The sequence below is a fragment of the Collinsella sp. AM31-2AC genome, from assembly GCF_003469285.1.
Lineage (GTDB): Bacteria > Actinomycetota > Coriobacteriia > Coriobacteriales > Coriobacteriaceae > Collinsella > Collinsella aerofaciens_AT.
Map to the genome: position 1 here is coordinate 1 of NZ_QSJB01000005.1, position 57,671 is coordinate 57,671.

The 57,671-nt window shown below is 59.6% G+C and carries 56 protein-coding genes and 1 pseudogene (1 of these 57 running past the window's edge); 9 read left to right on the forward strand and 48 right to left on the reverse strand.

What is annotated here, in order from left to right; genetic code table 11:
- The 3 genes and pseudogenes from DW796_RS03055 to DW796_RS03065 all read right to left on the reverse strand — a co-directional run.
- A pseudogene (locus DW796_RS03055) lies at nt 1-321 on the reverse strand (lantibiotic ABC transporter permease); the annotation flags it as partial.
- Between the two features lie 35 nt (nt 322-356).
- Entirely contained in the window at nt 357-1,127 is a 771-nt protein-coding gene (locus DW796_RS03060) for a hypothetical protein (protein ID WP_118094246.1), read from the reverse strand.
- Entirely contained in the window at nt 1,124-1,852 is a 729-nt protein-coding gene (locus tag DW796_RS03065; RefSeq protein WP_055250122.1) for a lantibiotic protection ABC transporter ATP-binding protein, read from the reverse strand. The genes DW796_RS03060 and DW796_RS03065 overlap by 4 nt, the downstream gene beginning before the upstream one ends.
- A 396-nt stretch (nt 1,853-2,248) precedes the next feature.
- Between DW796_RS03065 and DW796_RS03070 the strand changes: the two genes are divergently transcribed.
- The 6 genes from DW796_RS03070 (at nt 2,249) to DW796_RS03095 (ending at nt 7,108) form a co-directional block, all read left to right on the forward strand.
- Nucleotides 2,249-2,953, forward strand: coding sequence for a CDP-alcohol phosphatidyltransferase family protein (locus DW796_RS03070; RefSeq protein WP_118094247.1), 705 nt, complete (start codon nt 2,249-2,251; stop codon nt 2,951-2,953).
- Between the two features lie 66 nt (nt 2,954-3,019).
- Entirely contained in the window at nt 3,020-3,454 is a 435-nt protein-coding gene (locus DW796_RS03075; protein ID WP_006236002.1) for an FHA domain-containing protein, read from the forward strand.
- Between the two features lie 3 nt (nt 3,455-3,457).
- Nucleotides 3,458-4,342 carry a MerR family transcriptional regulator gene (locus DW796_RS03080; RefSeq protein ID WP_117759889.1) on the forward strand — a complete coding sequence of 295 codons (885 nt, stop codon included), beginning with the start codon at nt 3,458-3,460 and terminating at the stop codon, nt 4,340-4,342.
- A 36-nt stretch (nt 4,343-4,378) separates the two neighbouring features.
- Nucleotides 4,379-4,909, forward strand: coding sequence for an adenine phosphoribosyltransferase (locus DW796_RS03085; RefSeq protein ID WP_187362359.1), 531 nt, complete (start codon nt 4,379-4,381; stop codon nt 4,907-4,909).
- A 32-nt stretch (nt 4,910-4,941) separates the two neighbouring features.
- Nucleotides 4,942-6,063, forward strand: a complete 1,122-nt coding sequence (locus DW796_RS03090) for an NlpC/P60 family protein (RefSeq protein WP_118094249.1) — start codon at nt 4,942-4,944, stop codon at nt 6,061-6,063.
- Between the two features lie 178 nt (nt 6,064-6,241).
- The gene (locus tag DW796_RS03095; RefSeq protein ID WP_117758506.1) at nt 6,242-7,108 is read left to right on the forward strand and encodes a DegV family protein; all 867 of its coding nucleotides are present in this window, start codon (nt 6,242-6,244) and stop codon (nt 7,106-7,108) included.
- A 72-nt stretch (nt 7,109-7,180) separates the two neighbouring features.
- Here the strand turns inward: DW796_RS03095 and DW796_RS03100 are convergent, their stop codons facing one another.
- Together DW796_RS03100 and DW796_RS03105 are read right to left on the reverse strand one after the other, a co-directional pair.
- Nucleotides 7,181-7,792 (reverse strand): DUF1836 domain-containing protein, encoded by a 612-nt coding sequence (locus DW796_RS03100; RefSeq protein ID WP_187361898.1) that lies wholly within the window; start codon nt 7,790-7,792, stop codon nt 7,181-7,183.
- Between the two features lie 154 nt (nt 7,793-7,946).
- Nucleotides 7,947-8,885, reverse strand: coding sequence for an NAD(P)/FAD-dependent oxidoreductase (locus DW796_RS03105; protein ID WP_089573367.1), 939 nt, complete (start codon nt 8,883-8,885; stop codon nt 7,947-7,949).
- 118 nt (nt 8,886-9,003) lie between these two features.
- Here DW796_RS03105 and DW796_RS03110 point away from each other — a divergent pair, with 118 nt between their 5' ends.
- Nucleotides 9,004-10,305, forward strand: a complete 1,302-nt coding sequence (locus tag DW796_RS03110) for a glycosyltransferase (RefSeq protein ID WP_117758508.1) — start codon at nt 9,004-9,006, stop codon at nt 10,303-10,305.
- Nucleotides 10,306-10,698: 393 nt separating this feature from the next.
- Here DW796_RS03110 and dut read toward each other — a convergent pair whose 3' ends face one another.
- From dut to DW796_RS03125, 3 genes are read right to left on the reverse strand one after another with little or no spacing between them, the layout of a single operon-like run.
- The gene (gene dut / locus DW796_RS03115) at nt 10,699-11,142 is read right to left on the reverse strand and encodes a dUTP diphosphatase (RefSeq protein ID WP_117654786.1); all 444 of its coding nucleotides are present in this window, start codon (nt 11,140-11,142) and stop codon (nt 10,699-10,701) included.
- Between the two features lie 4 nt (nt 11,143-11,146).
- Nucleotides 11,147-11,590: a transcriptional regulator NrdR gene (nrdR, locus tag DW796_RS03120; protein ID WP_022093781.1), complete on the reverse strand. Its 444-nt coding sequence runs from the start codon at nt 11,588-11,590 to the stop codon at nt 11,147-11,149.
- A 51-nt stretch (nt 11,591-11,641) separates the two neighbouring features.
- Nucleotides 11,642-12,091 (reverse strand): LysM peptidoglycan-binding domain-containing protein, encoded by a 450-nt coding sequence (locus DW796_RS03125; protein WP_158561607.1) that lies wholly within the window; start codon nt 12,089-12,091, stop codon nt 11,642-11,644.
- A gap of 163 nt (nt 12,092-12,254) precedes the next feature.
- Here DW796_RS03125 and lexA point away from each other — a divergent pair, with 163 nt between their 5' ends.
- Together lexA and DW796_RS03135 are read left to right on the forward strand one after the other, a co-directional pair.
- Nucleotides 12,255-12,899 carry a transcriptional repressor LexA gene (gene lexA, locus DW796_RS03130; RefSeq protein ID WP_147351010.1) on the forward strand — a complete coding sequence of 215 codons (645 nt, stop codon included), beginning with the start codon at nt 12,255-12,257 and terminating at the stop codon, nt 12,897-12,899.
- Entirely contained in the window at nt 12,899-13,603 is a 705-nt protein-coding gene (locus tag DW796_RS03135; RefSeq protein ID WP_089573371.1) for a heparan-alpha-glucosaminide N-acetyltransferase, read from the forward strand. Before lexA ends, DW796_RS03135 begins: the two co-directional genes overlap by 1 nt.
- Here the strand turns inward: DW796_RS03135 and hflX are convergent.
- The 40 genes from hflX to DW796_RS03335 form a co-directional block, all read right to left on the reverse strand.
- Nucleotides 13,588-14,877 (reverse strand): GTPase HflX, encoded by a 1,290-nt coding sequence (hflX, locus tag DW796_RS03140; protein ID WP_117654789.1) that lies wholly within the window; start codon nt 14,875-14,877, stop codon nt 13,588-13,590. The genes DW796_RS03135 and hflX overlap by 16 nt on opposite strands.
- Nucleotides 14,877-15,815 carry a tRNA (adenosine(37)-N6)-dimethylallyltransferase MiaA gene (miaA, locus tag DW796_RS03145; RefSeq protein ID WP_117654790.1) on the reverse strand — a complete coding sequence of 313 codons (939 nt, stop codon included), beginning with the start codon at nt 15,813-15,815 and terminating at the stop codon, nt 14,877-14,879. The genes hflX and miaA overlap by 1 nt, the downstream gene beginning before the upstream one ends.
- Nucleotides 15,815-17,185, reverse strand: coding sequence for a tRNA (N6-isopentenyl adenosine(37)-C2)-methylthiotransferase MiaB (gene miaB / locus DW796_RS03150; RefSeq protein WP_022094691.1), 1,371 nt, complete (start codon nt 17,183-17,185; stop codon nt 15,815-15,817). Before miaB ends, miaA begins: the two co-directional genes overlap by 1 nt.
- Nucleotides 17,186-17,230: 45 nt before the next feature.
- Nucleotides 17,231-17,548 (reverse strand): stage V sporulation protein S, encoded by a 318-nt coding sequence (locus tag DW796_RS03155; protein WP_006235982.1) that lies wholly within the window; start codon nt 17,546-17,548, stop codon nt 17,231-17,233.
- A 74-nt stretch (nt 17,549-17,622) separates the two neighbouring features.
- Complete coding sequence (locus DW796_RS03160) at nt 17,623-18,708, reverse strand: ATP-binding protein (protein ID WP_006235981.1); 1,086 nt, start codon at nt 18,706-18,708, stop codon at nt 17,623-17,625.
- Nucleotide 18,709: 1 nt separating this feature from the next.
- Nucleotides 18,710-20,260 carry a ribonuclease Y gene (rny, locus tag DW796_RS03165; protein ID WP_089573375.1) on the reverse strand — a complete coding sequence of 517 codons (1,551 nt, stop codon included), beginning with the start codon at nt 20,258-20,260 and terminating at the stop codon, nt 18,710-18,712.
- 257 nt (nt 20,261-20,517) lie between these two features.
- Nucleotides 20,518-21,210 (reverse strand): regulatory protein RecX, encoded by a 693-nt coding sequence (locus DW796_RS03170; protein WP_089573376.1) that lies wholly within the window; start codon nt 21,208-21,210, stop codon nt 20,518-20,520.
- 11 nt (nt 21,211-21,221) lie between these two features.
- Nucleotides 21,222-22,370, reverse strand: a complete 1,149-nt coding sequence (gene recA, locus DW796_RS03175) for a recombinase RecA (protein ID WP_022094695.1) — start codon at nt 22,368-22,370, stop codon at nt 21,222-21,224.
- Between the two features lie 257 nt (nt 22,371-22,627).
- The gene (locus DW796_RS03180) at nt 22,628-23,158 is read right to left on the reverse strand and encodes a CinA family protein (protein WP_117758511.1); all 531 of its coding nucleotides are present in this window, start codon (nt 23,156-23,158) and stop codon (nt 22,628-22,630) included.
- A gap of 12 nt (nt 23,159-23,170) precedes the next feature.
- On the reverse strand, nt 23,171-23,719 hold the full coding sequence (gene pgsA / locus DW796_RS03185) for a CDP-diacylglycerol--glycerol-3-phosphate 3-phosphatidyltransferase (RefSeq protein WP_231500751.1): 549 nt from the start codon (nt 23,717-23,719) through the stop codon (nt 23,171-23,173).
- Nucleotides 23,720-23,818: 99 nt separating this feature from the next.
- A complete protein-coding gene (rimO, locus tag DW796_RS03190) occupies nt 23,819-25,168 on the reverse strand; it encodes a 30S ribosomal protein S12 methylthiotransferase RimO (protein WP_117776236.1) in 1,350 nt (449 codons plus the stop codon).
- Nucleotides 25,169-25,195: 27 nt separating this feature from the next.
- A complete protein-coding gene (locus DW796_RS03195) occupies nt 25,196-25,693 on the reverse strand; it encodes a YajQ family cyclic di-GMP-binding protein (RefSeq protein WP_117758513.1) in 498 nt (165 codons plus the stop codon).
- A gap of 26 nt (nt 25,694-25,719) precedes the next feature.
- Nucleotides 25,720-27,231 (reverse strand): RodZ family helix-turn-helix domain-containing protein, encoded by a 1,512-nt coding sequence (locus DW796_RS03200; protein WP_117758514.1) that lies wholly within the window; start codon nt 27,229-27,231, stop codon nt 25,720-25,722.
- Nucleotides 27,231-30,008, reverse strand: a complete 2,778-nt coding sequence (locus DW796_RS03205; protein WP_233508847.1) for a DNA translocase FtsK — start codon at nt 30,006-30,008, stop codon at nt 27,231-27,233. Before DW796_RS03205 ends, DW796_RS03200 begins: the two co-directional genes overlap by 1 nt.
- Before the next feature lies 1 nt (nt 30,009).
- The gene (locus tag DW796_RS03210) at nt 30,010-31,680 is read right to left on the reverse strand and encodes a ribonuclease J (RefSeq protein ID WP_118094250.1); all 1,671 of its coding nucleotides are present in this window, start codon (nt 31,678-31,680) and stop codon (nt 30,010-30,012) included.
- A gap of 640 nt (nt 31,681-32,320) precedes the next feature.
- Nucleotides 32,321-34,567, reverse strand: a complete 2,247-nt coding sequence (locus tag DW796_RS03215; protein WP_117639884.1) for a polyribonucleotide nucleotidyltransferase — start codon at nt 34,565-34,567, stop codon at nt 32,321-32,323.
- 149 nt (nt 34,568-34,716) lie between these two features.
- On the reverse strand, nt 34,717-34,995 hold the full coding sequence (rpsO, locus tag DW796_RS03220; protein ID WP_099431792.1) for a 30S ribosomal protein S15: 279 nt from the start codon (nt 34,993-34,995) through the stop codon (nt 34,717-34,719).
- Between the two features lie 138 nt (nt 34,996-35,133).
- On the reverse strand, nt 35,134-35,883 hold the full coding sequence (gene recO / locus DW796_RS03225) for a DNA repair protein RecO (protein WP_118094251.1): 750 nt from the start codon (nt 35,881-35,883) through the stop codon (nt 35,134-35,136).
- A gap of 15 nt (nt 35,884-35,898) precedes the next feature.
- Nucleotides 35,899-36,966, reverse strand: coding sequence for a GTPase Era (gene era / locus DW796_RS03230; protein WP_187362360.1), 1,068 nt, complete (start codon nt 36,964-36,966; stop codon nt 35,899-35,901).
- 12 nt (nt 36,967-36,978) lie between these two features.
- Nucleotides 36,979-37,356, reverse strand: coding sequence for a diacylglycerol kinase family protein (locus DW796_RS03235; protein WP_117639888.1), 378 nt, complete (start codon nt 37,354-37,356; stop codon nt 36,979-36,981).
- 9 nt (nt 37,357-37,365) lie between these two features.
- Nucleotides 37,366-37,875, reverse strand: a complete 510-nt coding sequence (gene ybeY, locus DW796_RS03240; protein ID WP_117654802.1) for an rRNA maturation RNase YbeY — start codon at nt 37,873-37,875, stop codon at nt 37,366-37,368.
- On the reverse strand, nt 37,872-38,858 hold the full coding sequence (locus DW796_RS03245; protein WP_089573386.1) for a PhoH family protein: 987 nt from the start codon (nt 38,856-38,858) through the stop codon (nt 37,872-37,874). The genes ybeY and DW796_RS03245 overlap by 4 nt, the downstream gene beginning before the upstream one ends.
- The gene (locus DW796_RS03250) at nt 38,839-40,131 is read right to left on the reverse strand and encodes a MiaB/RimO family radical SAM methylthiotransferase (protein WP_118094252.1); all 1,293 of its coding nucleotides are present in this window, start codon (nt 40,129-40,131) and stop codon (nt 38,839-38,841) included. Before DW796_RS03250 ends, DW796_RS03245 begins: the two co-directional genes overlap by 20 nt.
- 9 nt (nt 40,132-40,140) lie before the next feature.
- A complete protein-coding gene (gene dnaJ, locus DW796_RS03255) occupies nt 40,141-41,289 on the reverse strand; it encodes a molecular chaperone DnaJ (protein ID WP_117639894.1) in 1,149 nt (382 codons plus the stop codon).
- An 81-nt stretch (nt 41,290-41,370) separates the two neighbouring features.
- Nucleotides 41,371-42,474 (reverse strand): DnaJ domain-containing protein, encoded by a 1,104-nt coding sequence (locus DW796_RS03260; RefSeq protein ID WP_187362361.1) that lies wholly within the window; start codon nt 42,472-42,474, stop codon nt 41,371-41,373.
- Nucleotides 42,475-42,532: 58 nt separating this feature from the next.
- Entirely contained in the window at nt 42,533-43,765 is a 1,233-nt protein-coding gene (gene hemW, locus DW796_RS03265; protein WP_117776230.1) for a radical SAM family heme chaperone HemW, read from the reverse strand.
- A 2-nt stretch (nt 43,766-43,767) separates the two neighbouring features.
- The gene (gene dusB / locus DW796_RS03270) at nt 43,768-44,811 is read right to left on the reverse strand and encodes a tRNA dihydrouridine synthase DusB (RefSeq protein WP_118094253.1); all 1,044 of its coding nucleotides are present in this window, start codon (nt 44,809-44,811) and stop codon (nt 43,768-43,770) included.
- A 4-nt stretch (nt 44,812-44,815) separates the two neighbouring features.
- Complete coding sequence (gene lepA, locus DW796_RS03275) at nt 44,816-46,627, reverse strand: translation elongation factor 4 (protein WP_118094254.1); 1,812 nt, start codon at nt 46,625-46,627, stop codon at nt 44,816-44,818.
- Nucleotides 46,628-46,723: 96 nt separating this feature from the next.
- A complete protein-coding gene (rpsT, locus tag DW796_RS03280; protein WP_022094714.1) occupies nt 46,724-46,990 on the reverse strand; it encodes a 30S ribosomal protein S20 in 267 nt (88 codons plus the stop codon).
- Between the two features lie 133 nt (nt 46,991-47,123).
- Entirely contained in the window at nt 47,124-48,086 is a 963-nt protein-coding gene (gene holA / locus DW796_RS03285) for a DNA polymerase III subunit delta (RefSeq protein ID WP_118094255.1), read from the reverse strand.
- A 78-nt stretch (nt 48,087-48,164) separates the two neighbouring features.
- Nucleotides 48,165-50,468 (reverse strand): DNA internalization-related competence protein ComEC/Rec2, encoded by a 2,304-nt coding sequence (locus DW796_RS03290; RefSeq protein ID WP_118094256.1) that lies wholly within the window; start codon nt 50,466-50,468, stop codon nt 48,165-48,167.
- Nucleotides 50,465-51,178: a ComEA family DNA-binding protein gene (locus tag DW796_RS03295; protein ID WP_117564273.1), complete on the reverse strand. Its 714-nt coding sequence runs from the start codon at nt 51,176-51,178 to the stop codon at nt 50,465-50,467. The genes DW796_RS03290 and DW796_RS03295 overlap by 4 nt, the downstream gene beginning before the upstream one ends.
- Before the next feature lie 213 nt (nt 51,179-51,391).
- A complete protein-coding gene (gene thiI / locus DW796_RS03300) occupies nt 51,392-52,636 on the reverse strand; it encodes a tRNA uracil 4-sulfurtransferase ThiI (RefSeq protein ID WP_118094257.1) in 1,245 nt (414 codons plus the stop codon).
- Complete coding sequence (locus DW796_RS03305) at nt 52,637-52,918, reverse strand: DNA-directed RNA polymerase subunit omega (protein WP_035138532.1); 282 nt, start codon at nt 52,916-52,918, stop codon at nt 52,637-52,639. It abuts the gene before it with no gap.
- Between the two features lie 5 nt (nt 52,919-52,923).
- Complete coding sequence (gene gmk, locus DW796_RS03310; protein ID WP_006236131.1) at nt 52,924-53,493, reverse strand: guanylate kinase; 570 nt, start codon at nt 53,491-53,493, stop codon at nt 52,924-52,926.
- On the reverse strand, nt 53,494-53,802 hold the full coding sequence (gene mihF / locus DW796_RS03315; RefSeq protein WP_006236130.1) for an integration host factor, actinobacterial type: 309 nt from the start codon (nt 53,800-53,802) through the stop codon (nt 53,494-53,496). It abuts the gene before it with no gap.
- 239 nt (nt 53,803-54,041) lie between these two features.
- Nucleotides 54,042-54,758, reverse strand: a complete 717-nt coding sequence (gene pyrF, locus DW796_RS03320; protein WP_117564271.1) for an orotidine-5'-phosphate decarboxylase — start codon at nt 54,756-54,758, stop codon at nt 54,042-54,044.
- Nucleotides 54,752-55,660 (reverse strand): dihydroorotate dehydrogenase, encoded by a 909-nt coding sequence (locus DW796_RS03325; RefSeq protein ID WP_006236128.1) that lies wholly within the window; start codon nt 55,658-55,660, stop codon nt 54,752-54,754. The genes pyrF and DW796_RS03325 overlap by 7 nt, the downstream gene beginning before the upstream one ends.
- A gap of 14 nt (nt 55,661-55,674) precedes the next feature.
- Entirely contained in the window at nt 55,675-56,442 is a 768-nt protein-coding gene (locus DW796_RS03330; protein WP_118094258.1) for a dihydroorotate dehydrogenase electron transfer subunit, read from the reverse strand.
- 116 nt (nt 56,443-56,558) lie between these two features.
- A protein-coding gene (locus DW796_RS03335) for a dihydroorotase (protein WP_118094259.1) crosses the window boundary here: on the reverse strand, nt 56,559-57,671 show its 3' portion. 177 nt of this gene lie beyond the right edge of the window; only the last 1,113 of its 1,290 coding nucleotides appear in the window; its start codon lies beyond the right edge, outside the window — the gene reads right to left on this strand; it ends in the stop codon at nt 56,559-56,561.

A 57,671-nucleotide genomic window follows, 5' to 3' on the forward strand; every position in this document is an offset into this window, starting at 1 on the left:
GGCGGCGCCGAGCGCCGCAAGGGCGAGCAGCTTCGCCGCGACGGCGCGTCCGCGCGAGGGGACCGCCGTAAGGTTGGCGAGGCGCCCGGCAGCGCGCTCCTCGTCCACGGCGAGCCCGCAGACGATGGCGGACATGAGCGGCATGAGGGCGCCGAGGAACTGGACGTAGGCGTCCGCGCCCAGCGCCGGGTCCCATCGGGCTATGGAGAAGTACTCGCCGCAGGCAAGACCGGCTGCCAGGCCGCAGACGAGGTGCACCGCCGCGAGCGGGGAGCGCGCCAGGCGCAGGGCCTCGGAGAGCAGGGCCCGCGAGAGAGTCATGCGCGGCGTCGGGTCGGAGAATCGCGTCACGGCCATCACCTCTCCTCGGAGCGCGCGAACCAGGCCGCGCCCGCCGCCATGAGCGCGGCGAACGCGAGCGCGCAGACCGCAAGACCCGCCAGCGTGAGCATGCCATCCGCCGCGAGCGCCCCGCCGAGCGCCATGTCCGCCGCGAGTGGCTCGCCGCTCGGCAGCACGGGGATGAAGCTCGTGGGGATGACCATGCTCGCCGACGGCGGAAAGAGCTGCGGCAACGGCACCAACGACCAGGCGAACCCACCCACGAGCTGCGCGATGAGCGGGCAGAAGATGCCCGCGAGCATGCCGAGCCGCACCGTGAGAAAGAGCCCTGCGGGGATCATCCACGCCGCGGTCACCGTGTTGACGAGCGCGCAGAAGAGCATCGTGAGCGTGCCCGCGGCCGTGAGACCCTGCGAGGAGAACGCCGATCCCGCGAGGTAGATGCCGAAGACCACGAGGTTCGAGAGCGTGCAAAGAGCGAGGCACCAGAGCGCCTTAGCCCACCAGGCTCGCCCGAGCGGGAAGCCCAGGCCCAGAAGCCCCCGCATCCGCGTGCGAGCGTCCGCCCGCGCGACGCACGCCACCACAAGCGATAGAGACACGGGCAGGAAGAGCGCGTACCAGTAGTTCCACGCGCTAAAGATCTGCACGCCCCGGTAGGGCATCGCGCCGAGCAGCGGCATCGGCAGCGCCATGAGCACGGCCAGGCGAACCGGTGCCGCGTGGCGCGACTTCAGGGCCTCGGCGCGCAGGCCCGCGAGCAGGCCGCCTTTCTCACCCGTCATGCCGCCACCTCCCCGCGCGCTCGTCGCCCTTCCCGGCAGAAGCTCATGAAGAGTTCCTCGAGGTCCTGTCCGGGACGAAGCGCATCCTCGTAGGCGAGGCGCCCCCCGCAGATGATGCCGATGGTGTCCGCCATCTGCTGCACCTCGGAGAGGATGTGGCTCGAGACGATCACCGTCGTACCCGCCGCCGCGAAGCCGCGGATCTGGTCGCGCAGCTCCTCGATGCCGATGGGGTCGAGGCCGTTGGTGGGCTCGTCGAGCACGAGCAGGCGTGGCCGGGCGATCAGCGCCAGTGCGAGCCCCAGGCGCTGCCGCATGCCCATCGAGAAGCGCCCGGCGCGCTTCTTCCCGGTGTCCGCGAGGTCCACGGCGGCGAGCACCTCATCTATGCGGCTCTCGGGAAGGCCCAGCAGCGTGGTGCGCACGCGCAGGTTCTCTCGCGCGGTGAGGTTGGGGTAGAGCGGCGCCTCCTCGATGAGGCTGCCGATTGCGTAGAGGTCCTCGCGGCGCCAGGCGTGCCCGGCAAAGAGGATCTCCCCGGCCGTCGGCCGCAGCATCCCGCAGATCATCTTGAGCGTTGTCGACTTGCCGGCGCCGTTGGGACCGAGCAGCCCGTACACCTCGCCCTCGCGGATATGAAGGCTCACATCGGCCACGGCGTCCTGCGCCTGGTCGCCGCGGCCGAAGCGCTTGGTGAGCCCACGCGTCTCGAGCATGTAACCCATGGGTTTATCCTTTCTCTTCCGGGAGCGCGGGCCGAGTCACCGTGCCCGCGCGCCTTACCTTTCGGGTTCACCATCCATGGTGGGGCGCGTTTCTAACGAAGCCGTAACGGCCGTTGGGCTCTTTTGGCGCCAACCCTTCTCGACCCGCACATCATGATTAATTTGCTTAAGGCAACAACTTTCCCGATCGATGTAATCACCGAATCAAAACGTGTACATCAGCCATCAAAGATGCCGAAAAATGTCATATTTGGAGGCTGATGTACACAAATGCAGAATCCCGCACAACCCAGTAGCATCCTCCATATGTCTGGACTCTCTATGCATACGCTGGATAGACATCGCCGGAACGGGTATAGTATCGAAAGTTTTGTCGTTAACCAGCGGGGGAGTCCTGTGGGCATCAAAAAGAAGATCAAAAAGGAGCTTATCGGCACTTCCGATTACCCGTCGAATAAGATCTTTACGATCTCCAATTTCATCACCTTTACGCGCCTGATCCTCACCCTGGTATTTCTGTACCTGTTTGTGTCGGATAACAACCGCGTCATCGCCATCGTTATCTACGCCGTTGCCGCCTCTACCGACTGGATGGACGGTCAGATCGCCCGCATGACCAAGACGGTCTCGTGGCTCGGCAAGGTCATGGATCCCATCTGCGACCGTGCGCTGCTGTTCACCGGCGTACTTGGGCTGGTGGTCCGCGGAGAGCTGCCCATCTGGGTCTGCGTGCTCATTATTGGCCGCGACATCTATCTGGGCATCGGCACGCTTATCGTGCGTCATTATCACCGTCGCCCCATCGATGTCGTCTTTCCCGGAAAGATTGCCACTGCACTGCTCATGACCGGCTTCTCGCTCATGCTGCTCGGGTTCCCCGTTATTGACGGCCTGCATCTTTTACCTTCAACCCTTACGGCCTTCCCGGGCCTCAACGGAAGCTCGGTGCCCCTCGGCATCTTCTTTGTGTACGGCGGCGTGATCTTCTCCATGCTCACGGCTGTCATCTATTCCATTAAGGGCGGAGTGGCCATTAAACAGGCTCTCGCGCATCCCGAGGACGAGGACATCGACTTTCTGAACCCTGAAATCGAAGACTGATTCGTTGGGGTATGATTACGTACGGTTCATTATTTGCGGCACGTCCGCGATAAGTTAGGGGTTGTCATGGACAACATGGTTAACAATATGCCTCAGAATGATAAGACTGCTGACGCTACCTGCGTATTCCGCGTGCCTTCAAGCGACGTCACCGTTCCCGACCTCATGGCCAACGTGCGCATCACCGCACCCGTTCTGTCCATCGTCAAGGGTCCGCAGACTGGTGCCGCCTTTGAGCTCGAGGACGACGTGACCACCATCGGCCGCGATCCTGCGAACGGCATCTTCCTCAATGACATGACCGTTTCGCGTAGCCACGCGCGCATTATTCGCGAGGGCCTCGGCGCTCGCATTGAGGACCTGGGCTCGCTCAATGGCACCTGGGTCGACGGCGCCATTGTCAACGCGGCCCCGCTGCACGATGGTTCTTCCGTCCAGATCGGTACGTTTACGCTCATCTACCACGAGAGCACGCCGGAGCGCATCGAAACCGGTGAGTAGGGCATGGCCGAACGCAACTATCTGAGTATCGGCCAAGTCGTCAATCTACTTCGAGGCGCATACCCCGATCTATCGAACTCAAAAATTAGATTTCTAGAAGATGAGGGGCTCATCACCCCTCATCGAACGCCTAAGGGGTATCGCCAGTACTCCAAGGAAGACGTTGACCGTCTCGAGGTCATCCTGCACCTGCAGAAGACCCGCTACATGCCGCTCAACGTCATTAAGCAGCGCTTGGAAAACGCAACGGACCTGTCCACTTTGGCTTACGAGGTGGGTCTTCTGTCCGATGTTCCGCTTAAGACGGAGCCCAAGGAGACCAAGCAAAAGCTGCACCCCATCGAGACGATCCCCGACATGCTCGGTGTTGAGATTTCGTTTATCCGCTCCCTTGCCGAGAACGATCTTATCCGCATCATCAAGAGCCCGCAGAACCGAGAGCTCGTCGATGGCAGAGATTTCCCGATTATCCGCTACTGCTCGGAGCTGTCGCGCTTCCACATTGAGCCGCGCAACCTGCGTCAGTACGTATCGTCGGCAAACCGCGAGTCTTCGATGTTTGAGCAGGTTCTCGTGAGCATGCTCGGCATGGATACCTCTGATGATGAGCGCGACGCCAAGCTCGAGCGCGCTTTTAAGAAGCTGCACGACCTCACCGAGGGTGTGCATACCGCGCTCCTTAAGAACCGTGTCTTTGAGTCGCTCAACGCCGTGGTCGAGGACGCCGACATTGATGCACTCGATGAGGAGATTGCACGTTCCGAATCCACCAAGGCTAAAAGCGATGGGGCAAGCGTCCCCGCGGTTGCCGCGCACGAGGAGTCGCTCGTGCAACCGTCCAAGGTCGTCGTCCCCTCGCATAACCCGTCTGCTAACACGGGTAAATAATCGCCGTCCACCCGGCAATCCATGAAAGGTCACGCCATGTACGACTTCGAATCTCATATCGTCGATATCCCCGACTATCCCGAGCCCGGAGTCGTCTTTAAGGACATCACACCGCTCTTTGGCAATCCCGAGGCCCTGAGGGCCATGGTGGATGCCCTTGCCGAGCATTTTGCCGATATGGGCATTACCAAGGTCGTGGGTCCCGAGGCCCGTGGCTTTATGGTTGGCGTACCGGTGGCTGTGGCCCTTGGTGCCGGCTTTGTTCCCGCACGTAAACCGGGCAAGCTACCCCGCAAGACGGTGAGCCAGAGCTATGAGCTCGAATACGGCACCGACTCTATCGAGATCCATGCCGATGCCATTACCTCTAAAGATACCGTGTTGATTCTGGACGACTTGGTCGCGACGGGCGGAACCGTCGAGGCAACAGGTAAACTTGTGCGAGATATGGGCGCAAAGCTTGTGGGCTACGGGTGTATCCTTGAGCTTGCGTTTCTCAACCCGCGCGAGAAGCTCACGCCGACTGACGACGATGTTGAGCTCTTTAGCCTGGTGACGGTGGACTAGCCGTTACCCTTAGTTACTGGAAAGGAAGCTACATGCGCACAGCAAACACGCACAAAAACATGGCACGCTGCGCTGCTACGGCAACCCTCGCTTGTGTTTTGGGCTTGGGCCTCGCGGCTCCTGCCTACGCCGATACCGCATCCGACCTTGCCGCTGCTCGTACGAAGCTCGAGCAGATCGGTACCCAAACCCAGCAGATTTACGATGATCTCGCCACGCAGACGCAGGCGCTCGATCAGACTGCTGGCGAGATCACGCAAAAGCAGCAGGAGATCGCCGAAGGCCAGGCCAAGCTCTCGACCTATGTCGCCGGCGAGTACAAAACCGGCGGTCTGAGCCTGCTTCAGGTTCTGACCGGCGTCGATGACCTGAGCGATATGCTCAACCGTCTGTTCTACTACGGCAAAGTTTCCGATAAGCAGGCTCAGACCATTCAAGAGGTCAAGGAGCTTAAGCAGCAGCTCACCGATAAGCAGGCCGAGCAGGAGAAGAACGTCGCCACCACGCAAAAGAAGGTCGATGAGCTTAACGCCCAGCAGGCTGAAGCCCAGAGTGTCGTGAACTCCCTGGATTCACAGTTGCAGGCCGAGCTTGCTGCCGAGGCCCAGGCCAACGCCGCGCTGCAGGCTGGCATAAATGCTAGCACCGCCGAAAAGGCCACGGTGAGCAACGACACCGCCGGTACGAGCGAGAACACCAACAAGGGTGGCGGTACGACCAACGACGGCGGCGGAAACACGCCCGCGCCCGCTCCCACTCCGCAGCCCCCGACGCCCGCTCCGGCTCCGGCTCCGGCTCCGACGCCTTCCGCACCGAGCCAGTCCGTTGACGGCGGTTCCGTTGTTTCGCGTGCCTATAGCAAGCTCGGATACGCTTACTCTTGGGGTGGCATTGGGCCGAACAGCTTTGACTGCTCCGGTTTTGTAAGCTATTGCCTCACGGGACGCTACTGCCGTCTGGGCACCACGGTCGACTTCATGGGTTGGACCCGTGTGTCCGATCCGCAACCCGGCGATGTTGTGGTTAACTCCTACCATACCGGCATCTATATCGGTAATGGTCAGATGATCCATGCTTCCGACTACAAAACGGGCGTTATCATCAGCTCCGTCGCAGCCGGTATGAACAACAACTACATCTTCGTACGCTACTAATTTATTACTACAGCGAACGAACATGGGCCTCGCGATCTTGAGTCACGAGGCCCATTCTTTTTACCCCTACCGTTTGCCATAAAATCAGGATGGCTATCTAGTATTCAAAACTAGATAGCCATCCAATCAATCAAAAAGATGGCTATAATTGTTGGGGAACAATTAGAAAGGACCCTCAATGAGCTGGGCACTTATCTCCGATTCGAGCTGCAATCTTCGCGATTGGCAACCAACCGCACCTCATACCACCTTTGCATTTGCACCCCTTAAGATCCGAGTGGGGGAGCGTGAATTCGTTGACGACCTCTCGCTCGATGTTCACGAGCTTAATGTTGCCATTCAATCGGAAGCCGGCGCATCATCGAGCGCCTGCCCAAGCGTAGGGGAGTGGGCTGAGCTCTTTAAGCTCGCTGACAAGACGATTTGCATGCCCATCTCCGAGGGCGTCTCGGGAAGCTACAATGCCGCGGCCACCGCGCGTGACATGGTGCTTGCCGAAGAGCCCAACCGTCAGATTCATTTGGTTAACTCGCGAGCCGCAGGTGGCAAAATGGATCTGATCTTCTTGCTGTTCGACCGCTATCTTACGAGCAACCCGGATGCCTCCTTTGAGGACGCCTGCGCTTACTTCGATAGCTTGGAGCAGAACAGCAAGATCCTCTTTAGTTTGTGCAACTACGAAAACCTTGCGAAGGCCGGACGTATCCCTAAGGCGGCCGGCGTTATTGCTAACAAGCTCAATATCCGCATTTTGGGCACGGCGAGCGAAGCGGGCAAAATTGAACTCGTTGGGCACACCCGCGGCGAAAAGAAGATGCTCACCAAGATTGTCGACACCATGGAGGCCGAAGGCTTTACCGGCGGCGAGGTCGTTATCGACCATGTCGAGAATGAGGCGGGCGCCCAAGCACTTGCCAGCCGCATTGTGGAGCATTGGCCCGGCTCCAAGACGATTATCATGCCCTGTAACGGGCTAGATTCATACTATGCCGAGATGCACGGCCTCATTATCGGCTACGGTATGGGCGTGGCGTCGGGCCGATAATATCCAACTAGACAAACGTATGGGCGGGATAAGGAGCCATTGGCTCTTTATCCCGCCCATCTTATACCTCGGTTAGCTATTAAACCCATTGAACTTGAGATAGCTCATCAGATACGCCTTCGAAACGAAGGACGATACCGCACTGCGCACGAGCAACGATTCGCGCGTAACCTGATGTGCGGTATCGGGCACGGGAGTCTGCTCAACAGAAAACGCCGCACGAATCGATGCCTCGAGCTGATCGACAACATAATCGAAAGCCGTCGGAGCGTCGTAGCTCAAGCGCTGAATATTAAAGAGCGCCTGAACCGCAGCGATGGGCAGCACCTGCTTAAAGATACAAATGGCGATGAGACGCGCAATCTGCTCACGGCCATACTGCTTTTTAACCGGAGCAGGAACGAGGCCGACCTTTACGTAGTTATTGATCATCGATGGCGTGATAACGGGTTGCTCTACGCAAATCGAAAGCGGCTCCATCCACAGCGCAACATATTCAATAACCTGATCGCGATAGAGCGTTACGTTGGGCAGCTGGTCATAGCGTGGCAGGCTCAACGCGTTGAGTTTACCCACCATATCGGACTGAATAAATGCATCCGGCAGAACCGTCGGCTGAATATCCTCAGGCTTAATGCTGACCGACGTATCGGACATCGGGATAACATGTTTAGCATGGTTCATAAGAGGCCCCCGTTCGTTTTCTATATTGTATTCTAGGTTATATAGTTTTGCATACTACATAGCCGCAAAGTAAAAGTGGTTGGACGGCACATTGATGCACTGTCCAACCACTATGTTTAAAGATAGCAACCTTACATAAGATATATTATCGTACTTATCCACGGAGAAACGCGTATGCGCTCGTTGCCGCTATGGCTCCGTCCGAAACAGCGGTCACAACCTGGCGTAAACGTTTGGAACGGATATCGCCAGCGGCAAATAGACCTGGCGTGCGGGTCGCCATGGATTCATCAGTCAGAATGCCGCCATCAGGCGCCAGATCGACTAGATGCTCAACAAGCTCGGTATGTGGCTGCGTCCCCGTAAAGACAAAGATGCCAAACGAGCCGGGCTCAAATGACTCGGCATGAGTTTCCCCAGATGCATTGTCCTTAAAGGTAATCGTCGTTGGCATGGCTTCGCCCGATAGCTCCACAATACTAGTTTGGTACCTAACTGTAATATTGTCCTTTGCGAGTACTTTCTGAACAACACCATCCGGCGCACGGAACTGGTCGCGGCGCAGCACGATGGTCACACTGCTGGCAATGTCGGACAGGAACAGCGCCTCTTCGCATGCCGAATTGCCACCACCGATTACAAAAACCTGCTTGCCGCGGAAAAACATGCCGTCACATGTTGCGCAATATGAAACGCCACGACCGCGATACGTATCCTCGCCTGCGAAACCTGCCGGACGCGGCGTGGCACCCATGCAAGCGATAACGCTCGAGGCCAGCGTATCGCCCATATCGTGATGCACCGTAAACAACGCTGCATCGGCATCGTAATCGATACCCGTAACCATGCTCCATGTAACCTGTGCTCCCAGGCCCTCTGCATGCTGCTGAAAACGCTCGCCGAGTTCGGCGCCACTCAGGAGCGGGAAACCCGGATAGTTCTCGACCTCATTGGTTGTGGCGATCTGCCCTCCCGACATGCCCTGCTCAATCACGGTCGTCGTAAGGTTGGCACGCGCAGCATAAATGGCGGCAGCATAGCCCGCGGGGCCGCCACCGATAATCGCAACATCGATCGGCTTATCGGTAGTCATGAAGCGTCCTTTCGTCGAAACGTTGTCGTTCTTTGCGCTCGTACCCAAATTTACGTGAACGTGACACTCATGCACTACAATGATAAATCCGTATTACAAAGCTGAAGGGGAGTTATCGATGGACCAGGCGCAGACGAGTGACGACGCTCCCCTGCTCACGCACAGCACTCCCCAATCGGAGCAAACCACGCTCCTGGCTCAGCAAAAACCTCTCGTGACCATCGTGCACGCCTCCGTTGGCTCGGGCCACAAGGCCGCCGCAAATGCGATAGCGCAGGCATTCGACCTCATCCGCGGCACCAATGGCATCCCCGAGGATATTGAGATTGAAGTGCTCGATATCCTTGATTTTGGACGTATTAAATTCGACGGCAATAAGACCGCGGCTTCTTTTACGGGAGCCACGCGCCCCATTTACGACCTGACCTGGCGATATACGCTTACGGGACATCTTCTCTGGGGTGGCGGAACGGCATGGTCGCGAATTATGTTCCCCGCCTTCAACGAATATATTCGTAGCCGCAGGCCCATAGCCGTGGTTGCAACGCACATCACAGCAGCCAATGTTGCCGTGGGCGCCCGCGTAATTACGGGTATCGATTATCCGGTCATCTGCGTACCGACCGACTACGAAGTCGAGGGATGGTGGCCCCACAAGGACACCGATTTATTCTGTGTTGCCAACGAATTTATGGCCGAAACGCTGCGTCCGCGCAAGGTGCTCGAGACAAAGATTCGCATTACCGGCATTCCTATTCGCACCGGATTCGACACGGATTACGATCGCGAGGAAGAGCTAGCTAAGTTCAACCTCCCCACCGACAAGACCGTCGTGCTGGTAATGGCCGGTGCCAGCTTGCCTCAACCGTACGTTCGCTTTCGCGCGGAGATGGACCGCACCCTCCCCTTCCTACGCAGCTTCGAAGACATGCACTTTGTCTTTTTGCCGGGCAAAGACACCGAATATGCCACCCGCCTCAAAACGCTCTTCGACGCCATGAAGCTCGAAAACGTCACGGTTCTGGACTATGTCGATGATATGGCAGCGCTTATGCTCGGCTGCGACCTGGCAATTCTCAAATCGGGCGGACTCACCGTCACCGAATGCCTGTGCGCACACCTGCCGATGATCCTGTTGGGCAAGTCCTATGGCCAGGAAAAGGCCAACACCACCATGCTCACCGGCATGGGCGCCAGCATGCATGTCACCACCGCACGAGAGCTCATCGTGACGTTGCGACATCTCCACGATCATCCTGAGTCGCTCAAGGCACTGCTCATCAACGGCGAAGTACTACGCCGCCCCCACGCAGCCGAAGACATAGCCATCGCAACCATGGAGCTCGTAGGCAAACCCCAAAAGCGCAAACGAGCCTTCTGCCGCTTCTACTGGGGCGGAAAACCCGCGCACATCCGCTAGCGTCTTAATTTCCGCTTGCCTGCGGGAGGCCCCTATATATCATCCCGTGCTCAAACATTCTCGCTTCGCTGCGAAACTGCGCGCGGGACGATATATAGGGGCCTCCCGCAGGTAAGCTGCGTTAACGTACCAGCGGCTATACCAGATTCCCCACCAGTAGAATCTGCAAAGGGGAACCAGAAAATATAAATACAGTAAGTCGATGCGACAAAGGAGGCGTCCCTTCATCGCATCGACTTACTAGAAAAGTAAATATTGTTTCAAGCGAGTAGCCGCCCGCCCGGGGCTTACCTATATCGTTCCACGCGCAGTTTCGCAGCGAGCGAAGCGACGCGAGAATGTTTGAGCATGGAATGATATAGGTAAGCCCCGGGCGGGAGGGATACGGGCGCCCTAGGCGATGCCGCTGGAGCCGAAGCCTCCTTTGCCTCGGTCGGTTTCGTCTAGTTCTTCTACTTCTATGAGATTGACCGTGGGGACTTCTTGGATGACGAGTTGGGCTATGCGGTCGCCTTTATTGATTTGAATGTTATTGGAGGGATCCAGGTTGATGAGGATAACCTTGAGTTCTCCTCGGTAGTGGGCGTCGATGAGGCCCGGCGTATTGACTATAGACAGGCCCTGCTTGATGGCCAAGCCGCTGCGGGGCTGGACGAAGCCGGCGTAGCCATCGGGCAGGGCGATGGCCAGCCCCGTAGAGACCAGACGGCGTTCGAAGGGCTTCAGGACGCAGTCTTCGTTGGAGCGTAGATCCAAGCCGGCATCGGTGGGATGGGCGTATTTGGGAAGCTCGAGGGTGGGGTCGAGACGCTTTATGTTGACGGTAATGTTGGACATGGAATCACCTTAGCTTGTCGAGCTCTTGCAGAAATTCATCGACGTCTTTGAAATCGCGGTAGACCGAGGCAAAACGGATGTACGCAACCTTGTCGATCTTGGCCAAGCGCTTGAGCACCATGTCACCCAACTCATGGGACGTGACGGCCGTCAGCGTGCGAGAGCGAAGCTCGACCTCGATGTCATCGATAATCTCATTGAGCTTCTTAGTGTCGATATCGCGCTTGATGGTGGCGCGCATCAAGCCGACAAGAAGCTTATTGCGATCGAACCGCTGCTTAGTTCCATCTGACTTAATGACCTCGATAGGGTCCTCGCATCGCTCAAACGTTGTAAAGCGGTAGTTACACGAGCAACATTCGCGACGGCGCTTAATGGTGTTATTTGACTCCTGCATACGGGAATCAACGACGCGGGTATGTGCCTTGCCGCATTTGGGACAGCGCATGGTACCTCCTCTTAAACGATAACAAGGGTACCATGCGCAGCGCGATAATGATTACGAACGAGCAGGAACCTTAAGATGCGCACCGGCGGCGAGCGAACCATGCTCCAGATGATTGACGCTACGGATCATGTCGGAAGTCTCTTGCGTGGAAAGGCCTTCGATTGGATATTCTTCGGCAAGCGACCAAAGAGAATCGCCAGGCTGAACGCGAATGGTCTCGTAGGTAATGTTGGAAACGGACTCGGCATACGCGGCGTGACGAGCGCTAAAGACCGACATAGCGAGGACAAAGAAGAGCGTAAGCGCAACGGCGACGGCGACAATCGTCGGAACCTTCAGGGCAACGCGGGCCGGCGCGACTACAGCCTGCTGATTGCGCGCAGGCTTTACGGTCAAAGGCTGAAAGCCGGAGCGGCCACCCTGAACAACCGTAAAAGTGGGTTCTGCAGGCGTCTCGAGCTTAAGGGCGAGGTTTCCCTGGACCATATTCGTTACGTTCATCATGTTCTCCTCTCGCGTGTTTTGCTGAGAACAGTTTTATCAAGCCGCGCGGACAAAAATGTCTAGCGCGAGAACGAATGTTCGGTTATTATTATCTTCGAACAGTTGTTCCTGTCAAGCAAAATTCGAACATTTGTTTGACATGGGTAGAGAGGATGCCCTGATGGCTCGCAAAATTACCAAGCGTCAGCAGCAAATTTACGACTTCATCAAGGAATATCAGCAGGAGAAGGGTTATCCGCCCAGCGTGCGCGAGATGGCTTCTGCCGTGGGCCTTTCCTCCCCCAGCACCGTGCACGCCCATCTCTCTGCCCTGGAGGCGCGCGGGCTACTCAAGCGCGATGCCACCAAACCGCGCGCCCTGGAACTCTTTAACGAGGATGGTTCCTCTGTCTCAATTTCCAAATCTGACGAGCCCACCGCACCTCGCGGAACGGTCTCGCTACCGCTCGTTGGTCGCGTCGCGGCTGGGATTCCCATTCTGGCAGAGCAGAATATCGAAGACACGTTTACTATCCCGACCGAAATCGCCACTGATCAGGGTTCCTTTATCCTTGAGGTGCATGGGAGCTCAATGATCAATGTCGGCATCTTCAATGGCGATTACATCATCGTCCTTGAACAAAAGAGTGCCATGAATGGCGAAATTGTCGTGGCCATGATTGATGGTTCGGCGACCGTCAAGACGTTCTACAAGGAGCAGGGGCGTGTGCGCTTGCAGCCCGAGAACGACACTATGGAACCTATCTATGCAACGAATCCCGTTATCCTGGGCAAAGTCGTCGGCTTGATGCGCCGGTTCTCGTAATGCAAAAACGCATAACCATCTTTGATACCGTCCGCGGGTTTACGATGATTTCTATGGCAGGTTTTCACGCTTGCTATGATCTCGCCTACCTGTACGGCTGGGATATGCCTTGGTTTACCCAGACTGTCTTTCAAGACGTCTGGCGAGCCAGCATCAGCTGGGTATTTTTGTTTATCGCGGGTTGGATGTGCACGCTCTCACGCAACAATGCCAAACGAGCGGCTAAGTACGCTGCCGCAGCTTTGGTCGTCTGGATCGCAACAACGCTCGTATCGGTCGACGATTCAGTGAACTTTGGCATCATTTATTGCATGGCGGTGTGCACCGCGGTGGTTGCGTTCACCCGTCCGTTACTCCAAAAATTACCGGGCTCATGGGGCATCGCAGCGTGCCTTGTTCTTTTTGCCCTAACCTGGGGCATTCCAAAGGCGGTCTACCCACTCCCCTACCTGGCATGGCTTGGATTCCCAGGCCCGGGTTTTGTTTCGGGAGATTACTATCCGCTCATACCGTTTGTCTTTATGTACCTTACCGGCTTTTTTGCTGCCCAGGCAGCACAAGCATCAAGTCTCGAAGCGCCAGCATGGGCATACGCCAATCCTATCCCGGCGCTCGCAGTCCTGGGTCGGCATGCCTTACCGTTCTACCTGCTCCATCAGCCAGTCATTCTAGGCGTGCTAGAAATCGTTTATTCCGTACGATAGCGCTCGAGCCGCGGTGCAATACGAGCCGGCAACTTCGCCACAATGCGAACGCCGTCCTCGAGATATTCCTCATGCAGAAGGGTTCCCTGCTCATGCACCAGCGTGATGAGAGCGCCCTCGCGATACGGGATATCAGCGGAGAGCAACACATCGGTGGCAGCTGCCTCGCGAGCAATCCGGTCGACGAGATCGTCGAGCCCCTCGCCCGTTTGGGCCGAGAACAGAACGGCCTCCGGATAGCGACGACGGAAACTCAATCGATCGACGCTATCGAGAAGATCGATTTTATTGAATACGGTCAGCGTTAAACGCTCTCCGGCGCCGATCTCATCAAGCACGCGGTCGACAGCCTCCAGCTGCCGCTCATAGTCCTCGTCAGACGCATCTACGACTTTGAGAATTAGATCGGCACCCAAAACCTCGGACAGCGTCGATTTAAAGGCATCGACCAGACCATGCGGCAGCTTTTGAATAAAGCCGACGGTATCGGTAATCGTCATGCCGCGACCGCCGGGCAGACGATACGAACGCGTCGTCGGGTCGAGCGTAGCAAACAGCTTGTCCTGCGAAAGTACCGTAGAGCCGGTCAGACGATTGAGCAACGTCGATTTACCGGCATTGGTATAACCGGCCAACGCGACGCGAAACGCCGGTGACTCAATGCGACTCTTGGATTGAACATCGCGACGCTGTTCAACCTGCTTGAGCTCACGACGAAGCGCAGCGATCTTATTACGAATAAGGCGACGGTCGACCTCGAGCTGACTTTCGCCCTGACCAAAACGTGAGCCGATGCCGCCGCGCGTCTGCTCCTTGGCGAGATGGCTCCACATGCCACGCAGGCGAGGCAACAAATATTGAAGCTGTGCCAGCTGTACCTGCAGGCGTCCCTCACGCGTCTGAGCATGCAGGCCAAAGATATCCAGGATCAGTGCTGTACGATCGATAATCTTTACCGGCTCGCCCACAGCTTTCTCCAAATAGGATTGCTGCGAGGGCGTCAGGTCGTCGTCAAAAATAACGACATCGGCATCCATGCGATGCACCAGGCCGCACAGCTCTTCTACCTTGCCGGAACCGATAAACGATTTAGGATACGGCTTTACCAAACGCTGCGACAAGCGTGCCACGCACTGAGCACCAGCTGTGTGGGCAAGACGCTCCAGCTCATCAAGCGAGCGATCGAGCGGCCATGCATTGTCGCGCCACTCAACACCAACTAAAATGGCACGCTCGGGCTCGGGTGCCGTGGGAACAAGGGGGAAACGGGCCATTAGGCAGCCTCAATACGATGCAGGATATCCTCAACGACCTCATCGATCGTACATTCATCCATATCAAACCACACGATACGGTCATCGCGCTTAAACCACGAAAGCTGACGCTTGGCATAACGACGCGAACGCATCTTAATGAGTTCGCGAGCCTCATCCATGCTCATCACGCCATTGAAAGCATCAATGATCTCTTTATAGCCAATTGCCTGCATCGACGTCAGGGCATCTCCCAGCCCCTGGCCCATAAGACCGCGGACCTCATCGACAAGACCCTGCTCAAACATCAGATCGACGCGCTGGTTAATGCGCTCGTAGAGCACCTCGCGATTACGCGTCAGACCAAACCATAGGGCATGATAATGCTCGTGCGGAACACTAAACTGCGACTTTTGCTGCGCATAGGAGACGCCATCATCATGCATCTCGAGCGCACGAATCACACGGCGCACGTTATGGGGATGAATAACAGCAGCCGATTCTGGATCGCGCTCGGCAAGCAAGGCATGCAGTTCTTCCTCGCCAATACGCTCGGCAAGCTCCTGATAGCCCGCACGACGATCGTCCTCAAGTTCACCCGAGGGAAAGTCCATCTCATCGAGGGCGGCCTTGAGATACAGCCCCGTACCTCCGCAAAAAACCGGCAGGCAACCCGAACCAAGGAGACGTTCAACATGCGCGCGAGCGTCGGCCTGATAAAGCGCAGCAGAATATGCCACACCCGGCTCTACAATGTCGACGAGACGCAGCGGCGCCGTGCACTCATCGGGCACCATCTTTGCGGTACCGATGTCCATGCCGCGATAGATTTGCATCGCATCGCACGACAGCACTTCGGACGAAAGACGAGCTGCCAAACGGTCGGCAACATCACTCTTACCAACCGCCGTCGGACCGACGATCGCAACGGCGGAAAGACCTGCCCCGGGAGAAACCATTAGCGCGGCTCGCCCACAACGGAGCCGGACAAATACCAGGTCTTGGCAACGTCAACGTCAACATCAACGATCTTACCAACAAGCTGATCGATGCTGTAACCCTCGGGGATAGGCGCATGCACGGTCTGATTCTTGGGACTCTTGCCCAGCAGGACCGCGTCGTTCTTTTTACTCGTTCCCTCAATGAGCGCCGGAACCACAGTATGAAGCTCACCCTGGTTATACTCGTGTGCCGTGGTCTCGATAACCTTAACCAGACGGTTGAAACGCTCGAGAATAACCTCATGCGGCGTAGGATCGTCAATCTCGGCGGCCGGGGTACCGGCGCGCTTGGAATAGATGAAGGTATAGGCCTGAGCATAGCGGACCGTCTCGGCAAGTGAGAGCGTCTGCTCAAAGTCTTCTTCAGTCTCACCCGGGAAGCCAACGATAATGTCGGTCGAGAGCGCGATATCGGGCATGCGGTTGCGAATGCGATCGACAAGGCCCAGATAGTCCTCGCGTGTATAACGGCGATTCATCTCTTTGAGGATCCGCGTCGAACCTGACTGGACGGCCAAATGCAGCTGCGGCATAACGGCAGGCGTCTCGGCCATGGCGTCGATGGTCTCGGGCAACAGGTCCTTGGGATGCGAAGACGTAAAGAAGATGCGCTCCACGCCCGTATCGCCCACGGCACGCAGCAGATCGGCAAAACGCGGCTTGCCAAACAGATCGCGACCATATGAGTTAACGTTTTGGCCCAGCAGCGTAATCTCACGCACGCCCTGGCGCACCAAACCGGTCACCTCGTCGACAATCTCCTCGAAGGGGCGGCTCTTTTCGCGACCACGCACGTACGGCACGATGCAATAGGTGCAGAAATTATTGCAGCCCGTCATGATGGGCACCCAGGCGTGATACTGAGTCTCGCGATGCCACGGCATGCTCATGGCATCCGTATCCTCATGCTCATTGGTACGGATATGACGCTTGCCATCAAGGAACGCCTCGGCAATGAGCTCGGCCACATGCGCGATGGAATGCGTGCCAAAGATGACATTGACGTTATCGACGTTGGTGAGCAGGCCCTCGCCATCGCGCTGCGCGATGCAACCGCCAACGGCAACCACGCGCTTGCCCGAAGGCGAAGGCGGCAGGCTTTTGCAGGAATTGCACTGACCGTACAGGCGAGTATCGGCGGCCTCGCGCACGCAGCACGTCATGAAGACAACGATATCGGCATGCGCGGGATCGAGCGCCATGAGGCAGCCATACGAATCAAGCAGACCGCTCACACGCTCGGAGTCGTGCTGATTCATCTGGCAGCCAAAGGTGCGGATAAAGTAGGTTTTACCGGCAAGAATATCGCGTACGGAACGCTGGTCCATGTGCATAAGTCCTAACGATGGGGAGCGAAACGAGGCAAGCAGAAGCTATGCCACAGGCTTAACATCATCCATGACGACGTTATCCATAGCAGCTCGATTGATCTGGTGAACGTAGATAGAAAGGCGGATGGCCGTGCGCGACTCCCCGTTAATGAGGATGTCGGAGAACACGGGCGCGCAGGAAATATCAAAACCGGTTGGAATCAAAAAACCGCGCGCGATAGCAACGGCCTTAATGGCCTGGTTGACGGCACCGGCGCCGACACACTGGATGTTGACGGGTACACCATCCTTGACCATGCCGGCGATGGCGCCGGCAACGGACGCGGGCGATGATTTGCTTGATACCTTCAGGCAATCCATGAAGAAACTCCTGCATTTAAAAGTACGTTTTAACTGCAATAACTGTATCGTACCGAGTGGACTCGGTAAAGGCACTATTCCTCTTTGGCAAGATCAAAGGTCACGGTGATTCGATCACGCGAAACACGGATCTTTGGGTCGCCGCAAAGGTTGAGATAGTACCGGGCGGCAAGGTCATTAAAGTCGCGTTCCACAGCGCGCGAAAACTGTGCCATGTCATCCTTGGCAATACGTAGCCCGCGACGATCCTTCGCGAGATCGACAGGAGCCGGCGCATGCGAGGACGAATCACGCTCGCGCAGCAGACGCGCGGTCACACCGCGAACGGGCTTAATCTGCCCTGCCAAAATGCGATGGGCCGTGCGCTCGGACATCTCAAGACCCAAACCCGAACAAATACGGATAAAGTCCTCGGCATCAGAAGCAAGGCCTAAACGATCGACAACCGGAAGCTCGCTCTCGTCATCAATGAACAGGAGACGAGACGTATCGAGCCGACTTGACGCCTGAGCATAAAGGGTCGCGGCAATCTCAGACGGAGAACCAAGATAGACATCGCAACCACGCAACTCCTCGAGCGCAAACTCACAAGCAGCGCGAATAATATTATGTGGACCGCGAGCGCAGACATAACGTCCGTCCTCATCCTTGACGGCCTGGGGCCAGCTGGACTGATCGGCACGCTCACTGAGGCGGTCGGCCGCAACGCTCACCTTGAAGGCTGAACCAAGATCGACGCCGGACGTGACCACACGGGCCTCGTCGGTGTTCTGCTTAATCGAAAACAATGCCATGCCACGACCGTGAACGCCCCAACGGTCCATCTTCATGCTCTCGAGCTTGGAGGTAACGCGGGCATCAAAGATTCGCTCTTGCATATCCTGCGGAACGCCCGAACCGTTATCCAGAAAGACAAGCGTGCGGACGCCATCTTCCTTGGTCGTGGCGAGATAGACCTTGTCGGCGCCGGCATCGCGAGCATTACGGAGCATTTCGATGACGATGTCCTCGACATGCTGAATGTCGTGCTTAGCCTGGCGCCGCTCGGCCTCCGAAACGCGGAGGCGGACATACCCCTCGCCAAGGTTCTCCTCGACGCGAAGGTTGCCCTCCCCCGACATCGACGCGATAAATGAGATGAGCTCGTTCGCGTCGCTCATGTTATTTAGCGATATCGACAGCGCGGCTCTCGCGAATCACGACAACGCGCACCTGACCGGGATACTCCATCTCTTCCTCGATCTGATGGGCGATATCGTGAGCCAGAACCGTGGACTGGGCATCGGAAATCTTGTCCGGCTGGACCATGACGTGGACCTCGCGACCGGCCTGCATGGCATAGGTACGTTCGACGCCGTCATGGGAGTTGGCGATCTCCTCGAGCTTCTCAAGACGCTTGATGTAGTTCTCGGCAGACTCGCGACGGGCACCGGGGCGAGAGGCAGAGACAGCATCAGCGGCCTGCACCAGGACATCGAGTACCGTGTTGGGGTCGACATCGGCATGGTGAGCCTCAATAGCATGGACGATAACGGGCTTCTCGCCATAACGGCGGGCAAGCTCGGCGCCGATGACGGCATGCGGGCCCTCGACGTCGTGGTCGATTGCCTTGCCCAGGTCATGAAGCAGGCCGGCGCGCTTGGCGGTCACAACGTCCAGGCCAAGCTCGGAAGCCATCACGCCGCACAGATCAGAGACCTCGAGGGAATGCTGAAGCACGTTCTGACCAAACGAGGTACGGTAGCGCAGGGCACCAAGGGTCTTGACGATCTCGGGGTGCAGATCGTGGATGCCGGTATCGAAGGCAGCCTGCTCGCCAGCCTCGCGCACGCGCTGCTGAACCAGGTCGGCGGCCTTGTGATACATCTCCTCGATACGGGCAGGGTGAATGCGGCCGTCGGCGATGAGGTTCTCGAGGGCGACACGGGCGGTCTCACGACGGACCGGGTCGAAGCTCGAAAGAACGACTGTCTCGGGCGTGTCATCGATCACGAGGTTGACGCCGGAAACCTGCTCGAAGGTCCGGATGTTGCGACCCTCGCGACCGATGATACGGCCCTTGAGGTCATCAGAGGGAATGTGCACGGAGGTAACGGTGACCTCGGCAGTGTGGTCGGCAGCGCAGCGCTGAATCGCCAGAGACAGAATCTCCTGGGCGGTCTTGTGGCACTCGGCGCGAACCTGCTGCTCGGACTCGCGAATGATCGTGGCGGCCTCGTGGGTGACCTCGCCGCGAACCTTATCGAGGAGCTCCTTGTGGGCGTCCTCGCGGGTAAGGTCGGCGATACGCTCGAGCTCGGAAGTCTGCTTTGCACAGAGCTCCTCGAGCTCACGGGAGCGCTTCTCGACCTGACCGGCCTGGCTGGACAGCTGATGCTCGCGCTTGTCGAGAGCGTCGTTGCGGCGATCAAGGGATTCCTCGCGCTGCATCACGCGGTTCTCGAGCGTACGAATCTCGTTCTTACGCTGCTTGTCCTCGGCCTCGGCGGCCTGCTTGTTCTTGATGATCTCCTCTTTAGCCTCGAGCAGAGCCTCTTTTTTGAGGGTCTCGGCCTGACGCTTAGCATCACCGATCAGGGACTCAGCCTGTGCGTGTGCCGACTGGATTTTTTCGTCGGCCTCGTGAAGACTACCCTGCTTGGCGGTGCGCATGTAGGCAATGGCGGCGATGGCACCCAAAACGATGCCAACGAGCGCTGCGATGATAGGCATGCTCACTCCTTTTTATGGATTCGTTACACAACAAAGCGAACCGTCCTTACGAACGGCTCGCGACATTTGAGTAATATGGGCGCAGCTTATGCGGGTCGGATACAGATAAACATATAAACAAACTCATCACAGATGAGCACATATCACAAAGCAAATGACGCTGTTTATCGTACGTTGAACCACAACAACTGTCAAATAAATGCCCCCAACACGGCGGCTAAAACACGGTGAGCGGCAGGGCCACAAAACGCATACGCCTAAACCGCACATTCCTCGCGTTCGGCATCGAGACGTGCCTTAACGGCATCGGCGGCGATATGATACGAGAAGCCCTTGCCCATCAAAAACCGAACCAGTTTTTCGAATCCGCGCGTCTCTGGAACACGCCGCTTGGCGAGCAGGGCTGACGCACGCGCCAAATCGTCTTCGACGGCAAAATAATCCTCGGGATAACCGGGAATGTCATCGAGCACGACATGACGGCGCTTGAGCTCGGTCTCGATTTTGCGCTGTCCCCAACCGCGCCGCTTGCGCTCCTCGATAAAGTACGAGCAAAAGCGGTTCTCGTCTAAAAAGCGATACTCGGTGGCGCGCTCGACGGCGAAATCGATCGCGGTCTGGTGAAAGCCGTAGCGAGCCAGCTTGTCACGGACCTCGCCCGTCGCATGGTCGCGGCGCGATAACATCTCGGTCACCATGGTAAGTGCACATTTACGCTCGACGAGCTGCACCGCCTCACGAAAGTTGTCCCAATCACAGGGAAGATCGGGGCGGTTTTTGACATACAGGCGCGCGACCCGCACGGGAATCCAAATGGACCGCTCAAAACCGCCCTCAAGCTCACAATCGATATGTGCGCAAGGCTTTTTGGACGCATACCCGCTCGAGAACGAGGAGGCCGCCTTCTTATCGGGAAAGACGACCGTGGCCTCGGTCACCGTATACGACATGAGCGTAACCGCTACTCGTCGTCATCATCGAGCATGGCGGAACCATCGATGGCGTAAAGCTCGTCAAACTCCTCAGGCGCAGGCTGATCGGTCAGCTCGACCTCGGATGGAGCATCGTCGTCAAACTCAAGCCCGCAGGCAAGGCGGACCTTATGCTCAATCTCGTCGGCGCAATCAGGGTGTTCGCGCAGGAACGCCTTGGCGGCCTCGCGACCGTTGCCGAGCTTGTCCTCGCCATAGGCAAACCAGGAGCCCATCTTCTTGCAAATGCCGCACTCGACAGCCATGTCCAGAATCGAGCCCTCCTTAGAGATGCCCGTACCGTACATGATGTCGAACTCAGCAGAACGGAACGGAGCTGCCACCTTGTTCTTAACGACCTTGGCGCGCACGCGGTTACCGATAACTTCATCCTTAAGCTTAATGCTGTCGATGCGGCGAATGTCGATACGCACCGAAGAGAAGAACTTAAGGGCGCGGCCGCCCGTCGTGGTCTCGGGGTTGCCGAACATGACGCCGATCTTCTCTCGCAGCTGGTTAATGAAGATGCATGTCGTGTTGGACTTGGACAGCGAGCCGGCGAGCTTGCGGAGCGCCTGACTCATCAGACGAGCTTGCAATCCGACCGTGGTATCGCCGATCTCTCCCTCGATCTCGGCACGCGGGGTCAGCGCGGCGACGGAGTCGACGACGATGGCATCGATGGCGCCGGAACGCACGAGCATGTCAACAATCTCGAGCGCCTGCTCACCCGTATCAGGCTGGGAAATCAGTACCTCGTCGATATCCACGCCAATGCGCGCGGCATACGTGGGATCGAGCGCGTGCTCGGCATCGATAAATGCCACCACGCCACCCATTGCCTGGGCTTCGGCCAGGATCTCGAGCGAAAGCGTCGTCTTACCGGAGGACTCAGGACCGTAAATCTCGACGATACGGCCGCGCGGCACACCGCCGATACCCAGAGCGGCATCGAGTGCCAGAGCGCCCGTGGGGATGGCCTCAACCTCAAGCTCGGGGCCGCCGTCACCATACCTCATGATGGAGCCTTGACCGAACTTCTTCTCGATCTCGGCCTTGGTGGTGGCGATCATCTCATCGCGCTCTTTACCCGTCGTGCGAGCATGAACGGTACGTACGGGACCTGAATTCTTGGCCATGAATAGCCCTCCTCTTAACAACCTGCATCGATAATAAACGAACGGCTGTTCGTGGTCAACCGTTCAGGCCAATCATATGCAGGCAGTCTTTCCAAAACCCAACCAAACGCCGACCAAACACTGACCAAATGCTTGACCACAAAGGGGCAAATAAGAACAAGAAAGGCAAAAATACACCTATGACCAGCGCAAACGCTAAATTCGTCAGGGGTCCCCATCTCCACAATTAAGGGGCCCGAAGGCCCCTTAAAACACGTCTATTCCATAGAGTTAAGCACAAGGACAATGCGTCCCAATGCCTCCGCGACCGCATGGGCACGAACACACGAACGGTCGCCCTCATAGTGGCAGCGCACAGAGTCCACGACCGGCACTTCCCCATCAGCCGCGCGATACGCCCAGCCAATATAGAAAGTGCCAGCCGGATCGTCCTCAGTGCCGCCGCCGGGGCCGGCATAACCCGTTGCGCTCACTGCAATATCGCTCTGGTACAGCTCCAGCGAACCCGCCGCCATCTCGCGCGCGGTCTGATGCGACACCGCGGTATAGCGGTCGAGCGTCTCCTGATCAACGCCCAAAACGCGATGCTTGATCTCATCGCAGTAGGTCACCGCACCGCCACGCAGCACCGCCGAGGCGCCCGGGATATCGGCAATCGTCGAGGCGATCATACCTGCCGTCAGCGACTCAGCCGTCGAAACCGTCACGCCCCGAGCGCTCGCGCGCTCGACAATATGACGCGCCAGCTCCTCGTTATGTGCGGAAATCTGCTCAAAAGAGTCCGTCATACCCACCAGGACCTAGACCGAAAAGACGATCTTGCGGCAGTTCCAGAAGTACTGGGCGCCCGAGATAACGGTCAGGACAACGGCAACGGCGTACAGGAAGCGCGACACCGAGTAGATGCCGAGCGTCAGCGCCAGCGGGCCAAGGTGCAAGCCGGCCATCGCAAAGACGCACAGGTAACCGCAGATGGAGACCATCGTAGTCGCCGTCTTGTACTTGCCAAGCTTATCGGCGGCAACGACCACGCCGGCGGCACTCGCGACCATGCGAAGGGCGCTCACCAGAAGCTCACGGAACAGGATAATGAACACGGACCACACGGTCACAGCGCCAAAATCCAAGAACAGCAGCAGAGCCGAGAACACCAGCAGCTTATCGGCGATGGGGTCCAAGAACTTACCGAAATCGGTAATCTCGTTGCGCGAGCGCGCCAGATAACCGTCGACCTTATCGGTGCACGACAGGATAACATACAGAATGAAAGCAGCGGCGGCGAGCGGGCCGTCGAAGGTGCTCCAATCTGTACCGGCAACACTCGTGTGAGAAAGCGCCGACACGATCATGAACACCGGGATAAAGACGATGCGAACGCACGTCACGATGTTGGCGGGCGTCCAAACACTCGTCAGTTCCTTATTGCTCTCGTTTGCCACGATGCTCTCCTACTCCACAACATGGCCGATAAGCTCATAGCAGAAGCTATCGGTAAACTCGACCGTCAGAATATCGCCCACGGACGCCTCGCTGGCGTCCAAGTGCACCGCGCCATCGGAATCGGGCGCCTGGAACCAAGCATGGCCGATCAGCTCGGCGCCGTCCTCGGTCTCCTCGATGCCGTCGACGATCACCTGGGCGCGCTCGCCCACATGTGCGGCGGTGGCGGCAAAACCGAGCGACTCGGCCAGGTCCATGGCCTCCTGGGCGCGCTCGAGCTTGACCTCCTCATCGACCTGACCCTCCATCTTGGCGGCCAGGCTGCCCTCCTCCTGCGAGTAGGCAAAGACGCTCGTGTAGTCAAAGCCGACGGTGTCCATAAAGTCGATAAGGTCGCGGAACTCGTCGTCGGTCTCGGTCGGGAAGCCGACCATGGCCGTGGAACGGATCACGATGCCGGGGATACGCTCACGCAGATCGCGGAACAGGTCCTCGAGCTCCTGGCGCGAACCAGAACGGCGCATAGCCTTGAGGATGCGCGCGTCGCAGTGCTGCACGGGGATATCGATATAAGGCAGCACCTCGGGCGTATCGCGAATCGTATCGATAAGCTCGTCGGTCATGCCCTCGGGCTGCAGATAGAGCACGCGGACCCAGACGTTGTGCGGGCGCACGGCCTCGGCGACGGCATGCAGCAGCTGCGCCAGATTGCGCGGCGAGCCATCGGTGACGTCTTCGTCGGCAAAGTCGGTGCCCCAAATACCCGTGTCCTGGCCAATCAGCACGATCTCGCGCACACCGCCGGCAACCAGGTCGCGTACCTCGGAGATAATGCTCTCGGCATTGCGCGAATGATAGCGACCGCGAATATAGGGGATCATGCAGAAGCTGCAGAAGCGGTTGCAGCCATCGGAAATCTTGACGTAAGCAACAGCGCCCTCGACAGTGCGCTTTACTTGCGGAATATAGGCAGCGATCTCACGCTCGACACCCAGCACGCCATCGATGACCGCCACGATGCCGTCCTCCTCGTCGGCCTTCACAAAGGCAGCGACCTCGGGCAGCTCGTCAGGCAGGTCGTCGCCATAGCGCGACGGCACACAGCCGCACATGACGATGGGACAAGAACGAACGCCGTCCTGAACCTCGTTGGCGAGCTCGAGCGTGGTCTCGATGCTCTCGGACGTTGCGGAGGCGAGGAACGAGCATGTATTGACGATGGCGATATCGGCATCCTGTGGGTCGAATGCCTCCTCGTAGCCCGCGGCGGTCAAAAGAGAACGCATGCGGTCGGTGTCAACCTCGTTCTTAGCGCACCCGAGGGTGATGTAGAGCACGGAGCCCAACGGTGTATCCATGTTGGAGAGCAGTCCTTTCGAATGATATTAGCGGTAGTTGGTGAACTGCAGCGGCTGGCCGTAGTCCTGGTCGCGCAGGAACTGGATCACGGTCTGCAACGCGTCCTTCGAAGCAGAGGAAACACGCAGCTTGTCGGCCTCGATAGTCACCTTGACCTTGAGCTTTTGGTCCTTGATGTCCTTGTTGATCTTCTTGGCGGTCGTCTGGTCGATACCCTCGACGATATGGCCGAGCACGCGCACGGTGCCGCCCGATGCCGCCTGCGGAGCATCCCACGAGACAGCCTTGAGGTCGATGCCGCGCTTGATGAGCTTGGAGCTCAGCACGTCGATAATCTGCTTGGAGACAAAGTCGGCCGGGGCGTTGATCGTAAAGAGCTTGTCGCCCTTCGAAAGCTCGATCGTGGCGCCGGAATCCTTCAGGTCATAGCGCTGGGAAATCTCACGCGTGGTTTGCTGGAAGGCGTTGTCGACCTCTTGCATGTTGACCTCGGACACGACGTCGAAGCTGGAATCTTTAGCCATGATGTTTCCTTTCGCGTACGAGCGGCTTAGTAGCTATCGTACGAATAGTCGGTAGAATCGGTGGGCGTCTGGCCGTCAGTTGCGGTATCGGCGCCATCCGTGGACTGGGCATCGGTGCCGTCGGTGGTGTCGGCACCATCGGTGGTGTCGGTACCATCAGAACTTTCACCATTCTCGGAACCAGTCGTCTCCTTCTTGGGAACGGTGATCGTCACACGCGCCACGCCCGAGGTCTTGGTATCGTAACGGACCTTTTCGCCGTTCTTGGTAACGGTGACATCGGAAGGCTTGGACGTGGTGATCTCGATCGAGGACTCAGGCGTGTACTCCTGCTCAAAGGGGCCAGTCGCCTGGGCGCCATAGACCGACTTGCCATCGACCTTGACCTCAATCCAGGCGGTCTTTCCCTTGGCAACGGAGACCTTGACCTTCGTTACCTCGTTTTCTTCCTTTTTAGCCGTCGTCTTGGTGGCGTCCGAATCGGTCGACTCATCCGTCGCCTCATCGGTGTCTTCGTCCTCGTCGACCGTTTCGGTCTTCTTAGAAGACTTCTTGGGCGTCGTCTTGGTAGCAGTGGGCGTCTCGGGCGTGGTCTCGGGCGTCGAAGATGCGCAGCCGCGCAGAAGTACCACGATGAGCACGATCAGCAGCAACGCCACGGCACCGATGCCGGCGTAGACGATACGCGGATCGAGACCGTTGTTTTGAGGAGTACGGGAACCGCCGCGTCCACGACTGGAACTGCTGCGGCCGCCTCCCTGAGGCATACGACCACGATTGCTGTCGGAACGGCCGCGATAGCCACCCTGGCCCTGAAGGCTGCGCTGACCCGAGCGGGGCGCAAGTTCACCGCAGCCTTGATAGCCACGCTGGCCCGCACGCGGAGCCGAAGAGCGCTGGCCATACGGCTGTGATTGAGAGCGAAGACGCGGCGTCACCTGCGTGGCATCGGCGTCCGCATAGCCACTGCGAGAACGTCCGGTGGAGATACCACGGTGACCGCGATCGGAATAGCCGCCGTCGCCGTAGCCGGCACGAGGGTCACGCGCCACGCCGCGGGCAGCGGGAAGTGCACGGTCCTCGGGCATCGGCGTACTGCGGAACCGGTCACGCTGTGAGCGAATCTCCTCGCCCGAACCCGTCTCGGTAATATAGCCAGCCTGCTGCGGACGCTGACCATAACGCGTTGAGCGACCACCCTGAACCATCAGGAAGCGCCCGTTATCGACAGAGGAACGCGAATTGACATAGCCGGCGGCGTCCTGAAAACGACCGCCCTGCTGCGACGTCTCGCGTTCGTATGCCATCAGGTCGTCAAAGTAGGCATTGACGACCTCGCGCGGATTGAGGCCCAAAAAACGAGCATAGCTCGAAATCATGCCCTGCGCATAGCCGCGCGGCGGCATCGAAGCAAAGTTACCGGTCTCGAAAAACTCGATGATCTGCGGCCTGATTTTGATGGTGTTGGCGACCTGCTGAATGGAAAGGCCCATTCGGCGACGCTGCTCGAGCAGCATGTCACCAAAGCGTGCAGCCATCAGAATCCTCCAAACTCACGATCTTCACGTGCCATCTCGGCGTCGACAGATTCCAGCGCGGCAAGCCCCTCCTCGTCCAAAAGGACCTCGCGCGGCTTGGAACCGTCGGGCGGGCCGACGACACCCTTTTCTTCCAGCATGTCCATAATACGCCCGGCACGCGCATAGCCAACCTTCAGACGACGTTGCAGGCCAGATGTGGAGCCAAGCTGCGATTCCACCACAATATGGGCGGCTTCCCAAATGAGTGGATCATCGTCTTGCGGCTCGGTTACTCCGGTGCGGACAATGCCTCCGCCACCCGCCATGGACATGGAAGCGGGCGCCACGGCAGACAGGATCTCCTCGTGGTAGTCTGGCTCACTCTGCGACTTGACGAACTCGACAATCTCGTTGATCTCATCATCCGAGACAAAGCAGCCCTGGATACGGCGGGGCTTGCCCCAGTCGACCTTGGAGAACAACATGTCGCCCAAACCGGTGAGCTTCTCGGCGCCCATCTGGTCGATGATGACGCGCGAGTCGATGCCCGTGGCGACGTTAAAGGCGATGCGGTTGGTGATGTTGGCCTTGATGAGGCCCGTCACCACGTTGGAGCTGGGGCGCTGCGTGGCAACGATAAGATGAATACCGGCGGCACGGCCCAGCTGTGCAATACGCACGATCGAGGCCTCGACATCCTTACCGGCGACCATCATCAGGTCAGAGAGCTCGTCAATGATAATGACAAGGTAGGGCATCTTTTGCGGCGGATTGTCGTAATGCTCAAACTCGCCAGCAGCCTGCTTTTCGTTGTAGGTCGAGATCTTACGCACGTTGAGACGCTCGAAGACCTTCAGGCGACGCTCCATCTCGGACACAGCCCATTGCAGAGCGCTCGCGGCCTGCTTGGGCTCGGTCACCACGGGCACATAGAGATGCGGCAGACCGTTATAGCCCGCAAGCTCGACACGCTTGGGGTCGACCATGATCAGGCGAACGTCCTCGGGAAGGGCGCGCATGAGCAAGGTCGTGATGATGGAATTGATCATCACCGACTTACCAGAACCGGTCGTACCGGCGATCAACAGGTGAGGCATCTTGGCGAGGTCGGCGACAACCGGCGTGCCCTCGGCGTCGCGGCCGATGGCGAGCTCGAGCGGACCGCCCTTCACATAGGGCAGCACGTCGCCCAGATTGACGTTCTGGCGCTTGCGGTTGGGAATCTCGATGCCCACGAGCGAGGTGCCGGGGATCGGGGCAAAGATACGCACCGACTGGGCAGCGAGCGAAAGCGCGATATCGTCCTCGAGGCTCGAGATTTTGCTCACACGCTCGCCCTCACCGGGCTGCAGCTTAAAGGTCGTCACCGTGGGGCCGGCGATCCAGCCGACCACGCGGGCACTGCGGCCAAACTCAAGCAAGGTGGATTGCAGTGACTCAGCGGTCTGCTCCAGCTCCTTGTCCGAAGACGCAGCGGAAGCCGACTGCGGGTTGGCATGCAGGATTTCGAGCGGCGGAAGCTTGAGGCCGTCCTCTTCTTCGCCCTCGTTATCTGCGGCGCCGTCGTCCACTCCCCCATCACGAGCCGCAGCCGATTCGATAGCACTCGTGGCAGGCGCATCGGCAACCTTGGGATGCTTCAGGAAGTCGGGAATCTGAGGTGCGGCCGAGACGGGATTCACGGCAAACGGCGGCTCGGACTCGTCAATCTTATCGGGGTCGTCTTCCATCGAAAGCTGGCCGGTTACCTGGCCGCGCTTTGCATGGCGACGCGGCAGCAAAGTTGTCTTTGCGGTCTCAATCGGAGCCTCGTCGTCCTCGTCATCGCCCTCGGTAAGCTCAATCTCGCTATCGGACCAAGATGGGTCGGGCTCACTCGTATTAAGCTTAGGCGCAGCCTTGCCCTTCTTGACATGGCGACGCGGCAGCAGCGTGGTCTTGGCCCGCTCGGCATCCACGGCATCGGACACGTCAACAAACGGATCCTCGTCCTCGTCGTCATCCAAAACCGGGTCGACATCGCCACCCATGACCGTGGTCACCGCGGCGTCAGTCCCCTTCTGGCGCAGAATGCTAAGGTGCGGACGGGCGACGCCGGGAACCGACAGGGCCTCTTCATCGCCCCACGGGCTCGCATTGACATCGGCACGTCGACGCTCGGCAAAATCGGCAGCGCGATCGCGTGCGGAGCGCAAAACGCCACCCACCGAAAAGCCGATAATGACCAAACCAACGACGACAAGCCCCAGCAAGACAACCATGGCGATAGGTTTACCCAGGGCGTTTTGCAAGGCACTTGCGATAAAGGCGCCAATGTAGCCGCCCGACACGGAAAGGTTCTGCGGCGTAAACATAAGGTCGCACGAATCGCTCGTGCCCGGCACCATCAGCGAAAGAATGGAGACGACGGCGATAAAGACCAAGGCGCCGCCCGCAACAGAGCGCACGTTGAGCGGCGAGTCCTCACCCAAAAAGAGCGTGGCGGCAAACAGCAAGATGACGATCGGCAGCACGTAGGCGCCCAGACCAAAGCCCAGGTGGTAGAAACCGGCAACCGCAGCCGTCACGGGCGCTGTTGCCGGAGAGATCACGGCAATGAAGGACGCGATCGCCAAAACGGCGATGACCACACCGGCGATATCGCGATTGGCCGAAGGCTCGACCAAGGGCTCAAACTCATCAAACTCGGACTCGTGGCCCTTATTGGCACGCAGATGGGAACCGGCACCCTTAGCAGATGCCGGTTGGTTGTTGGCCTTATTGACTTTGGCGTTTTGTGCAGATCCGCGCGCCAAACTAAACCTCCATGACGACCGGGATGATCATCGGACGGGTGCGCGTACGGCTCCAGATAAAGTTAGAGAGCGAATCGCGCACGGCCTTGCGAATGGCATCGGAACCGCTGCTGGTAAAGCTAAACTTACCCTTCTCGATCGTCTTCATAATGGACGCGGAAGCATCCTCGGAGAACTGGTCGTCGATGGCAAACGAGACGCCGCGGCCCGAGAACTCGATGGCCTCGATCTTCTTGTGTTTGAGGGAGACGATAGCAACGGCCGTGACCATACCGTCGTTGGCGAGCTTCTGGCGATCGCGCAGGACGATGGGGTCGGTATCGCCGATACGCAGGCCGTCGACGTAAACGACACCGGACTCGACGGGCGTACCGCGCTTGACGATACCACCGCGCATCTCGAGCGTGTCGCCGTTATCGAGGATAAAGATATGATCGTCCTTGATGCCCATCTTGCGGGCCAGCTGGGCATGGGCGCGCAGATGCACGGCCTCACCGTGAACCGGCATAAAGTACGTGGGCTTGGCCATGGCCATCAGGAGCTTGAGCTCCTCCTGGCTACCGTGACCCGAGACGTGGACGAGAGCGCGGTTCTTATCCCACACGTCGCAGCCGAGCTTGGCCAGGCTGTTGACGACCTGCTGGACGGCCTTCTCGTTGCCAGGAACGGGAGTTGCCGAAAGGATAACGGTATCGCCCTCGTGGATGGAGAGCGTCTTGTGCTCGCCATTGGCCATGCGGGACAGGGCCGACAGCGGCTCGCCCTGCGAACCAGTGCACATGACGACGATCTTGTCGTCAGGCAGGTTATCAATATCGAAGGCATCGATGATATCGGCATCATCGATGTTGAGATAACCGAGCTCGCGCGCCACGCGGGTGTTCGTGAGCATGGAGCGACCGGTCACAACGACCTTACGGCCGCACTTGCGGGCGGCATCGCAGATCTGCTGCAAACGATGGATGTGGCTCGAGAACGATGCGACGAACACGCGACCCGGGGCGTTCTTGATGGCGTGCAGCAGGTTGGGACCAACCTCGGCCTCGGACTTGGTAAAGCCGGGAACCGTGGCATTGGTGGAGTCGGAAAGCAGCAGGTCGATGCCCTGCTTGGCAAAGCGGCTGATAGCGGCATAGTCGGGCGTGACGCCATCGATGGGCGTCTGGTCGAGCTTAAAGTCGCCGGTGTGCATAACGGTGCCCTGATTGGTGCGGATGAACACGCCCAGAGCGCCGGGGATGGAGTGCGTCATCGAGAAGAAGTCGAGCGAGATGCCGCCGAGGTTGACATGGCTGCCGCCCTTGACCTCGCGGAACTTGGGTGCGCGGATGCGGAACTCGGAGAGCTTGCCCTCGATAAAACCGAGCGTCAGCTTGCTCGAGAAGATGGGCACCTTGTTGTTGAGGTCCTGCAGCAGATACGGAAGCGATCCGGTGTGGTCCTCGTGGCCGTGAGTGACGATGATACCGCAGAGCTTCTCCTCGTTCTCCAGAACGTAGGTGTAGTCGGGAAGCACCAGATCGATACCGGGCTGGGAGTCATCCGGGAACATGAGACCGGCGTCGACGAGCACCATGTCGTCGCCGCACTCGAAGACCGTCATGTTCTTGCCGATGCCATCAAGGCCGCCGAGCGGGATGATCTTCAAGGGAGATGATTTTTTAGCTGCCATAGGTTAGTGTGGTTTCCTTTCTTCGAAACGGGTCTGGAACAACCGACGGGGCGCTTCTGGCAAACCGACCGCCGGGAACGTACAAACATGCATCGCAGAGTCGATGCAATAACCACAGTATGATACCCATTTGCCCACCAACAGACCACCCATGCATCAAAGCCCCATCTGAACCGGTCTATCCCGCCGGTTTCCCGTGGGGCGGGCACTGATGAAGTTTCCTGCTCTACAGTCCTGCTCACGACGGAGGCCACATTAAGTGGCCTCCTGTTCGTGCGGAACTCGCGATAAACTTCATCAGTGCCCGCCCCACGGGAAACCGGCCAAAAAGGGACAGGTTTATTATGGTCGGTTTTATCTGGGAAGATGCTGCTGCGGCTATCTACAGATCTGAAATCTGACTACTGAATAGACTGTCTAACTAAATAGCGAGCGGCACTAACCAGTCCTTTTGCTTGCGCCCGGGAGGGCCGCATATGAAGTTTATCGCGAGTTCCGCACGCAAAGGAAAGCACTTAATGTGCTTTCCGTCTTGCGCAGGACTGTAGAGCAGGAAACTTCATATGCGGCCCTCCCGGGCGCAAGCAAAAGGGCGACCCCTGTCCGGAGTCGCCCTTGCGGTGCTGGTTATGTACGGCTGTTACTCGGCGTCGTGGTGACGGCGGGGCTTGCGGCCTCCGTTGTCGCCGGGACGGCGCGGACGGTCACTGCGCTCGGAGCGCTCGCGACGCGGGCGCTCACGACGCTGGAAGTGCTCGCCGTCGCCCTCGGAGGCACCCTCGGCGCGAGCCGGGGCCTCAGGCTTGTCAAGACGATCGAGCGAGATCTTGCCACGGTCGTCGACCTCGATGACGACGACCTTGACCTCGTCGCCCACGTTGAGGACGTCCTCGACCTTCTCCACGCGGCCCTTGGCGACGCGGGAGATGTGCAGCAGGCCGTCCTTACCGGGCAGCAGGTTGACGAAGGCGCCGAAGGGCTGGATGGAGACCACGCGACCGGTGTACTCCTCGCCCGGCTCGGGAACCTTGATGATGAGCTTGATACGCTCGACGGCCTGGTCGACGGACTCGCCGGTGCCGCCGACAAAGACGGTGCCGTCCTCCTGGATGTCGACCGAGGCGCCGGTCTCGTCCTGGATACCGCGGATGACCTTACCGCCGGAACCGATGACGTCGCGGATCTTGTCGGTCGGAACCTGGATGGAAACGATGCGCGGAGCAGTGCTGCGCGTGGTGTGGCGCGGCTCGGGGATCACATCGAGCATCTTCTGCAGGATGAAGGCGCGACCCTCCTTGGCCTGCTGCAGAGCGCGGGCCAGGATGTCGAAGGTGAGGCCGGTGGCCTTGTTGTCCATCTGCAGGGCGGTGATGCCCTCGGTGGTGCCGGTGACCTTAAAGTCCATGTCGCCAAGGAAGTCCTCGAGACCCTGGATGTCGGACAGGACCACGGTCTTGCCCTCCTCCTGGATCAGGCCCATGGCGATACCGGAGACCGGGCGCTTAATGGGCACGCCGCCGTCCATAAGGGCGAGCGTGGAGCCGCAGGTCGAGGCCATCGAAGAGGAGCCGTTGGACTCCATGACCTCGGAGACCACGCGGATGGCGTAGGGGAACTCGTTCTCGTCGGGGAGCACCGGAAGCAAAGCGCGCTCGGCCAGGTTGCCGTGGCCGATCTCGCGGCGCTTGGGGCTGCCCATGCGGCCGGTCTCGCCGGTGCAGAACGGCGGGAAGTTGTAGTGGTGCATGTAGCGCTTGCCCTCGGTGGGCTCGATGGTATCCAGACGCTGGCCCTCGTTGAGCATACCGAGCGACAGGACGGAAAGCACCTGGGTCTGGCCACGCTGGAACAGACCGGAGCCGTGAACGAGCGGCAGGTAGTTATCCTTCACCATGATGGGGCGAATCTCATCGGCGGCACGGCCGTCGACGCGCTCGCCGGTCTCGACGACCATGGTACGCATAGCCTTCTTCTCGAGCTTCTTGAGCGCCACGGGGATCTCGCGCTCCCAAGCGGCCTGCTCCTCCTCGGTGAACTCGGCACGGATGGACTCCTTCAGAGCCTCGACCTTACCGATACGGGAGAGCTTGTCGGCGTCGCGAAGGGCGGCGGCCATCTCGTCGTAGTGGGCGAAGATGCGCTCCTGGACCTCCTCGACGGGCTGGTCGAGCGGGTACTCCTTCTTGACGATGGCGCCATTGACCTGCTCCCACTCGGCAACGAACTCGTCCTGGGCCTGGCAGAAGGCGGCAAGGGCTTCCTGGCCAAACTTCATGGCGGCGAGCATGTCGTCCTCGGAGATCTCCTCGGCGCCGGCCTCGACCATCGAGATGAAGTCGGCAGAGCCGCCCAGCTCCAGGTCCAGATCGGAGTTCTCGCGCTCCTCATAGGTGGGGTTAACGATAAACTCGCCGGTCTCCACGTTGCGGCCGATGCGCACGCAGGCAAGCGGGCCCTCGAAGGGCACGCCGCCGAGCGTCATGGCCAGGGAAGCACCCATGACGTTGATGACGTCAAAGGGGTTGACCTGGTCGGCGACGAGCGAGGTAGCGACGATGTGCACCTCGTTGCGGAAGCCGTCCGGGAAGCTCGGGCGAATCGGACGGTCGATCATGCGCGCGGTGAGCGTGGCCTTCTCGCTGGGACGGCCCTCACGCTTGAGGTAGCCACCCGGGATGCGGCCGGCTGCGTACATCTTCTCGTTGAAGTCGACGGTCAGCGGGAAAAAGTCGTAGTTCTTGCGCTCCTTGGAGACAACCACGGTGTCGAGCATCGTGGTGTCGCCCTGCTTGACCAGGCAGGCGCCGGTGGCCTGCTTGGCAAGCTCGCCCGACTCAAAGGTGTAGGTCTTGCCGTACAGCTCAAAGGTCTTGGATACGAGTGTCATTGTTCTCCTTTACCCCGCAGGCCCCTTGCCTGCAGGCTCCTCATGTGACGCGGGCCCCCTGCCCCCGCCACGCTTCAGAGCGTGATTGTTCACGCCCTTACACAAAAAGAGCGCCCCGCTGCGCAGGACGCTCCTTGCATGTACAAATCCTACTGGATGTTGTCGCGGATGCCCAGAGCCTTGATGAGCTCACGGTACTCGACGATGTCGTTCTTCTTGATGTAGGAGAGAAGACGACGACGACGGCCGACGAGCATGAGCAGGCCACGACGGGTGTGGAAGTCCTTCTGGTGGGACTTCATGTGCTCGGTCAGCTCCTTGATGCGCTCGGTCAGGATGGCGACCTGAACCTTGGGGTTGCCGGTATCGACCGGGGTGTTACCGAACTGGGCAGTCAGCTCCGCCTTGCGCTCTTTGGAAACAGTCATTGTTTCACCTTTCGTTTTGCGTCGCCCACGGGCGACTCGATTCGCCTCGGACTGGGAAGCCGCCGGTGGAGCGAGCAACCAAGGTCGAGGTACCAACAGGTCGGTATGTTACCACAAGCAGACCGCCCATGCGCATCATCACCGACCCAACATGAATTCCATCGCACGGAGGCGCTGGTCGGTATGCGTCGCCGCCCACACATGCGAAAGCCCGAGCAAAAAAGCTGCTGTATGGGGGTCGATCCTCTCGGTCATAAGCACATCGAAGGTCATGGACATGAGGGCGCGCAGCCACGCGACCTCACCGGTCGACACCAGCTCAGCACCCGGAACGCTCGACGCGCACGACCCGCACATGAGACCGCCCGCCTGGGGCGAAAAATACGACAGCATGGGGTCTCCGCACAGCACGCAGGCCGAAAAATCGGGTCGATAGCCAACGTGCGACAGCAGCTTAAAGACATATGCCGCCACAAGTAGATCCATATGCGCCGCGTCGAGCCCGCTGCCCACCAGGGCAAGCGCTCGCTGCGTTATGGCAAAGGTAAACGGGTCCTCGGCGTCCTCGAACGAGCACACGCGCGCGACCTCGGCGATCGCGCTTGCGGCGCATGTCATCTCGTAATCGGGAGCAGCGCCGAGCGGCGCCTCCATAAGCTCGGCCTGGGAAACCACGTCGAGCGACCGTCCATGCGCAAGCAGCAGATCAACGGTACAGAACATCTCGCAGCGCGCAGCCAGGCGTCCGCCGGGTTTGCGGGCGCCCTTTGCCACGGCACGAACCTGCCGACCCCGCTCGTCAAGCATCGTCAGGATCAGGTCCGTCTCTTTGAGCTTCGTCTTATCGAGCACGAGCACTTTCGTGCGATATGTACGAGAACCTGCCATTCGCGCCGCGTGTCCCTAATCCTCGGCGTTATAGCCAAAGCGGCGAATCTGGGCCTCGTCGTCACGCCAGCCGGCCTTGACCTTCACGTCCAGCTCCAAAAAGACCTGGGTGCCAAAGATGCGCTCAAGGTCGCGACGGGCGTCAATGCCGATATGTTTGATCATCTCGCCGCCCTTGCCGATGATGATGCCCTTTTGGCCCTCGCGCTCGACGTAAATGGTGGCGTGCACGCGCAGCACCTTCTTGGTCTGCTCAAGCGCATCGCAAATCACGCCCACGGAGTGCGGGATCTCATCACGGGTGCGGCGCAAGACCTTCTCGCGCACAAACTCGGCAACGAGCGTCTCATCGGAAGCGTCGGTACCCATGTCCTCGGGGAACCAACGCGGACCCTCGGGCAAAAAGTGCGCAACGGTCTCGATGAAGGCATCGACGTTAAAGTTCTTGACCGACGACGTCACGATCTCGTCGTCATATTCCATAAGCTCGTGGGCGGCCTTAAGCTGCTCCATGACCTGTGCGGGGTCGGCTTCATCGGCCTTGGTGAGCACCAGGACCTTCTTGGAACGGGCATTCTTGACACGCTCGGCAACCCAGGCGTCTCCCCTGCCGATCGGTTTAGTGGCATCAATCAAAAACGCGACAACATCGACATCGTTCAGCTCGAACAGCGCGCTCTTGTTGAGCTCGGACCCAAGACCGTCCTTGGGCTTGTGGATACCCGGGGTATCGACAAAGACCAGCTGGTAGCCGGGGCGGTTGACGACGGCGCGCATGCGACGGCGGGTCGTCTGGGCCACCGGCGAGGTGATGGCGACCTTTTTGCCATAGCAGGCGTTGAGCAGCGTTGACTTACCGGCGTTGGGGCGGCCGACCAAGGCCACGAAGCCACTGCGGAAACCGGGCTCAACGTCGCCAAAGCCCGCGAGGCTGTCGTCCTCATCGCACAGGGCGTCGAGCTCCTCGTCGCTCATGCCCTCAAACGGGTCGAACTCCTCGACTTCCTCATAGGCCTCGGTCGCCTTAGCATCCGGGGACTCGTCGTCCAAAATCTCATCGGTAGACTGCATATTGTCGGACATGGGAATCCCTTTCTAAATAAAGCCGAGCGCGTGGGCAAATACCAGCACGCCCACAATCGCGGCGGTGATGGAAAGAACGTATACAGAGGCGGCGGCGATGTCCTTCGCACGCTTGGCCAGCGGATGGAGCTCCTGGGTCGCTAGGTCGACGATAGCCTCCATAGCGGTGTTGCACAGCTCGCCGTGAATCACCAGGCCACAACAGATGATAATCGTGGCCCACTCGGCAATGTCGAGCCCCACGATGCAGCCGGCAATGACGGTGCACACGCCCGCCACGAGCATGACCTTAATGTTGCGCTCGGTCTTGACGGCGGTGACGAAGCCCTCCATGGCGTAAGAAAACGACTTTAAAAAGGACGGATGGTCCTTGTTCGATCCGGGAATCATAGACGGCTCCTAGTCGTGGGCATGGTTGGTGATGGGGCCGACGTGGACTAGCTTGGGGTCCTCGCCGCGCTCGAGCGCCAGATCGCGCAGGATGGCGTCCTCGCGGGCCTCCATGACCTCGGCCTCGTCGTCCTCGATGTGGTCATAGCCCAGCAGGTGCAGCATTCCGTGTACGAGCATCAGACGGCACTCATCAGCGGGACTATTGCCAAAACCGGGGGCCTGACGGGCAATAACCTGCGGGGCCAAGATAATATCGCCGAGCTCGAGCGTCTCATCGGCGGGAATGTCATCGTCAAAGGCCGAATCGCACTCAAACGAGAGCACATCGGTGGTGCGGTCGATACCGCGCCACTCGTGGTTGAGCTCGTGCATCTCGTCCTCGTCGACATACGAAAGGGAAATCTCAACTTCACGCTCAACGCCCTCGGCGGCAAGCACGACCTCGCAGATGTGCTCCACCTCTTGCGCGTCGAGCAGCGTATCGAGCTCGGCATCGTTGCTGATCAATACACTCAACGGGACTCCTTTCGGTCGCGCGAACGCTGCTCACGCACGTCATCATAAGCATCATATGCCTCGACGATACGACCCACCAGGGCATGACGCACCACGTCGGCACGCTCGAGGTGAGAAAATGCCACATCGTCGACACGGCCCAAAATCTTCTCGACATCCGCCAAGCCGCCACGACGACCCACCAGGTCGCGCTGACTCAAGTCGCCGGTAATCACGAACTTGGAGTTGAAGCCCAGGCGCGTCAGGAACATCTTCATCTGCTCGGGCGTCGTGTTTTGTGCCTCATCGAGCACCACGAACGCATCGCTCAGCGTACGGCCGCGCATGTAGGCGAGCGGGGCGATCTCGATCACGCCACGTTCCATAAGCTCATCGGTGCGCTCGCGATCCATCATGTCAAAAAGGGCGTCGTAGAGCGGGCGCATGTACGGATCGATCTTTTCCTCGAGGGTACCGGGCAAAAAGCCCAGGTTCTCCCCCGCCTCGACAACCGGGCGCGTCAAGATTAGGCGACCCACCTCGTGACGCTTGAGCGCGGCAACGGCGAGCGCCATGGCCAGATAGGTCTTACCGGTACCGGCGGGACCCAGGCCAAACGTGATGGTATGCGAGCGGATGGCGTCAACATAGCGTTTTTGGCCGAGCGTCTTGGGACGAATAACGCGGCCGCGATACGACAGCAGCACGTCATCGCGCAGCGACGAGGCATCATGCTCTCCATCGCGCAGGACAGCCAAGCAACGCGAGACATCGTCGGCAGACAGCGTGCGTCCGGCAGCCGCCTCGCGAAAAGCATGCTCAAAAAAGCGCACCACGAGCTCGACCTCATCCGGGTCACCGCTCACGGCGATACTGTCGCCACGGGCGACCACGTGGGCGCGAACCAAGCTCTCGAGCGCACGAAGGACGCCGTCGCCGGCGCCCAAAACGCGCGAGGGATCAATCCCCTCGGGAACGGTAAGTCTAATCTTCGAGGCTTCCATGAACCTCCCTGCGCGCATGGACCAAGCCGGAATCATCGACTTCGATGATAGCAACATCGAGCAGGCACGGGGCTGTAAGTCCACAGGTATCGTCAAGACGGGCATGATGGAACGAGCCGAGCGTCAGGTTGTCACCATACTCGAGCACGGCGCGCTCAACGGTTCCCACGCGACGACGAGCATCGGCGATGGCGAGTTCCTGCGCCGCGGCCCGCATACGGCGGCTGCGCTCAGCCATAACCTCTGGCGGTACCTGGTCGGGCATATCGGCGGCAAGTGTGCCGGGACGCTTACTGTAGCGGAACACATGCATGCGCGAGAACCCCACGCGGCGGCATAGCGCCAGCGACTCCTCGAACTCCTCATCCGTCTCACCGGGAAAACCGACGATGACGTCGCACGAAAGGGACGCCTGAGGCAAGTTGGCGCGAATCATGCGCACCGTATCCTCAAACGCCTCGGCGCTATAGGGACGGCCCATGCGATGCAAGGTCGCCGTGCAGCCGGACTGCACGGGCAGGTGCAAAAACGGGGCGATACGCTGCGGATAGCGCGCCATAACCTTAAGCAGGCGCTCAGAGATATCCATGGGCTCGACCGAGGAAATGCGCACATGCGGAATAGACGTGCGCTCCATGATGGCCTCGAGCAGCTCATCGATTTCGACATGCTCGTCGGTCGCGCTCTTGCCATCGTAGGCACCCAGGTTCACACCGGTCAGCACCACCTCGGGCACGCCGGCCTCCTGGGCCTCGCGAACTTGCTCAAGCACGGACTCGACAGGCACGGAGCGCTCGGGGCCGCGCGCCTTCCACACAATGCAATAGGTGCAGCGATGGTTGCAGCCGTCCTGGATCTTCACGCCCAGGCGAGAGCGACCGAGCGCATCGACCACCTCGCCATCGCTGCAGGCGGGAACGCTATCGGACTCAACGCCCAGCACCTCGCAGACACGTTCGGCGACATCGATCTTGGACGGCTCGGCGATCACGCGATCCGAAAGCTCCAACAGCTCCTCGGGATGCAAATTGACCACGCAACCGGTCACGAGCACATAGGGCTCATTTGGATGGGCCAGCGCATGACGGACGGCCTTACGGGTCTTGGCCTCGGCCTCGCCCGTAACGGCACAGGTGTTAATGACGATCAGGTCGGCATCCTGGGGCTCCACCATAGCAAAACCCAGGCGCATAAGATCGGCAGTGATACGGTCAGACTCAACCCGGTTGACACGGCAGCCGAGGTTGACGACGGAAATATGGGGTGCGAGCACGCGGGCTCCTTAATCGAGGATATCGTCGAGGGCACTCTTGATACGGTCGGTCACCGACTTCTTACCGGAAGCGACGTCATCGCCCATCTCATCGGCAAAAGCACGGAGCAGCTCGCGCTGCTTATTGGAAAGATTGGTGGGAACGACCACGCGCAGTTGCACGATCAAGCGGCCACGCGAACCGCCACCGCCAATGCGCGGCATGCCGTAATTATTGACGCTCACGGTGTCGCCGTACTGGGCGCCGGCGGGGACGCACACCTTAACGACCTCGTCGGGCATAATGCCCTCGACCTCGATCTCGCAGCCGAGCGCAGCCTGCGCAATCGAGATATCGCTCACCAGGTACAGGTCGTCACCGTTGCGCTTAAAGCGCTCATGGTCGGCAACGCGCACGTTGACAATCAAGTCGCCCGAAGGCTCGCCGCGAAGACCGGCCTCGCCAAAGCCGCTCACACGCAGCTGTCGACCGGTCGAAACGCCGGCGGGAATATCGATGTCAATCTTTTCATGCGAAGGCGTGCGGCCCTGACCATCGCAGGTCTCGCAGGGATGGTCGATAACCGTGCCCTCGCCATGGCAGTCGGGGCAAGGCGAGGAAGACTGAACCTGGCCCAAAAACGATCGCTGAACCGTCGTGACATAGCCCGTGCCGTGGCAGCGGCCGCACTGCTTTTCCTGTGCGCCCTCTGCCCTACCGGTGCCATTGCAGTCCTCGCAAGGAGCAAAGCGGTCATAGCTGATTGTCTTTTTGCAGCCGAGCGCCGCCTCCTCGAGCGTCACCGAAAGCGAGATGGCCATGTCACGACCGCGACGACGCTCGCGACGGCTGCGGGCGCCACCGCCGGCACCGCCGCCAAAAAACGACGAGAACAAGTCGTCCATGCCCATACCACCAAAGATATCGTTGATATCGACGTAGCCCGAACCACCAGGGCCGTCGGCAGTGCCGTAACGGTCGTAGTTAGCACGCTTCTGCTCATCGGAAAGAACGGAATAGGCCTCGTTGAGCTCCTTGAACTTGGCCTCGGCCTCGGGGTCGTCCGAAACGTCCGGGTGTACGGTACGGGCCTTCTTTAGAAACGCGCGCTTAATCGTCCGCGCGTCGGCATCCTTGTCGACGCCAAGTACCTCGTAGTAATCCCTATTTTCCGACACGACCGAATCCTTCCGACTTTCATTATTGTCACAGTGCGTCCTATACCCAAGCTGGGCCAACCGCAAACAGAGGGTTTGATGTTATTGCATTCCGTAAGGCGAAAGCATGGCCCGTTGCGAGCAGCTCGCGAACCAAACCGACACGAGCGCGAACATGAAGCCATTGGCAAAACCGTTGGCAAACTGCATCGCACCGCGCTTCCACCACAGCAGGCTGCGATGAAGCACGCCGTCCGAAAGCACCATGAACAGGCCCATGGTAAACGGAATAAAGCACATCACGGCAAAGGCCGAGAACACGCCCGAGATGGCCGAGAGTACCAAAAACGGCGCCACGATGCCCATCAGGTAAAAACCGGTACGAGCTTTGCCTTCCAAGCGCTCGGACTCGACATGGGCACGGCCGACTAGATCACCGCCAGCGGCACCGTTAGTGCCGGCGTGACCCATGCCGCTAATGCGGACCTCGTCGCCATCGTGCGTGCCGGCAGGAAACTCAATCGTCTGCTCGGAGGTTACGCGAGTACGACCGCTGCCACCGCAATCGGGGCAGGGGTCGGCCACGACCTTACCGGAACCGCCGCACTCGGGGCAGACCGACTGGAACGTGCCCGCACCAAACAGGAAGGACAAGTCGACGTCGATGTGCCCGCGGCCACCGCAGCTCGGGCAGGTATGGGCATGCTCGGAGGAGACAGAACCCGAGCCGCCGCAGTGACCACAGGTATCGAAGCGCGTATAGCGGACGGTCTTGCGGGCACCGTCCTTGGCCTCCTTGGCGTCCAGTTTGATATCGACGACCACGTTGGCGCCGTTCTCGGGATTGTAGGCAGCCTGGCCGCGACGCTGCTGGCCCCAGGCACCGCCAAAAGGAAAGCCGCCCTCAAAGGGATTGCCATAGCCCGTGTTGCCGGCATAGCCGCCACCATAGGGCGAAGCCGTAGGGGCACCGGCAAAGGGATTGCCAGAACGCATGGCATCGTAGCGCGCACGTTTTTGCTCATCCGAAAGCACGGCGTAGGCCTCGGAAACCTCTTTAAACTTTTCCTCGGCATCCGGCTCTTTGTTGACGTCCGGATGGAGCTTACGGGCCTTTTGCTGGAAGGCCTTTTGAATATCACGCGAGGTGGCGTCCTTGGAGACACCTAGAATCTCGTAGTAATCTTTTTCGTTCATCGTCGCCATGCGCGGCAACCTCCTGCTCACAGCAGCGTATATATTCCGGTAATTCTACCCGAGCGGCCTAAGCTAGATCCCAAAACAGCTCGAACAGAACATTTCCATCGAGCCAGCCCAGGTGTGTCGGTGCTAAACGAGCTCGAACATGGCCCGCGACGACATCTGCCGAAGTAAAGGGTCCCTCATGGACCCCGAGCGTCTCGGGCACCCAAGTGGCAAGACCCAATTCGAGCGCGCGATCACAAGCGGCTGTCAGCTCATCGGCCGGGATGACACGAGCCGCGCGAACCAACAGGTCGGACGCAATACCGCGCGTCATGCGACAAGCGAGCATCAGGTCTTCGGCCGCAGCCTCTCGCTGCGACAGGTATTCGGCCTCAAACGACGTCGCGTCATCGTCGCGCTGAACCAAACGCACACGGTACGCGTCGCCTCGAGCAGACACGCCGGGGAACAAACCTGCAAGACGGTCGAAATCCCCAGTATCAAGCATACCGGCGGCAGAACGGCCCAGGCCCAGGTAGCCCCGTCCGGTCCAGTAGGCAATGTTATGGGCGCATTCATGGCCGTCGAGCGCGTAGCTCGCCACCTCATACGGGTGATAGCCGGCGGCACCCAGGAGCTCGCGCGCCACGTCCATGCAGGCGGCCTGAAAATCCTCGTCGGGCTCGAGCGACTCGTCACGGCACGCCATGCGATAGAGGGGCGTCCCCACCTCGAGCGTGAGCGGGTAAACCGACACATGATGCGGAACCGCCGCCAGCACGCCCTCGAGCGTACGCTTCCAACTCGCTGCGGTCTGCCCGGGAAGTCCGCACATAAGGTCGCACGACACGTCAAGCCCAGCGTCCTTGACCGTCGCGATGGCGGCGAGCGCCCGATCGGCATCGTGAATGCGGCCGATGGCGGTAAGTTCGGTGTTATCGAGCGTTTGCACGCCCAGAGAAACGCGTGTGACACCAACCTTGGCAAGCGCAGTAGCAAGCTCGGCGGTCAGCGACTCGGGATTGGCCTCGCAGGTAAACTCAACGGGGGCGCACCACGCACGAATACGCCGCGCCAGCTCCACCAGGCGCTCCCCCGCCAGCGACGGCGTGCCGCCGCCAACATAGACGGTGCGGATCTGGTCGAGGGCCCCAGCCTTGCCAAAAGCATCGAGACGCGCGAACAACTGCTCAAAATAGGAATCGAGCGCGGCATCCAAATCACACGAAGCAAAGCTGCGCGAGTCGAAGTCGCAGTAGCGGCACTTTTGGGCACAGAACGGCACGTGCACGTACAGCGCGGTAACGGCCACCCTTAAGCCTCCAGCGGATGAGGGGGCACCGATTCGCCGGCGGCAAGGGCAGCCTCGCAGGCCACCACATCATGCTCGATCTCATCGACCAGCGCCATAAACTCCTCATACGTGGAGCAGCGCACCACATGGGCACGCCAAGCGGCGGCATGGGGCATGCCTTTTAAGTACCAGCTTGCGTACGTACGGGCACGCGACATGAGCGGCAGGAGCTCATGCGTCAGCGTTAGGTGCTCACGCAGGGCGTCCAGGCGCTCGACAGAGCTGCGCGCCGGCACCGGTGTGCCATCGAGCGCAAGAGCGCGAGCATCGCCAAACACCCACGGGTTCCCGTAGATGCCGCGCGCGATAAACACCGCGCTGGCACCCGAGTTTCGCAGATGCACCGCGGCATCCTCGGCGGTGAACACATCACCCGAACCGATCACGGGAATCTCAACGGCATCTGCGACCTCATCGACGACCGACCAATCGGCCTGGCCGGTGTAGAGCTGCGTGGCGCAACGACCATGCACGGCGACTGCGGCAGCCCCTGCGCCCTCAAGCATCTGGGCAAATGTCGCGGCATTGCGGTCCTCGGCATAAAAGCCTTTGCGAATCTTGACGGTCACGGGCACGTGCGCCGCGCCCACCGTGGCCTCGACGATCTTCTCCGCCAGGTCGGGCGTGCGCATGAGCGCCGAGCCCTCGCCCTTGGTAACAACCTTGCGGGCGGGGCATGCCATATTGATATCGATGAGCGACAGGCGATCGCCAACGCGCTCCTCGACGGCAGCGACGGCGCTCGCAAACTGATCGGGCTTGGAGCCGAAGAGTTGCACGCAAATCTGCTGCTCCTCGTCGGCCGGTAGCACCAGGCGCCAGGTCTTGTTGCTGGCATAGGCAAGGCCCGCCACGCTCACCATCTCGCTGTAGGCAAGGTTGGCACCGCGACGGCGGCACATGATGCGGTAGGCAGGGTCGGTCACGCCCGCCATGGGAGCCATAAGGAACGGCTGCTCGGCATAGGCGCCCAGCAGCCGCTTGCTGTATTCAGAAAGCGCCATAGACCTACTCGTCCACCTTGAGGATCGCCATAAAGGCCTCCTGCGGGACCTCGACCGATCCGATGGCCTTCATGCGCTTCTTGCCCTCTTTCTGCTTCTCGAGCAGCTTGCGCTTACGCGAGATATCGCCGCCGTAGCACTTAGCAAGCACGTCCTTGCGACGCGCCTTGACGGTGGAGCGGGCAATGATCTTATTGCCGATAGCACCCTGGATGGGCACCTCGAACAGCTGACGCGGGATGATCTCCTTAAGCTTGTCGCACAGGCCACGGGCCAGGCCATAGGCCTTGTCCTTGTGGACGATAAACGACAGCGCGTCCACCTCATCGCCCGAAAGCAAGATATCGAGCTTAACGAGCTCGGAGGGACGGTACTCGTTGAACTCGTAGTCGAGCGAGGCATAGCCCTTGGTACGACTCTTGAGCTGGTCAAAGAAGTCCAGGATGAGCTCGGCGAGCGGCATGTCAAAGCGCATCTCGACCGATTTGCTCGTGAGATGGATCATGTCGGTTGTAATGCCACGGTGCTCGATAGCGAGCTGCATGACGGCACCCGTATACTCGGGCGGGCAGATGATCTTAGCCTTGAGGTAGGGTTCCTCGATACGCTCGATGCGCGTGGCCTCGGGAAGATCCTGCGGGCTACGGACATCAATCATCTCTCCGTCAGTCTTGTAGACGTGATAGTCAACCGAGGGGCTCGTGGCAATGAGGTCCAGATTGAACTCGCGCTCCAGGCGTTCCTTGACGACTTCCATGTGCAGCAGGCCCAGGAAGCCCACACGGAAGCCAAAGCCGAGCGCCACCGAGGTCTCGGGCTCCCACACCAACGACGGGTCGTTGACGTGCAGCTTATCGAGCGCGTCACGCAGGTTCTCATAGTCCTTGTTATCGATCGGGAACAGGCCCGTATAGACCATGGGCTTAGCCTCGCGGTAGCCGGGAAGCGGCTCGGGGCAGGGATTCGACGCCCACGTGAGGGTATCGCCCACGCGCACGGCCTCGGGGTCCTTCAGGCCCGTGACCACGTAGCCCACCTCGCCGACCGTCAGCGCATCGACCGGAGTCTCGGCGGGACGCTTGACGCCCACGCCATCGACCAAAAAGTCGCCCTTTGCCTGCATCATGCGCAGGGTATCGCCCTTTTTGATGGAACCGTCAAAGATGCGCACCGTGGCGACGACGCCGCGATACTCGTCGAAATACGAATCCAGGATGAGTGCCTTGAGCGGCGCGTTCGCATCGCCCTTGGGCGGAGAGATCAAAAAGACAATGGACTCCAGCAGATCGTGGATGCCCTCGCCGGTCTTGCCCGAGACACACACGGCATCATCGGCAGGGATCGCCAAGTCATCCTCGATCTCGATCTTGACCTCATCGGGATGGGCCGAGGGCAGGTCGATCTTGTTGATGGCCGGCACAATGTCCAAATTGGCGTTCATGGCGAGCGTCGCATTGGAGACGGTCTGGGCCTCGACACCCTGGGTGGCATCGACGACGAGCACCGCGCCCTCGCAGGCGGCCAGCGAACGCGAGACCTCGTAGGTAAAGTCAACGTGGCCCGGCGTATCGATCAGGTTGAACTGATACGTCTCGCCATCATCGGCGTCATAGGACACGCGAACGGCATTGGACTTGATCGTGATGCCGCGCTCGCGCTCGATATCCATAGTGTCGAGCAGCTGCGACTCCATGTCGCGCTCGTCAACGGTATGGGTGAGCTCGAGGATGCGGTCACTGATCGTGGACTTGCCATGGTCGATGTGCGCAACAATTGAGAAGTTGCGGATGTGGGAAATGTCAATTGAAGTATTCATGCGGACTATCTTACCCGAGCGATACAAAAAATGGAGCCTGCTCCATAAAACAGGCTCCATTTATGCGCGTAATCTGTGTGGTGTGAAATTTACAACTTAGGCGTTGATGCTGTTCACGAGCTTAGCAAGACCGGACTTGCGGTTGGAAGCCTGGTTCTTGTGGATAACATGCTTGGCGGCAGCCATGTCGAGACGCTTGGTGACGGTCTTGAGGGCAGCCTGGGCCTTCTCGGCGTCGCCCTCGGCGACGGCGGACTGGACGTGCTTGGTCAGCGTCTTGAGCTCGGACTTGACAGCCTTGTTACGCATGCGAGCTGCCTCATTGGTGCGGATACGCTTCTTCTGAGACTTGATGTTTGCCACTTCTGGAGTTCCTTTCGAGTTCCTTGCAAAAAATGTATGACACCTCTGAGACACGGTGAGGTCATGCAAGCGCCTACTATAGCACGCTCCCCCTCAAAGGGATAGAACGAATTTGCCAAATAGGCAGGTATCATCACGATTTTCTCAAGATGTTCGTAATCCAGAGCAAAAGCGCGGTCTGAGAATCGGCCGAACCCTTCAGCGCGAGCTCCACATCGACCGCGCCCTCGAGCGCGGCAACGAGCTCTGCCATCGAAAAGCGACGTGCCCAGGTCAGGTGATTCTTGACCTGCCAGGACTGGAGCTTAAGTGTTGCGGCCAGCTCACGACCCTGTCCGCGCGCATCGAGCGCCTTGGCAACGATAAGCTCGCGGATGCGGCCGCACAGCAATGTGTAAGTCCACACGTAGCTCTTGGCGGGCAGTAGATTGAAGAGCTCGAGCGATCGCCGCATATCGCGAGCCGAGATGGCGTTGAGGAAGTCCCAGGGTTGAACCTCGGCCGTACGGACAATCCAGCGCTCAACATCGGCAAGTTCAATCTGAGGCGACTCGACCATCTGGGCAAGCTTAGCCAAGTCGTTATCGAGCATGCGCGTGTTTTCGCCCGAACGCGAGACGAGCTCCTCGGCGGCCGCCGTCGAAATCGACTTACCGCGCTGCGTCGCCATCTGCTGAACACGGCGCGGCAGTTCCCAGCGCTTGGTACCCGAGCAATCGACGATAGCCTTCTTGTCGATCTTGGCGATTGCCTTATACAGGCGCGTATTCTTGGCAAGTGAGTCGGCGATGATGAGGCAGACCGTAGTGGGGCTGGGACTCGCCAGATACCCAACGAGCGGCTCCGAGACCGCCTTGGCGAGCTTTGAGCAGCCATCGAGGATTACCAGACGAAACTCGCTGCCCATCGGAAAGGTGTTAAGCGATCCGATAATGGACTCGATATCGGGGTCCTTGGTCATGTCTCGCTCGTCGAGGTTGAACTCGACCATACCCGACTTTTCCAGACGCGCTTTCATACGCGAGACGGCGTGATCGCGCTTAACTCCGTCGGTACCGACGATCAGATATGCCGGCAGCAAACCGGTTTCGGACATTGCGCTCCCCTCCCGCAGGCCTTCGCATTCGTTCCGTGCCATTCTAGCCCAGGGGCCCACCACACGCCAACGACGTCGTCACGGTCGCTGGCATCGCATCACAAAGCCATTCGCAGTCGGTGCGACGGTAATGTCGCCGTGTTCGATGGTACACGCGAACACACCACCCGCTTCCTTAACGGCATCGATGCAGGCATCGGACGGATGGCCGTATCGATTCCCCTCACCGGCGCTTGCGAGGGAAAGCTCGGGCTTCAGGACGTCCAGCAACTCACCATCGACTGAAACCTTGGAGCCGTGATGCCCAAGTTTAAGTACATCGATATCCCCCACCTCCTGCACGAATTCCCGTTCTTGGTCGAGCTCGGCATCACCGGTGAGAAGTATTCGCAGGCCCTTACCTTCCTGAACATAAGAGAGCAGCAGGACAAGCGAGTCCTCATTTCCCTCGCCATCCACGGACTCGAATGGCCACATCACGCGGGCGCAAAATGAGCCGATGTCGACCGTATCCCCACGGCGCACCTGCCGATACTCCACGCCAGGTCGGTTCAATACCTCGGCAGGAGCATCCTCCAGCGCATCCGCCGCCACGGCAATCGTTCCGACCGAAAACTGTTCGAGCACGGCAGGCAAACCACCCCAGTGGTCCTCATCCCAATGCGTCACAAAGACGGCATCGATATGGTGCACGTTATTGCGAACCAACGCCGCCACCACGCGCTCGTCGAGCCCGCAGTCGACGAGAGCTACTGCGCCGCCTTGGCGGATAAGAATCGCATCGGCCTGGCCCACATCGAGCACCGTCACCGAAGGCGGAGCGAATCGATCCCAATAGACGTACGGAATCGCAGCCAAGAGCATCAGGCATGCAAGCCCCGCCGCCATAGGACGTGCACGGGGACGCGGCCACCAGACCAGCAGAACCGCCAGAAAACACGGCAATAGGTAAATCCACATGCTATCGGGCGGCACGCTCACGTATGCACCCGGCACGGCGGCAAACAGCTGCTCGAAAAACAGCGCGCAACGGGCGGCAATCATGGGCACAACGAGCGCCCAAGTCCGCAACGGTCCCACGAGCGAAAAGGGAACCAGCACGATCGACACAGCGAGCAGAACGCTCACCACCGGACCGATGACCGCATTTGACAACGGAGCAATGAGCGAGAATGTACCGAAGGCAGGAATGGTAATGGGAAGTGTCGCCAGTTGCGAGCACAGCGTGACGGAAAACACGCTGGTAACGCCCGATGGCACACCCAGCTCACCCAAAGCATAGGTCGCATAGGGGCAAAAGCACAGAATGGCTAAGACGCTGGCACATGATAGCTGAAAGCCCATCTCGAACAGCACCGTCGGCCGCAGTAGCACAAAGATGGACATGGTTACGAAGAGTGCCGAAAGGCCGTGCCGACGACGCCCCGCGTCGTTTACGACAAGCGTCACGAACACCATGCAGCACGCGCGCGCGGCCGAGGGAGACGCGCCCGTAAATGCAGCGTAGCCCACAAGCGTTATCGCCAATATCGCCCGCTGAAGACCACGTGAGCACCGAGTCTTTTGCAATACGCCCTCGATTACAAACCCCACGATAGCCAAATGGCTGCCCGAGACGGCGATAAGATGTGCCGTTCCCGTCACAGAAAACCAGTCGCCCGCCGGCTGGGCGCGCAGCTCGGCCGAACGACCGCAGACGACACCGGCTATGAGCGCACGCGCCGGGTCGGTCGCAGGCGCGATGGACGCAAGCAGCCCATTTCGCAGCCGAAGCAGCGGCCCCGGAGAACCCTCATCGACCGACACAATCCGAACGGCTTTAACCTTACGCACCTCGCCTCGGAGCACGCGCGATCGTCCATATGCCTCGTTCTCAAAACGCGAAACGCGACCGATAACACGCACGTGCGCCCCGACCTTGAGCTCACGATCACACGATAGGCGAACCGTTGCCAAGTTCTTACCGTCCGCGCGTGCCTCGCAGGTATAGGAATACACGTCGTCGTTTATGGATGGATCACCCTGCACGAAAAACTCGAGGCCGCTTGCCGCTCGACCGTCGAGCGCCTTCGAGGCACTTAGCGCGCCCACAGCCCACCACGCCGAGACGACCGCTCCCGCCACGAGACCGGCGAACGCGGCATACAGCCACCGCTTCAAAGGGGCAAGCCGCGCACAAGAGTGAGCCAGCACAACGAAAACCGCTGCCGCAACGGGAATGGACCATAGCGGCCCGACCGCCGTCGCCCGCTCCCTCAGCAGCGCATCAGCGGCTATGCTGAGCACCAAGGCGCAGCTCACGCACATGCCGGCACACAGGGCCATCGTCCACGGAATCAGGGGTCGCGGAGGCATCACGTGCTCGCGCTCGGTCGCGCTCATACGCAGATGCAATCTTTGATTTTGGCAAGCTTCTTCTCGCCGATTCCCGACACACGCATCAGATCGTCAACCGAGGCGAAAGCACCGTTCTTTGTCCGCTCATCGATAATCGACTGGGCCATGGAGGGGCCGATGCCCGAAAGCGTCTGCAGCTCTTCTGCGCTTGCCGTATTGATGTTTACTAGGCCTGTTGCGCCACTAACGCCCGACGATGCGGAAGTCCCACCATCAACACCGGCTTCCGCAATGGACGCCTGCTGCTCCCCTACCGTTGGAACGTGAATTTTTTGTCCATCAGTGACCTTGGATGCACGATTAAGCCCCGTAACGTCTGCTTCGGGCGCCAGTCCGCCGGCGGCATCAATCGCCTGAGCCACCCGCGCCCCGTCTTTGAGGCGATATACACCGGGTGACACCACGGCGCCATCAACATCGACATAGACCTCTGCCGCGGCAGACGCCTTAGGCGAAGAGCCTTCGGATGTCTTTCCGCTCGAAGCATCGCCGGATCCCGGCTCCACTAACGTGCCCGAACCATCAGTGCGCTCAAACGACACACCGCCGGCACCGCCGCCAAGGTTCGCCATCGCCAGCCCACTCGCCATCGCAATGACGACCAGTATCGCCATCACCACTGCCTTATGACCGAGCAGTTTGCCCGCCCAGCGGTCCATCTTTTTGACTCGTTCGTGTTGTTCGCGCTGCGCCATAGCAAAACCTCCCAACACCATCGTGTCAGGAAACGAACGCCGCAGCTTCCGCACGTCCACACCAGTTTTCGCGGTCAAACCAAAAGCTGACCTAAACCTTGCGAAAAAATGTCCATTTATTCAGACACACGTCAACGAATGAACATCTTGGCATCATTTGCCCAGATAGCAAAAGACCGACGATACAGGCGCATCGTCGGTCTATGCACAAATTTACTCGTAATCTTGGTAAATCTCACGCGGAGCAAGCTCCGAATGTTTGCGTTTTAAGGTCTTAGGGGCCTTATATGTGTTGCTCTCGAAGTCGATGTACTCGGTCTGCTTGAGCAGGCGCTCAATCATCTCCTCGTGATCAAACAGTTCCCAGGCCTCATGCACGGCATCGAGTTTAGCGTGCGTCTCGGGTCGGCGCGGCATAAACAGCGTGCAGCAGTCGGGAGCGGCCTCAGTCGAGATATCGAACGTACCGATCTCCTCAGCACGCGCGATGATCTCCTGCTTGTCCGAACCGATGAGAGGACGGAACACGGGGATCTTCACGGCCTCGTTGACGGCCATGATGTTCTCAAGCGTTTGGGAGGCAACCTGCCCAAGCGATTCGCCCGTAACGATGGCCTTGGCGCCCTCGATGTGCGCAATGCGCTCGGCAACCGAATACATAATGCGACGATACATGATCACACGCAGGTTGCTGGGGCAGGTGACCGAAATCTCACGCTGGCAGTCGCCAAACGGCACCACGTACAGGCGGCCGATCTGGACACCCGGCTCAAGCGCACGGATGATGTCCTGCACCAAATACTCGCTCGTATCAGGCGTCTGCGGACGACCGGAGAAATGCACCGGCACGCACACCGCGCCGCGACGCGCGAGCATCCAGGTCGCCACCGGAGAATCGATACCCGACGACAGCAGCGTCACGACCTTGTCGGCAGAACCCACCGGCAGACCGCCCACGCCGCGCTCGGAGCGCGCATACACGTAGACACTACCCTGAACCACCAGAACGTGCACCATCGCGTCGGGGTCGTGCATCTGAACCTTTTTATCGGGGAAGGCCTCACACAGTACCTCGCCCACCTGACGATTGATATCGATCGAGGTGAGCTCATAGTCAGTATTGGAGCGCTTGGCGTGCACCTTAAACGAATCGAAGGAACCAAACTCGCGCAGCGCCTTCACGGCGGCGGCGCAGTACTCCTGCGGGTCGCGGTTGGTGTGATACGCCAAAGACACACGGGCAACGCCGGGAACGGTGCGAATGACACGCGCCGCCTCGTCGGCCTGATGTTCGTTAAAGGTCACGAGGATATAACCGGAAATTCGAGACACGGCATTCACGGAAAAGGCGGCCAAGGCCGCCTTGATGTTATCCATGAGGATATGCTCAAAATGTGCGCGGTTCTTGCCCTTCAGCCCAACCTCGTGATAGTGGACTAGGCAGACGCGAGCCGCCATTTAGGCTTCAGCAACCTTGTGGCCGAGCGCCTTCTCGTAACGGGCCTCGTCGTAAGAGATGTCACCGTCGACAATCTCGTCCATAGCCATCGAGATGGTATCGGCACCGGAAAGCCCGATGGTGATGTCATCGACATCCTGGACGGCAAGCACGCGGTTGTGCTGGCCACGCAGCATGCTATTGATGTCGCAGGCGCGCTTGGAGGCAAGCGAAGCGAGCAGGAAGCGGTTGTGATCGGTCTTCTCCAGAAGATCGTCAATGCAAGGCTTTACAACGGACACGGACCTCAGATCCTTTCATGCATATCGAGAACGCGAACGAGCTCATCGGTCGCGCGGTCGAGATCGTCATTCACCACGACGTCGTCGTAGCGGTCGGCAAGGGCAAGCTCATCGGCGGCGTTTGCCATACGCAGCTCAATCGTCTCGGGCGTCTCGGTACCGCGACCGACTAGACGCTCGCGGAGCACCTCAAGCGAAGGCGGCTTGATAAAGATCAGCACGGCCTCGGGGAAACGCTCCTTCACCTGCAGGGCGCCCTGGACATCGATCTCCAAAATCAGAGACGCGCCCGAGGCGAGCTTGGATGTGACCTCGCTCACCAACGTGCCGTAGCAGTTACCGTGGACCTCGGCCCACTCAACAAACTCACCGTTTGCCACGCGGCGGTCGAACTCCTCGCGCGTCAGAAAAAAGTAGTTGACGCCGTCGACCTCACCTTTGCGTGGTGCTCGCGTGGTAGCCGAAACCGTCAGACCCAGGTTCGAGCGGCGCTCGCGCACACGAGTGACGAGCGTACCCTTGCCTGCGCCTGACGGTCCAGAAATCACAAAGAGCTTGGAATCCTGAGCGCTCACTTATTTGGTCAGCTGCTCGAGGAGCTGCTCGCGCTGACGGACGCCGAGGCCCTGGACGCGACGAGTAGCGGAGATACCGAGCTCCTCCATGATCTTGGCGGCCTTGGCCTTGCCATAACCGGGGAGAGACTCGATGAGGGTGGAAACCTTCATGCGGGAAGCGATGGGGTCATCGGAGTTGAGCACGGACTCGAGGGACTTCTCGCCCTTCTTGATCTGCTCGCGAAGCTCAGCGCGGGCGTGACGTGCGGCAGCAGCCTTCTCAAGAGCCTGCTTGCGCTGCTCGTCGGTAAGCTGAGGGAGTGCCATTCGTACCTCCAAATAGTTGGGTTATATCTGATTCAATAATTGGCATTTTAGCACGTAGAACGTACAAAATGCCTAATCGCGGCTCCATAGGTTAGACGATACCCGCAAAAAGTGCAATATACTGCGCCCAAAGTTAAGCCCCTGACCTGCGATTCCACACAAAGGATGGGAAAGTTTACGCAGGCACAGGGGCTATTTTGTGCTAATGAGACCCAAAAGTGGTGACTTAGGGGAATCTTTTACGCGACGTTTTCGACCAGCTCGGCGACGATAGCGTCAAAGGCGGCAACCGGATCGTCGGCACCGGTGATGGGACGGCCCACCACAATGTGGCTTGCGCCACGCTCGATAGCCTGGGAAGGCGTCGCCACGCGGGACTGGTCACCAAGGGCGGCACCCACCGGACGCACACCCGGAGTCACGATCAGGGCATCAGGACCCAGCAGCTCACGCATGTCGTGAGCCTCCATCGGTGAGCACACGATGCCATCGATGCCGTTGGCCTGAGCAAGCTTTGCCAAGCGGGCGGCCTCCTCGGCCACGGGAGACTCGACGCCGATCTCGCTCAAGGCATCCTGATTCATGCTCGTGAGCACGGTGATGGCGACGAGCTTGGCGCGGTCCTCACGCGCCTCCTCGGCACCCTCGCGGCAGGCAGCGAGCATAGCACCCGAGCCCAGGCCGTGGACCGAAAGCAGGTCGGCACCGGCAAGCGAGGCCGAGCGGGCAGCGCCGCGCACCTGATGCGGAATGTCATGGAACTTAAGGTCGAGGAAGACCTTAAAGCCAAGGTCCTTAAAGGTCTTGACGATCTGGGGACCCTCAGCGTAATAGAGCGTCATGCCGACCTTGAGCCAGGCGGCATGGCCCGAAAGCTCGTGGGCGAGCTCGAGCGCGCGCTCACGGTCGCAGTCGAGGGCGACGATAACACGGTCGCGGGCATCATTCTCTAGCATTCGAAAGCACCCACCAGCTCGTTGATGTCCTTTACGCCCTGGGACTCGGCCCAGGCCTCGAGCTCATGCGCGATCTTAAGCGAAGCACACGGATCGACGAAGTTGGCCATGCCGACCGACACGCAGGTGGCGCCGGCCAGGATAAACTCAGCCGCATCCTCGCCAGTCATGACACCGCCGACACCGTTGATGGGGATATCGACGGCCTGGGCAACCTCCCAGACCATGCGCACGGCGATGTGGTGGCACAGCGGGCCCGAAAGGCCGCCCTTGGGCTTGGCCACGCGGGACTTGCGGGTATGGACGTCGATGGCCATGCCCTGGATGGAGTTGATGACCGAAAGGCCGTCGGCGCCGGCAGCCTCGAGGGCCTTGGCGATCTCGGCGACGTTGACCGGCGCCATCTTCACGAACAGCGGCTTATCAGTCACCTTGCGGCAGGCAGCCATAACGGAAGAGGCGCCCTCGGGCGTGGAGCCCATGGCGGCACCGCCGGCGGCGATGTTGGGGCAGCTCACGTTGATCTCGTAGCCGGCAGCCCAGGGGCATAGCTCGACATACATCTCGAGTGCGCGGACAAACTCGTCAACGGAGTGACCGGCAACCTGACAGATGACCTGGCAGCCGTCCTTGGACAGCTGTTCGAGCCACGGACCGGACTCGCGGGCAAAGGCGGCCACGCCGGGGTTCTGAAGACCCACGGAGTTGATCATACCGCCGGGAATTTCGGCCATGCGGGGCGCGGGATTGCCGGGCCAGGGCTCGGCAGCGCAACCCTTGGTGGTGATGGCGCCCAGCTGGGAAACATCAAAGAAGTTCTGGAACTGCCAACCGTAGCCAAAGGTACCGGCTGCGGTGTTAATGGGGTTCTGCATCTTGACGCCGCCGAAATCGACGGCCATGTTCACGGTACCCACTAGAAGACCACCACCTTAGAAGCATCGAACACGGGACCGCACATACAAGCACCCTTCATACCGTCGACCGTCTCGACATTGCAGGTGTTGCAGGCGCCAAAGCCACAGCTCATCATGCGCTCGAGCGACACCTCGCAGTACACACCGGCCTCGGCGGCAGCGGCGGCGACCTTCTTCATCATGACGGCGGGGCCGCAGCTGGCGACGTAGTCGTAGCCGCCCTCTCCAAGCAGCTCGGCTGCCGGATCGGTGCAAAAACCGTGCGTGCCGAGCGAACCGTCGTCGGTGCACACGTTAACCGTGGCGCCCAGCGCACGGAACTCATCGACACCCACGACTTTGGAAGCGGTGCCAAAGCCCAGGCACACGTCCACATCAACACCCTGCTCGGCAAGCATGCCGGCAAGACACAGCACAGGCGGAACGCCGATGCCACCGGCGACGAGCAGTGCCTTCCTGGTGCCCTCGGGTACCATCCAGCCACGGCCACCGGGGCCCAACAGGTTAGAGGTGGAGCCAGGGCCCATCTGGGACAAACGGCGGGTATCGTCGCCCACGACGGCGTACCACAGCTCGACGGTGCCGGCCTCGGCGTCGGCGCGATAGAAGCTCAGGGGCACGCGAAGCAGCGAGGAGGCATCGCCGGGCACGGCAATGTTCACAAACTGACCGGGCTTGAGCGCACTTGCAAGCTTGGGGGCCGAGATTACGAGCGAGAAGATGCCGTCGGCGATCTCCTGGTTCGAGACGACCTCGAAGTCGTGCATGCGTGCAGTGGAAGGTGTGGGCATAGACGCTCCAATCCCCCATGCGGTTGCATGGTCTAAACGAACAGAAAGCGCGGCACCGCAAGGGCGCCGCGCACAAAAGCGATAAGGCTATGCTAGCAGATGCAGCCGTCGGCGAGCGTCTGCTTGCCACCGACAAATACATCGGTGGCACGACCGGTGAGCGTGCGGCCGGCAAAACCGGAGTTCTCGGCGCGCGACTCGTAACCGTCCTCGCCAACCGTCCAGGTTGCGGAGGGGTCGAACACGGTCAGGTCGGCGACAGAGCCCGCCTTGACCTGAACCTGATCGAGGCCCAGAATCTCACGCGGCTTGATGGCCATGAGCTCGACCATGCGGCTCACGCTCATCTTGCCCGTGTTGACCAGCTCAGTGAGCACGAGCGACAGCGAAGTCTCGAGGCCAATCATTCCAAAGGGCGCGAGCTCGAACTCGCGGGCCTTCTCCCACGGGGTGTGGGGAGCGTGGTCGGTAACGATAGCGTCGACGGTACCGTCGATGACACCCTGACGGATTGCCTCAGCGTCCTCATCGGTACGCAGCGGCGGATTGACCTTGAGAGAGGTGTTGTAGGTCTCGTCCAGGTCGTTCTCGGTCAGGAACATGTGGTGCGGGGTGGCCTCGCAGGTAACCTGAACGCCAGCGGCCTTACCGGCACGCACGATCTCCAGGCCATGGGCGGTGGAGATGTGCTGGATGTGCAGCTTGGCACCAGTCAGCTTGGCGATCTCGATGTCGCGGGCGATCTGGAGCTCCTCGCCGGCAGCCGGCCAGCCCTCGAGAGCCAGACGGGTCGAGACCTTGCCCTCGTTGATCTGGCCGTGGCCGACCAGGTCCTCGTCCTGGCAGTGGCTCATAAAGACCTTGCCGAACATCTTGCCGTAGTCCATGCAGCGACGGAGCATGCCCGCGCCCTGCACGCCGCGACCGTCGTCGGTGAAGGCGACGGCGCCATGGGCGACCATATCGCCCATCTCGGACATGGCCTCGCCCTTAAGACCGCGGGTCATGGCGCCCGACGGATAGACGCGGCAGTGACCGACCTCGGCAGCACGGGACTTGACGAACTCCACGACGGTGCCGTTATCGGTGACGGGATCGGTGTTGGGCATGGAGCACACACCGGTAAAGCCGCCCTTGGCAGCTGCGCGAGTGCCGCTCTCGATGTCCTCTTTGACCTCGTAGCCGGGCTCGCGAAGGTGAACGTG

Coding starts and splice junctions, on each gene's coding strand:
- dut (WP_117654786.1), bottom strand. CDS start 11,142: ATGTCCAACATTACCGTCAACATAAAGCGTCTCGACCCCACCCTCGAG.
- rimO (WP_117776236.1), bottom strand. CDS start 25,168: ATGGATACACCGTTGGGCTCCGTGCTCTACATCACCCTCGGGTGCGCT.
- DW796_RS03075 (WP_006236002.1), top strand. CDS start 3,020: ATGGACAACATGGTTAACAATATGCCTCAGAATGATAAGACTGCTGAC.
- rpsO (WP_099431792.1), bottom strand. CDS start 34,995: ATGACTGTTTCCAAAGAGCGCAAGGCGGAGCTGACTGCCCAGTTCGGT.
- DW796_RS03065 (WP_055250122.1), bottom strand. CDS start 1,852: ATGGGTTACATGCTCGAGACGCGTGGGCTCACCAAGCGCTTCGGCCGC.
- dusB (WP_118094253.1), bottom strand. CDS start 44,811: ATGGCGCTTTCTGAATACAGCAAGCGGCTGCTGGGCGCCTATGCCGAG.
- DW796_RS03200 (WP_117758514.1), bottom strand. CDS start 27,231: ATGGCTGCACGCTTTGGTGACATGCTGCTCGAGCAGCGTCGCCGAATG.
- thiI (WP_118094257.1), bottom strand. CDS start 52,636: ATGGCGGCTCGCGTCTGCCTAGTCCACTATCACGAGGTTGGGCTGAAG.
- DW796_RS03110 (WP_117758508.1), top strand. CDS start 9,004: ATGGACCAGGCGCAGACGAGTGACGACGCTCCCCTGCTCACGCACAGC.
- pgsA (WP_231500751.1), bottom strand. CDS start 23,719: ATGATCGTGTCGGCGCTTTCTCACACGAGTGTTGCCGGTACAGATTGG.
- DW796_RS03290 (WP_118094256.1), bottom strand. CDS start 50,468: ATGAGCGCGACCGAGCGCGAGCACGTGATGCCTCCGCGACCCCTGATT.
- lepA (WP_118094254.1), bottom strand. CDS start 46,627: ATGAATACTTCAATTGACATTTCCCACATCCGCAACTTCTCAATTGTT.
- DW796_RS03195 (WP_117758513.1), bottom strand. CDS start 25,693: ATGGCTAAAGATTCCAGCTTCGACGTCGTGTCCGAGGTCAACATGCAA.
- lexA (WP_147351010.1), top strand. CDS start 12,255: ATGGCTCGCAAAATTACCAAGCGTCAGCAGCAAATTTACGACTTCATC.
- DW796_RS03155 (WP_006235982.1), bottom strand. CDS start 17,548: ATGGATTGCCTGAAGGTATCAAGCAAATCATCGCCCGCGTCCGTTGCC.
- DW796_RS03325 (WP_006236128.1), bottom strand. CDS start 55,660: ATGGCCGTCGATTTCGGCGGCGTCAAGATGCAGAACCCCATTAACACC.
- pyrF (WP_117564271.1), bottom strand. CDS start 54,758: ATGCTAGAGAATGATGCCCGCGACCGTGTTATCGTCGCCCTCGACTGC.
- era (WP_187362360.1), bottom strand. CDS start 36,966: ATGTCCGACAATATGCAGTCTACCGATGAGATTTTGGACGACGAGTCC.
- DW796_RS03090 (WP_118094249.1), top strand. CDS start 4,942: ATGCGCACAGCAAACACGCACAAAAACATGGCACGCTGCGCTGCTACG.
- DW796_RS03100 (WP_187361898.1), bottom strand. CDS start 7,792: ATGAACCATGCTAAACATGTTATCCCGATGTCCGATACGTCGGTCAGC.
- rny (WP_089573375.1), bottom strand. CDS start 20,260: ATGCCTATCATCGCAGCGCTCGTTGGCATCGTTTTGGGTGCCATCGCC.
- holA (WP_118094255.1), bottom strand. CDS start 48,086: ATGTCCGAAACCGGTTTGCTGCCGGCATATCTGATCGTCGGTACCGAC.
- DW796_RS03080 (WP_117759889.1), top strand. CDS start 3,458: ATGGCCGAACGCAACTATCTGAGTATCGGCCAAGTCGTCAATCTACTT.
- DW796_RS03235 (WP_117639888.1), bottom strand. CDS start 37,356: ATGATTCCCGGATCGAACAAGGACCATCCGTCCTTTTTAAAGTCGTTT.
- recO (WP_118094251.1), bottom strand. CDS start 35,883: ATGGCAGGTTCTCGTACATATCGCACGAAAGTGCTCGTGCTCGATAAG.
- DW796_RS03170 (WP_089573376.1), bottom strand. CDS start 21,210: ATGTCGTATACGGTGACCGAGGCCACGGTCGTCTTTCCCGATAAGAAG.
- DW796_RS03180 (WP_117758511.1), bottom strand. CDS start 23,158: ATGACGGACTCTTTTGAGCAGATTTCCGCACATAACGAGGAGCTGGCG.
- DW796_RS03060 (WP_118094246.1), bottom strand. CDS start 1,127: ATGACGGGTGAGAAAGGCGGCCTGCTCGCGGGCCTGCGCGCCGAGGCC.
- DW796_RS03215 (WP_117639884.1), bottom strand. CDS start 34,567: ATGACACTCGTATCCAAGACCTTTGAGCTGTACGGCAAGACCTACACC.
- DW796_RS03295 (WP_117564273.1), bottom strand. CDS start 51,178: ATGGCGCAGCGCGAACAACACGAACGAGTCAAAAAGATGGACCGCTGG.
- DW796_RS03245 (WP_089573386.1), bottom strand. CDS start 38,858: ATGGAAGCCTCGAAGATTAGACTTACCGTTCCCGAGGGGATTGATCCC.
- DW796_RS03085 (WP_187362359.1), top strand. CDS start 4,379: ATGTACGACTTCGAATCTCATATCGTCGATATCCCCGACTATCCCGAG.
- miaA (WP_117654790.1), bottom strand. CDS start 15,815: ATGGTTTCTCCCGGGGCAGGTCTTTCCGCCGTTGCGATCGTCGGTCCG.
- DW796_RS03095 (WP_117758506.1), top strand. CDS start 6,242: ATGAGCTGGGCACTTATCTCCGATTCGAGCTGCAATCTTCGCGATTGG.
- DW796_RS03160 (WP_006235981.1), bottom strand. CDS start 18,708: ATGAGCGACGCGAACGAGCTCATCTCATTTATCGCGTCGATGTCGGGG.
- mihF (WP_006236130.1), bottom strand. CDS start 53,802: ATGGCACTCCCTCAGCTTACCGACGAGCAGCGCAAGCAGGCTCTTGAG.
- DW796_RS03330 (WP_118094258.1), bottom strand. CDS start 56,442: ATGCACGACTTCGAGGTCGTCTCGAACCAGGAGATCGCCGACGGCATC.
- DW796_RS03210 (WP_118094250.1), bottom strand. CDS start 31,680: ATGGCAGCTAAAAAATCATCTCCCTTGAAGATCATCCCGCTCGGCGGC.
- hflX (WP_117654789.1), bottom strand. CDS start 14,877: ATGGCCCGTTTCCCCCTTGTTCCCACGGCACCCGAGCCCGAGCGTGCC.
- DW796_RS03105 (WP_089573367.1), bottom strand. CDS start 8,885: ATGACTACCGATAAGCCGATCGATGTTGCGATTATCGGTGGCGGCCCC.
- miaB (WP_022094691.1), bottom strand. CDS start 17,185: ATGGACCAGCGTTCCGTACGCGATATTCTTGCCGGTAAAACCTACTTT.
- DW796_RS03125 (WP_158561607.1), bottom strand. CDS start 12,091: ATGAACGTAACGAATATGGTCCAGGGAAACCTCGCCCTTAAGCTCGAG.
- DW796_RS03260 (WP_187362361.1), bottom strand. CDS start 42,474: ATGGCGACGATGAACGAAAAAGATTACTACGAGATTCTAGGTGTCTCC.
- recA (WP_022094695.1), bottom strand. CDS start 22,370: ATGGCCAAGAATTCAGGTCCCGTACGTACCGTTCATGCTCGCACGACG.
- nrdR (WP_022093781.1), bottom strand. CDS start 11,590: ATGCGCTGTCCCAAATGCGGCAAGGCACATACCCGCGTCGTTGATTCC.
- DW796_RS03135 (WP_089573371.1), top strand. CDS start 12,899: ATGCAAAAACGCATAACCATCTTTGATACCGTCCGCGGGTTTACGATG.